General features: G+C 73.8%; 51 protein-coding genes, 1 pseudogene and 1 riboswitch (2 of these 53 only partly in view). Of the genes and pseudogenes, 19 read left to right on the top strand and 33 right to left on the bottom strand.

Annotation, left to right across the window (positions count from 1 at the left end; genetic code table 11):
* The 13 genes and pseudogenes from J2S58_RS18655 to hrcA all read right to left on the bottom strand — a co-directional run.
* Positions 1-1005, bottom strand: the 5' portion of a protein-coding gene (locus J2S58_RS18655) for a M16 family metallopeptidase (protein ID WP_205257360.1). The gene continues 300 nt to the left of window position 1, outside the view; the window shows 1005 of its 1305 coding nt (coding positions 1-1005); the start codon lies at positions 1003-1005; its stop codon lies beyond the left edge, outside the window.
* A 167-nt stretch (positions 1006-1172) separates the two neighbouring features.
* On the bottom strand, positions 1173-1736 hold the full coding sequence (locus tag J2S58_RS18650; RefSeq protein WP_205257236.1) for a hypothetical protein: 564 nt from the start codon (positions 1734-1736) through the stop codon (positions 1173-1175).
* A 123-nt stretch (positions 1737-1859) separates the two neighbouring features.
* On the bottom strand, positions 1860-2798 hold the full coding sequence (gene era, locus J2S58_RS18645; protein ID WP_205257235.1) for a GTPase Era: 939 nt from the start codon (positions 2796-2798) through the stop codon (positions 1860-1862).
* Positions 2795-3193 carry a cytidine deaminase gene (locus tag J2S58_RS18640; RefSeq protein WP_240188989.1) on the bottom strand — a complete coding sequence of 133 codons (399 nt, stop codon included), beginning with the start codon at positions 3191-3193 and terminating at the stop codon, positions 2795-2797. The genes era and J2S58_RS18640 overlap by 4 nt, the downstream gene beginning before the upstream one ends.
* A gap of 581 nt (positions 3194-3774) precedes the next feature.
* Positions 3775-5136: pseudogene (locus tag J2S58_RS18635) on the bottom strand (hemolysin family protein); the annotation flags it as partial.
* Positions 5133-5729 carry an rRNA maturation RNase YbeY gene (gene ybeY, locus J2S58_RS18630; RefSeq protein WP_205257233.1) on the bottom strand — a complete coding sequence of 199 codons (597 nt, stop codon included), beginning with the start codon at positions 5727-5729 and terminating at the stop codon, positions 5133-5135. The pseudogene J2S58_RS18635 and the gene ybeY, both read right to left, overlap by 4 nt.
* Entirely contained in the window at positions 5726-6841 is a 1116-nt protein-coding gene (locus J2S58_RS18625; RefSeq protein ID WP_370881882.1) for a PhoH family protein, read from the bottom strand. Before J2S58_RS18625 ends, ybeY begins: the two co-directional genes overlap by 4 nt.
* 283 nt (positions 6842-7124) lie before the next feature.
* The gene (locus tag J2S58_RS18620) at positions 7125-7928 is read right to left on the bottom strand and encodes an ABC transporter permease (RefSeq protein WP_205257232.1); all 804 of its coding nucleotides are present in this window, start codon (positions 7926-7928) and stop codon (positions 7125-7127) included.
* Positions 7928-8929: an ATP-binding cassette domain-containing protein gene (locus J2S58_RS18615; RefSeq protein WP_205257231.1), complete on the bottom strand. Its 1002-nt coding sequence runs from the start codon at positions 8927-8929 to the stop codon at positions 7928-7930. Before J2S58_RS18615 ends, J2S58_RS18620 begins: the two co-directional genes overlap by 1 nt.
* Before the next feature lie 177 nt (positions 8930-9106).
* Positions 9107-9895, bottom strand: coding sequence for an alpha/beta hydrolase (locus tag J2S58_RS18610; RefSeq protein ID WP_205257230.1), 789 nt, complete (start codon positions 9893-9895; stop codon positions 9107-9109).
* A 137-nt stretch (positions 9896-10032) separates the two neighbouring features.
* A complete protein-coding gene (locus tag J2S58_RS18605; protein WP_306829249.1) occupies positions 10033-10776 on the bottom strand; it encodes a 16S rRNA (uracil(1498)-N(3))-methyltransferase in 744 nt (247 codons plus the stop codon).
* Positions 10773-11921 carry a molecular chaperone DnaJ gene (gene dnaJ / locus J2S58_RS18600; protein WP_205257356.1) on the bottom strand — a complete coding sequence of 383 codons (1149 nt, stop codon included), beginning with the start codon at positions 11919-11921 and terminating at the stop codon, positions 10773-10775. The genes J2S58_RS18605 and dnaJ overlap by 4 nt, the downstream gene beginning before the upstream one ends.
* Positions 11922-12027: 106 nt before the next feature.
* Positions 12028-13077, bottom strand: a complete 1050-nt coding sequence (hrcA, locus tag J2S58_RS18595; RefSeq protein WP_205257229.1) for a heat-inducible transcriptional repressor HrcA — start codon at positions 13075-13077, stop codon at positions 12028-12030.
* Positions 13078-13359: 282 nt separating this feature from the next.
* Here hrcA and J2S58_RS18590 point away from each other — a divergent pair, with 282 nt between their 5' ends.
* Complete coding sequence (locus tag J2S58_RS18590; RefSeq protein ID WP_205257228.1) at positions 13360-13683, top strand: type II toxin-antitoxin system VapB family antitoxin; 324 nt, start codon at positions 13360-13362, stop codon at positions 13681-13683.
* Between the two features lie 11 nt (positions 13684-13694).
* Here the strand turns inward: J2S58_RS18590 and hemW are convergent, their stop codons facing one another.
* From hemW to J2S58_RS18560, 6 genes are all read right to left on the bottom strand, one after another.
* Positions 13695-14921, bottom strand: a complete 1227-nt coding sequence (gene hemW / locus J2S58_RS18585) for a radical SAM family heme chaperone HemW (RefSeq protein ID WP_205257227.1) — start codon at positions 14919-14921, stop codon at positions 13695-13697.
* 152 nt (positions 14922-15073) lie between these two features.
* Entirely contained in the window at positions 15074-15265 is a 192-nt protein-coding gene (locus J2S58_RS18580) for a hypothetical protein (RefSeq protein ID WP_205257226.1), read from the bottom strand.
* A 102-nt stretch (positions 15266-15367) separates the two neighbouring features.
* A complete protein-coding gene (locus J2S58_RS18575; RefSeq protein ID WP_205257225.1) occupies positions 15368-18199 on the bottom strand; it encodes a molybdopterin-dependent oxidoreductase in 2832 nt (943 codons plus the stop codon).
* Positions 18196-19002 carry an FAD binding domain-containing protein gene (locus J2S58_RS18570; protein WP_205257224.1) on the bottom strand — a complete coding sequence of 269 codons (807 nt, stop codon included), beginning with the start codon at positions 19000-19002 and terminating at the stop codon, positions 18196-18198. Before J2S58_RS18570 ends, J2S58_RS18575 begins: the two co-directional genes overlap by 4 nt.
* Positions 19003-19229: 227 nt before the next feature.
* Entirely contained in the window at positions 19230-21137 is a 1908-nt protein-coding gene (gene lepA, locus J2S58_RS18565) for a translation elongation factor 4 (RefSeq protein ID WP_205257223.1), read from the bottom strand.
* A gap of 57 nt (positions 21138-21194) precedes the next feature.
* The gene (locus J2S58_RS18560) at positions 21195-21926 is read right to left on the bottom strand and encodes a YaaA family protein (protein ID WP_205257222.1); all 732 of its coding nucleotides are present in this window, start codon (positions 21924-21926) and stop codon (positions 21195-21197) included.
* Between the two features lie 66 nt (positions 21927-21992).
* On the opposite strand from J2S58_RS18560, the gene J2S58_RS18555 reads away from it, so the two are divergent.
* Genes J2S58_RS18555 through J2S58_RS18545 form a run of 3 tightly spaced genes read left to right on the top strand, consistent with a single transcriptional unit; the run spans position 21993 to position 24465 of the window.
* Positions 21993-23183 (top strand): amidohydrolase, encoded by a 1191-nt coding sequence (locus J2S58_RS18555; RefSeq protein ID WP_205257221.1) that lies wholly within the window; start codon positions 21993-21995, stop codon positions 23181-23183.
* 14 nt (positions 23184-23197) lie between these two features.
* Entirely contained in the window at positions 23198-23674 is a 477-nt protein-coding gene (locus J2S58_RS18550; RefSeq protein WP_205257220.1) for an MmcQ/YjbR family DNA-binding protein, read from the top strand.
* 17 nt (positions 23675-23691) lie between these two features.
* The gene (locus tag J2S58_RS18545) at positions 23692-24465 is read left to right on the top strand and encodes a methyltransferase domain-containing protein (RefSeq protein WP_370881881.1); all 774 of its coding nucleotides are present in this window, start codon (positions 23692-23694) and stop codon (positions 24463-24465) included.
* Positions 24466-24513: 48 nt separating this feature from the next.
* Here the strand turns inward: J2S58_RS18545 and J2S58_RS18540 are convergent, their stop codons facing one another.
* The gene (locus J2S58_RS18540; protein ID WP_205257219.1) at positions 24514-24894 is read right to left on the bottom strand and encodes a DoxX family protein; all 381 of its coding nucleotides are present in this window, start codon (positions 24892-24894) and stop codon (positions 24514-24516) included.
* Positions 24895-24985: 91 nt separating this feature from the next.
* Between J2S58_RS18540 and J2S58_RS18535 the strand changes: the two genes are divergently transcribed.
* Together J2S58_RS18535 and rpsT are read left to right on the top strand one after the other, a co-directional pair.
* Positions 24986-26044, top strand: a complete 1059-nt coding sequence (locus J2S58_RS18535; protein WP_205257218.1) for an alpha/beta hydrolase — start codon at positions 24986-24988, stop codon at positions 26042-26044.
* Positions 26045-26204: 160 nt separating this feature from the next.
* Complete coding sequence (rpsT, locus tag J2S58_RS18530) at positions 26205-26465, top strand: 30S ribosomal protein S20 (protein WP_205257217.1); 261 nt, start codon at positions 26205-26207, stop codon at positions 26463-26465.
* A gap of 198 nt (positions 26466-26663) precedes the next feature.
* On the opposite strand, the gene holA is transcribed toward rpsT, so the two are convergent.
* Positions 26664-27635, bottom strand: coding sequence for a DNA polymerase III subunit delta (holA, locus tag J2S58_RS18525; protein ID WP_205257216.1), 972 nt, complete (start codon positions 27633-27635; stop codon positions 26664-26666).
* A 231-nt stretch (positions 27636-27866) separates the two neighbouring features.
* Here holA and J2S58_RS18520 point away from each other — a divergent pair, with 231 nt between their 5' ends.
* The 3 genes from J2S58_RS18520 to J2S58_RS18510 all read left to right on the top strand — a co-directional run bounded on the left by J2S58_RS18520 (position 27867) and on the right by J2S58_RS18510 (position 30496).
* Positions 27867-28625, top strand: coding sequence for a peptidylprolyl isomerase (locus tag J2S58_RS18520; protein WP_306829232.1), 759 nt, complete (start codon positions 27867-27869; stop codon positions 28623-28625).
* Positions 28626-28779: 154 nt separating this feature from the next.
* A riboswitch (SAM riboswitch) is annotated at positions 28780-28920 on the top strand.
* A 14-nt stretch (positions 28921-28934) separates the two neighbouring features.
* The gene (gene thrC / locus J2S58_RS18515; RefSeq protein ID WP_205257214.1) at positions 28935-30224 is read left to right on the top strand and encodes a threonine synthase; all 1290 of its coding nucleotides are present in this window, start codon (positions 28935-28937) and stop codon (positions 30222-30224) included.
* Positions 30221-30496, top strand: coding sequence for a MoaD/ThiS family protein (locus J2S58_RS18510; protein WP_205257213.1), 276 nt, complete (start codon positions 30221-30223; stop codon positions 30494-30496). Before thrC ends, J2S58_RS18510 begins: the two co-directional genes overlap by 4 nt.
* Before the next feature lie 78 nt (positions 30497-30574).
* On the opposite strand, the gene J2S58_RS18505 is transcribed toward J2S58_RS18510, so the two are convergent.
* Positions 30575-31855, bottom strand: a complete 1281-nt coding sequence (locus J2S58_RS18505) for a glutamyl-tRNA reductase (protein ID WP_205257212.1) — start codon at positions 31853-31855, stop codon at positions 30575-30577.
* A gap of 211 nt (positions 31856-32066) precedes the next feature.
* Between J2S58_RS18505 and hemE the strand changes: the two genes are divergently transcribed.
* The 9 genes from hemE (at position 32067) to J2S58_RS18460 (ending at position 42305) form a co-directional block, all read left to right on the top strand.
* Entirely contained in the window at positions 32067-33158 is a 1092-nt protein-coding gene (gene hemE, locus J2S58_RS18500) for a uroporphyrinogen decarboxylase (protein ID WP_205257211.1), read from the top strand.
* Positions 33155-34654, top strand: coding sequence for a protoporphyrinogen/coproporphyrinogen oxidase (locus J2S58_RS18495; RefSeq protein WP_205257210.1), 1500 nt, complete (start codon positions 33155-33157; stop codon positions 34652-34654). Before hemE ends, J2S58_RS18495 begins: the two co-directional genes overlap by 4 nt.
* A gap of 81 nt (positions 34655-34735) precedes the next feature.
* Entirely contained in the window at positions 34736-35506 is a 771-nt protein-coding gene (hemQ, locus tag J2S58_RS18490; protein WP_205257209.1) for a hydrogen peroxide-dependent heme synthase, read from the top strand.
* Positions 35503-36786 carry a ferrochelatase gene (locus J2S58_RS18485; RefSeq protein WP_205257208.1) on the top strand — a complete coding sequence of 428 codons (1284 nt, stop codon included), beginning with the start codon at positions 35503-35505 and terminating at the stop codon, positions 36784-36786. Before hemQ ends, J2S58_RS18485 begins: the two co-directional genes overlap by 4 nt.
* On the top strand, positions 36783-37748 hold the full coding sequence (hemC, locus tag J2S58_RS18480; RefSeq protein WP_306829226.1) for a hydroxymethylbilane synthase: 966 nt from the start codon (positions 36783-36785) through the stop codon (positions 37746-37748). Before J2S58_RS18485 ends, hemC begins: the two co-directional genes overlap by 4 nt.
* Positions 37745-38545, top strand: coding sequence for a uroporphyrinogen-III synthase (locus tag J2S58_RS18475; RefSeq protein WP_205257207.1), 801 nt, complete (start codon positions 37745-37747; stop codon positions 38543-38545). Before hemC ends, J2S58_RS18475 begins: the two co-directional genes overlap by 4 nt.
* Positions 38546-38547: 2 nt before the next feature.
* Positions 38548-39543: a porphobilinogen synthase gene (gene hemB / locus J2S58_RS18470; RefSeq protein ID WP_205257206.1), complete on the top strand. Its 996-nt coding sequence runs from the start codon at positions 38548-38550 to the stop codon at positions 39541-39543.
* Positions 39543-40922, top strand: coding sequence for a glutamate-1-semialdehyde 2,1-aminomutase (gene hemL / locus J2S58_RS18465; RefSeq protein ID WP_205257205.1), 1380 nt, complete (start codon positions 39543-39545; stop codon positions 40920-40922). The genes hemB and hemL overlap by 1 nt, the downstream gene beginning before the upstream one ends.
* Positions 40923-41144: 222 nt before the next feature.
* Positions 41145-42305, top strand: coding sequence for a hypothetical protein (locus tag J2S58_RS18460; RefSeq protein ID WP_205257204.1), 1161 nt, complete (start codon positions 41145-41147; stop codon positions 42303-42305).
* Positions 42306-42463: 158 nt separating this feature from the next.
* Here J2S58_RS18460 and J2S58_RS18455 read toward each other — a convergent pair whose 3' ends face one another.
* From J2S58_RS18455 to J2S58_RS18405, 11 genes are all read right to left on the bottom strand, one after another.
* Positions 42464-44920, bottom strand: a complete 2457-nt coding sequence (locus J2S58_RS18455) for a ComEC/Rec2 family competence protein (RefSeq protein ID WP_205257203.1) — start codon at positions 44918-44920, stop codon at positions 42464-42466.
* Entirely contained in the window at positions 44917-45714 is a 798-nt protein-coding gene (locus J2S58_RS18450; RefSeq protein WP_205257202.1) for a ComEA family DNA-binding protein, read from the bottom strand. Before J2S58_RS18450 ends, J2S58_RS18455 begins: the two co-directional genes overlap by 4 nt.
* Before the next feature lie 723 nt (positions 45715-46437).
* Positions 46438-47085: a histidine phosphatase family protein gene (locus tag J2S58_RS18445; protein ID WP_205257201.1), complete on the bottom strand. Its 648-nt coding sequence runs from the start codon at positions 47083-47085 to the stop codon at positions 46438-46440.
* Positions 47082-47735: a ribosome silencing factor gene (rsfS, locus tag J2S58_RS18440; RefSeq protein WP_205257200.1), complete on the bottom strand. Its 654-nt coding sequence runs from the start codon at positions 47733-47735 to the stop codon at positions 47082-47084. The genes J2S58_RS18445 and rsfS overlap by 4 nt, the downstream gene beginning before the upstream one ends.
* Positions 47732-48445 (bottom strand): nicotinate-nucleotide adenylyltransferase, encoded by a 714-nt coding sequence (gene nadD / locus J2S58_RS18435; protein WP_306829220.1) that lies wholly within the window; start codon positions 48443-48445, stop codon positions 47732-47734. Before nadD ends, rsfS begins: the two co-directional genes overlap by 4 nt.
* Complete coding sequence (locus J2S58_RS18430) at positions 48442-49785, bottom strand: glutamate-5-semialdehyde dehydrogenase (RefSeq protein WP_205257199.1); 1344 nt, start codon at positions 49783-49785, stop codon at positions 48442-48444. The genes nadD and J2S58_RS18430 overlap by 4 nt, the downstream gene beginning before the upstream one ends.
* Before the next feature lies 1 nt (position 49786).
* Positions 49787-50995 carry a glutamate 5-kinase gene (proB, locus tag J2S58_RS18425; protein WP_205257352.1) on the bottom strand — a complete coding sequence of 403 codons (1209 nt, stop codon included), beginning with the start codon at positions 50993-50995 and terminating at the stop codon, positions 49787-49789.
* Between the two features lie 124 nt (positions 50996-51119).
* A complete protein-coding gene (gene obgE, locus J2S58_RS18420; protein WP_205257198.1) occupies positions 51120-52589 on the bottom strand; it encodes a GTPase ObgE in 1470 nt (489 codons plus the stop codon).
* 212 nt (positions 52590-52801) lie between these two features.
* Positions 52802-53095 carry a 50S ribosomal protein L27 gene (gene rpmA, locus J2S58_RS18415; RefSeq protein WP_205257197.1) on the bottom strand — a complete coding sequence of 98 codons (294 nt, stop codon included), beginning with the start codon at positions 53093-53095 and terminating at the stop codon, positions 52802-52804.
* Positions 53096-53109: 14 nt separating this feature from the next.
* The gene (gene rplU / locus J2S58_RS18410; RefSeq protein ID WP_205257196.1) at positions 53110-53427 is read right to left on the bottom strand and encodes a 50S ribosomal protein L21; all 318 of its coding nucleotides are present in this window, start codon (positions 53425-53427) and stop codon (positions 53110-53112) included.
* Positions 53428-53659: 232 nt separating this feature from the next.
* On the bottom strand, positions 53660-57307 hold the full coding sequence (locus J2S58_RS18405) for an Rne/Rng family ribonuclease (protein ID WP_205257195.1): 3648 nt from the start codon (positions 57305-57307) through the stop codon (positions 53660-53662).
* 360 nt (positions 57308-57667) lie between these two features.
* Here J2S58_RS18405 and J2S58_RS18400 point away from each other — a divergent pair, with 360 nt between their 5' ends.
* Positions 57668-57671 carry the beginning of an SDR family NAD(P)-dependent oxidoreductase gene (locus J2S58_RS18400; protein ID WP_205257194.1) on the top strand. Its footprint extends 869 nt past the window's final position, so 4 of the gene's 873 nt are visible here — the first part of the coding sequence; its start codon is at positions 57668-57670; its stop codon lies off the right edge, out of view.

The raw sequence follows: 57671 nt of genomic DNA, 5'->3' as shown, positions 1-57671 counted from the left end.
CTGCGCCTCCGTCCCGGGGGCGTGCACCGCACCCAGCACGAAGACGTCGGGGTCCCGGGCGTCCAACGGGCCGCCGACCAGCCCGGGGCCGGCCCAGATGTCGGTGGCCAGCCCGTCCCGGGCGATGACGGTGGACTGCAGGCGGGAGGACTCCCCGTCGGACAGCACGCTGCCGGCCATCAGGAAGGCCAGGTACCCGGGGAGGTCGCTCACCGGGTCGGGCAGCCGCCAGCCGACGGCCAGCGCCGGAGCGGGCGCGTGCGGGTCGTGGTGATCGGCGGAGCGCACGCCGGTCAGGGCCGGTTCGTCGAACGACGGACGCACCGGGGCCGGCCGGAACGGGACGTCGTCGAAGTGCCGGTGGATGAGCTCGAGAGCCGTGTCCGGGTCGAAGCCGCCGCACACGGTGAGCACCGCATTGGCCGGGGTGTAGTACGTCTCGAAGAAGTCGGCGCAATCGGCCACCGTCGCCGCCCGGAGATCGACGAAGTCGCCGTACCCGTTGTGCGCGTTGGCGAACGTGTCGAACATGACCGGCGGCAGCAGGATCCACGGGAACCCGCCGTAGGGGCGGTTCAGGACGTTGAGCCGGATCTCCTCGCTGACCACGTCGACCTGGTTGGCCAGGTTCTCGGCGGTGATCATCGGGGCACGCATCCGGTCGGCCTCCAGGAACAGGCCGCGTTCCAGGGCCGCCGAGGGGAGCACCTCGAAGTAGTCGGTGTAGTCGGTGTGCGTGGACCCGTTGAACAGGCCGCCGGAGGACTGCACCAGCCGGAAGTGCTCGAGCTTGGGCAACGACTCGCTGCCCTGGAACATCAGGTGCTCGAAGAGGTGGGCGAACCCGGTGCGCCCTTCGGGCTCCGACCGGAAGCCCACATCGTAGTGCACCGCGACCCCGACGACCCCGGTGCTGCGGTCGGGGGCCAGGACGACCCGCAGACCGTTGTCCAGGGTGGTGCGGGTGATGGGGTAGTCAGCGCGCGGGAGGCGGACGGGGCGGATGCGCGCCCGCCCGCTCGACGTGGTCGGGGCGGTCACCGTCCCAGACTATCCGGGTGGACCGGGCGGTCCACCCGGTGTGCGCGGTGGGCGAACAGCGGGACGCCGGAGCCGCGCGTCCACCCGACGACCGCGGACCGGCAGCCCCGGGGCGGTGCCGGACCCCGGGCTCAGGACCGGCCAGCGGTCTCCAGGACCCGGGCTCGGACCGCCGGAGCGGGAGTGGGCGCCGCGGCCAGGCGGGTGATCAGATCGGCCACGGTGACCGACGGACCGGTCGGACGACCCCGCCGGTGCGCGCCCACCAGGACCACGACCGCCAGCACGGCCAACAGGGCCAGCACGGCCAGCCCGGCGGCGACCCAACGCCCCGACCCACCGTCGACTCCGGACGTCGAGGTGCCGGCCAGCCGCACCACGCCCGGTTCGTTCCGCAGGTACTCCACTGCGATCCGCTGGCCGGCGGTCAGGCCGCAGCCGTCCAGGGCGGCGCGCAGCACCGGGTCGAGCAGCTCCACGGTGGCGGGCGTGGTGGCCGCGGTGCATGCGGGTGCGTCGACCACCAGGGCGAACGCGGTCACCGGGTCGGCGTCGATCGGGTCGGCTCCGTGGGCACCGGCGGGCACGGCCAGCGCCACCCCGATGATCAGGACCGAACCCAGGAGTGCGGTGATCGCCGGCCCGCGGCCGGGGCGGCCGGGTGGGAGCCGGTGGCGTCCGGTGTCGCTGCGCACCGGCGGATCATGGCACGACCGGCCGGCGTGACCCGGGACGACGCGCGGACCCCTCCGCCGCCCCTCCCACGGCGCCCCGGGCCGGCCGTCGCCCCGGCCGTCCACCGACCGCGGCCGGCCGGATCAGCCGTCGAAGCCGAGCTTGCGCAGCTGCTTGGGGTCGCGCTGCCATTCCTTGGCCACCGTGACGTGCAGGTCCAGGTACACCTGGGTGCCGAGCAGCTTCTCGATGCCCACCCGTGACCGGCGACCGACCGAGGCGAGCCGGGACCCTTTGTGGCCCAGCACGATCGACTTCTGGGAATCGCGCTCGACGTAGATCGTCGCGAACACATCGGTGAGCGGCGCCCGGCCCGGGGCGCGCTCGCGCGGCATCATCTCGCTGACCAGCACGGCCAGGGAGTGGGGCAGCTCGTCGCGGACGCCGTCGAGTGCGGCCTCCCGCACCAGCTCGGCGATGAGGGTCTCGACCGGCTCGTCGGTGACCTCGCCGTCCGGGTACAGCCGGGGGCTCTCCGGCAGCTGGGCGACCAGCAGGTCGGTGAGCAGCCCGACCTGGTCACCACGCACCGCCGACACCGGGATGACGTCGGCGAACTCCCGCACCTGCGAGAGGGCCAGCAGCTGCTTGGCGATGGCCTCGGGGCCGACCTTGTCGGTCTTGGTGACGATGCCCAGCACCGGCGTGCGGGGGGCGTCGTGCGCGAGATCGGCCATGATCCGGCGGTCACCGGGCCCGATCGCCTCGTCGGCGGGCACGCAGAACCCGATGACGTCGACATCGCTCCACACCCCGCGGATCACCTCGCCGAGCCGTTCGCCGAGCAGGGTGCGCGGCTTGTGCATACCCGGGGTGTCGACGACGACGAGCTGCGCGTCCGGGCGGGTGACGATGCCCCGGATCGCCCGGCGCGTGGTCTGCGGCTTGTCCGAGGTGATGGCGATCTTCTCGCCCACCAGCGCGTTCAGCAGGGTCGACTTGCCCACGTTGGGCCGGCCCACGAAGCAGGCGAAACCGGCGTGGTGGTCGGCGGTGCCGCCCGGGCTCCTGTCCCGGCTCACGGCGCGACCCGGGACAGCGGCGTGCCCTGGGCGTCGGCGAGGATCAACACCGGCGCGGACAGGTCGGCGGCGACCGCCCGGGAGGCCGGATCGGCGCTCTGCGCACCACCCACGATGACCGCGGCCTCGACCCGTCGGGCCCCCGAGGCGAGCGCGGCGGCTGCCGCGGCCTGCAGGGCGGTGAGCTGGAGCGAGGGCAGTGTCACCGTCGCGGCGGCGTAGGTCCGGCCGTCCTCGTCCCGCACGGCGGCACCCTCGGCCGCCGCGGCCCGACCGCGCGCACCGCGGGCGAGCACGACCAGCTTGGTGTCCTCGGCGTCCAGGGTCAGGGGTGCGGCCGGTGCCGGGTCGGCCAGTGGAGGAACGGTCGGGTCGGACGGGTCTGGTGTGCTCAACGGGGGTCCTCTCGGGACGGTCGTGCACCGGCGTGCGCGGCGACGGCCGGCTCCGGCTGCGGGGTGTCTGTGTCGTCGGGACGATCCGGCAACGTCCGTGCGGCGGTGTCATCCGATGTCGTGTCGCTCGGTGCCATGCCCGCCGGTGCCGTGTCCGACGGTGTCGGGGCCGCGGATGCCGTGGCCGCCGTGGTCGGGACGTCCTGGGTTCGATCGTCGGTTCGTGTGTCGGCGCGGTCGTCTGTTCCACCGTCCGCCACGCCCGTGACACCTGTCCCGGCCGGGTCCGCGGACGGGGCGGCGGACGCATCGGAGTCCGCCGGGCGATCCCGCCCACCGGTCGGGCCGTCCCCGAGCTCGGCGGCGGCCTTGCGTGCGGCCTTGGCCGCCTTCTTGCCGGCTCCGCCCGACCTGTCGTGGCCCTTCGCAGCCTTACCGCCCTTGCCGTCCTTGCGGTTCCGGGCGGCACCGTCCCGGCGGTCGTCCGTACGCCGATCCGTCCGGTCGTCGCTCCCGTTCTCCCGGGCCTCCTCGGCCTGGTCCTGATCGGGACGACCGCCCGGTCCGGCGTCCTGCCGGGCCTCGCGCTCCTCGGCCGATCGGTCCTCGCGTTCCTCGCGTTCGGCGGCCTCGGCGCGGTCGGCCTCGTCCTGTTCCTCCGGGGTGGCCCGGTGGACCAGCACGGTGAGCACCCGGGGGCGGCCGCGGCGGTCGACGCCGTACTCGCCGAGCAGGTGAAGCCCCTCCACCACGGCCTCGGACCCGGCGATGGGGACGCGACCGATCAGCTGGGCGAGCAGACCGCCCACCGTCTCCACGTCCTCGTCCGGGAGGTCGACGTCGAACAGCTCGCCGAGGTCCTCGACGGCCAGCCGGGACGACACCCGGACCACCCCGTCGTCGAGGTGCTCGATGGGGGCCCGGGTCTCCACGTCGTACTCGTCGGTGATCTCGCCGACGATCTCCTCGAGGACGTCCTCGATGGTGACGATGCCCGCGGTGCCGCCGTACTCGTCCACGACGACGGCGAAGTGGTTGCGGTCGCGCTGCATGTCGCGCAGCAGCGCGTCGACGTTCTTGGACTCGGGGACGAAGACCGGGGGCCGCATCACCTCCGCGACACCGACGCCGCTGTCCCCGTCGTGCAGGGTGAGCACCCGGACGACCAGATCCTTGAGGTAGACGACGCCGAGCAGGTCGTCGACGTCCTCGCCGATCACCGGGATGCGGGAGTAGCCGGACCGGGTGGCGAGCACCAGCGCCTCGCGGATGGACAGGTCGGACTCGATCCACACCATCTCGGTGCGCGGCACCATCACCTCGCGGGCGATCGTGTCGCCCAGCGCGAAGACGCTCTGCAGCATCGCCCGCTCCGCGTCCTCGACCATGCCGCGCTGCCCGGCCATGTCGACGAGTTCGCGGAGCTCGATGTCGGAGGAGAACGGGCCCTCGCGGAAGCCCCGCCCGGGGGTGATGGCGTTGCCCAGCAGGATCAGCAGGGAGGCGACGGGGGACAGCACCCGGGTCAGGCCCCGGGTGATCGCGGCCAGCGCCAGACCCACCGAGTACGCGTGCTGGCGACCGATGGTCCTCGGCAGCACCCCGATCACCACGTAGCAGACGATCAGCATCACCACGATGACCAGCAGGCCGATCCAGACCTGGAAACCCCAGGTGGAGAACGCGACCGCCGCCACCCCCACGGTGGCGGTGAGCTCGGCGACGACCCGGAGCAACAACAGGATGTTGGTGTGCCGGGGGCGGTCCTGGGTGATCGTCAGGAGCGATTCGGCGCCGCGTCGACCCTCCCGGGCCATCTCCTCGACCCGGGCCGGCGACACCGTGGTGATGGCGGCATCAGCCGCGGCCAGGAGCCCCGCGAGGGGGATGAGCAGGGCGGACACCAGGACCAGGACGACGTCCAGGGCGTCGAAGGGCGTCATCGGCCGGGAACACCCCGGTCCGGACCGGAGCGGTGGGTCGTGCCCACCGGTCCGTCCGGGCGACCCGTGGCCAGGCCCACCGCGTCGAGCACGGCGGAGTCGACCGCGTCGATCCGGGCCCGCCGAGCGCCGTGCGCCCGGGCCTCCCGCCAGGTGTCCAGCATCTCGTTCTGCAGGCGGAACATGGTGCGCTCCTCCTCGGGCTCGGCGTGGTCGTAGCCCAGCAGGTGCAGAATGCCGTGGACGGTCAACAGGTGCAGTTCGTCGTCGAGCAGATGACCGGCCTGGGTCGCCTGTTCCACCGCGACCTGCGGACACAGCACGACGTCGCCGAGCAGCGCGGGGCCGGCACCGGCCTCGTCGGGCCGCCGGGCGGTGTCCAGCTCGTCCATCGGGAAGCTCATGACGTCGGTCGGGCCGGGCTCGTCCATCCACTTGAGGTGCAGCTCGGACATCGCCTCGACGTCCATCAGCAGGATGGACAGCTCGGCCATCGCGTTGATGCCCATCCGCTCGAGCACGAACCGGGACACCGAGACGAGGGCGAGCTCGTCGACCTCGACCCCGGACTCGTTGGCGATCTCGACGCTCATCGGCCGGCGCCCGACGACCGGTCCGCGCCGGCCGACCGGTCGCCCCGCCGGCCACCCAGCGGGCCGCGGTCCTGGCGGTCGGGGGCGGCCTCGTCGTGGTCGGCGTCCCACTGCTCGTAGGCCTCGACGATGCGGCCGACCAGCCGGTGCCGCACCACGTCCGAGGACGTCAGCTGCGGGAAGGCGACGTCCTCGACGTCGGCGAGGATGTCCCGGACGACCTGCAGCCCGGAGCGCTGCCCACCGGGCAGGTCGACCTGGGTGACGTCGCCGGTGACCACGATCTTGGAGCCGAAGCCCAACCGGGTCAGGAACATCTTCATCTGCTCGGGCGTGGTGTTCTGCGCCTCGTCCAGGATGATGAAGGCGTCGTTCAGGGTGCGCCCCCGCATGTAGGCCAGCGGGGCGACCTCGATGGTGCCGGACGCCATCAGTCGCGGGATCGACTCCGGGTCGAGCATGTCGTGCAGTGCGTCGTAGAGCGGGCGCAGGTACGGGTCGATCTTGTCGCTCAGCGTGCCGGGGAGGAAGCCGAGCCGCTCCCCCGCCTCGACGGCCGGGCGGGTGAGGATGATCCGGTTGACCTGTTTCGCCTGCAACGACTGCACGGCCTTGGCCATGGCCAGGTACGTCTTGCCGGTACCGGCGGGGCCGATCCCGAAGACGATGGTGTGCTCGTCGATGGCGTCGACGTAGCGCTTCTGGTTCAGCGTCTTGGGTCGGATCACCCGGCCACGACGGCTGACGATGTTCAGGCCCAGGACGGCCGCCGGTGACTCGGCGGCGGTGGGCGCGGGGGTCGTCGCGGCATCGGTGAGCATGGACACCGTGCGCCGGACGGCATCGGCGTCGAGCACCGAACCCGACTCCTGCAGGGTCAGCAGCTCCCGCAGCGCGCGCTCGGCCAGGGCCACCTCGCCGGCGCCACCCCGCAGGGTGATCCGGTTGCCGCGGACGTGGATGTCCGCGTCGAGCGACTCCTCGAGCTGACGCAGCAGGGCGTCGCCCGATCCCAGCAGGCCGACCATGGCCCGCTCGTCGGCGACGACCATGGTCGACTCCGCCCGCTGGGCCCGGGCGGCCGCGGCGGACGCGGTCGCCGACGTGGGCACGAGGGGACCACCGGGGGCGCCGGTCGGGTCGGCCGCGTTCGGGTCGACCGGCAGGTCGACGCCCGCCGGCCGACGGTCGTCCGCGTTCGCATCGGAGGGTCCGGCCGGACCGCCGAGGGCGGTGACGGCGGCCGAGGGGACGTCCGCACGGGCCGAGGCCCGCGCGGCCGAGGAGGATTCCGGCACCTGGTGGGGTTCGCCTTCTGTCAGAGGGAGGGACCGCACCGCATCGAACGGGGCGGACCCGCAGCGGTGGAGCCTTCGACGATTCTACGGCGCGGCCTCACCGGGTCGTCGCCGATTCGTACCGCCGGATGGCGAGCGGGACGAACACCACCAGGAACGCGACCATCCACAGGCACGTGTAGAGCACCGGGTGCTGCAGCGGCCACACGTCCGGTGCGGGGAACTGCGGGCTGGTGTTGCCGAACAGTTCACGCACCGCCTGGACGAGCGAGGAGATCGGGTTCCAGTCGGCGATGACCCGCAGCACGGTCGGGAAGTTGTTCGTCGGCACGAACGTGTTGGCGATGAAGGTCAGCGGGAAGATGATGATGAAGGTGGCGTTGTTGAAGACCTCGGGCGACCGGACGGACAGCCCGATGACCGCCATCAGCCAGGACACGCAGTAGGCGAAGGCGATGAGCAGGGCGAAGCCGGCCAGCGCGTGCAGCAGCCCGGAGTGGATCCGCCAGCCCACCAGCAGTCCGGTCACCGTCATCACCGCGATGGTGACCAGGTTGATGCCCACGTCCGCCGACGTGCGCCCGACCAGCACGGCCGAGCGGGCCATCGGCAGCGAGCGGAACCGGTCGATGAGGCCCTTCTGCAGATCCTCGGCCAGCGAGGTGCCGGTGAACGTGCTGCCGAAGATCACCGTCTGGGCGAAGATCCCGGCCATCAGGAACTCCTTGTAGTCCACCCCCGGGATGGTGATCGCGGACCCGAAAACGTACGCGAACAGCAGGACGAACATGATCGGCGACAGCGTCGAGAAGACCAGGACGTCGGGCACCCGCCGGATCTTGAGCAGGTTGCGGCGGGCCACCACCACTCCGTCGGACACGGCCTGACCGAAGGTGGCCATCAGGCACCGCCCCGCGCGGCGTCGCCGGCGGCCGACGCACCGGTCGGGGTGTCCGGCTCGGTCCCGCTGGTGCGGCCGGTGAGGGTGAGGAACACGTCGTCCAGATCGGGGCGGCGCAGACCGGCCTCGACCAGTTCCACTGCGGACCCGTCCAGCCGCCGCAGTGCCTCCCGCAACGTCGCCGGACCGCCGCTCACCGGCAGGGTGAACGATCGGGCCTGCTCGTCGAGCCGGGGCTCGTCCACGGCGAGATCGGCCAGCCGGGAGCGCAGTTCGGGCAGCTGGTCCGCGCTGGCCACGATGAACTCCAGTCGCTCGCCGCCCACCTGGGCCTTGAGCTGGTCGGCGGTGCCGCGGGCGATCACCCTGCCGTGGTCGATGACCACGATCCCGTCGGCCAACAGGTCCGCCTCCTCGAGGTACTGGGTGGTCAGCAGGATGGTGGTGCCGTCGGCCACCAGGCCGGAGATCAGCTCCCACATGGCGATCCGCGAGCGCGGGTCGAGCCCGGTCGTCGGCTCGTCGAGGAACAGCACCCGGGGCCGGGCGATCAGCGAGGCGGCCACGTCCAGCCGCCGCCGCATGCCGCCGGAGTACCCCTTGACCACCCGACCGGCGGCGTCGGTGAGATCGAACCGCTCCAGCAGGTCGGCGGCCCGGGACCGGACCTCCCCGCGGGGCAGGTGGTACAGCCGGCCGACCATCTCGAGGTTCTCCGCGCCGGTGAGCTGCTCGTCGACCGCGGCGAACTGACCGGTGAGGCCGATGGCGGCGCGCACCGCGGGAGCCTGCTGCACGACGTCCATGCCCAGGACCCGGGCCGTCCCGGCGGTCGGGGCGAGCAGGGTGGCCAGGATGCGCACGGTGGTGGTCTTGCCGGCGCCGTTGGGCCCGAGCAGGCCGAGCACGGTGGCCTCCGGGACGTCCAGGTCGATCCCGTCCAGGGCGACCGTCGTCCGGTACTCCTTGCGGAGGCCGCGGACCTCGATGGCGGCGGTCACGACCGACCGACCGGGAGTCCGGGTGCGGGGGGTGGGCGGTGCGGCATCGTCGGTCCTCCGGGCGGGTGCGGGTGCGGCTGGGCGTGCTCCTCGGGTGGACCACAGGTACACCCGACCACCGACAGACCCCGCCCCGGCAGCGGAATCATCGGTCGCCGGGCAGCACCGCCGTGGTGCTCAGAGCATCCGCAGCAGCTGTTCCCGACAGATGGCCCACGCCGTCGACGCCGGGTCGATCAACTCCATGTGACCGGTGCCCGGGAGCACGATCAGTCGCACCGGATCGCCCACCGCCCGCGCCGCCTCGACGTACCGCTCGGACTGCGACAGCGGGACGTCCTCGTCCGCATCGCCGTGCACGCACACCACCCGCGCGCCGTCGCCGACGTGGGCCACCGGGGAGGCGTGGTGATAGCGCTGGGGCATCGACCCGGGATGGCCCTCCATCAGGGCGTCCACCGCACCGGCACCCAGGGTCTGCCGACTGGCCGCGACGAGGTCCAGCACGCCGGCCTGGGCGACCGCCCCGACCAGCCGGATCCCCGGTTCGCCCGGGGCCAGCGACCCCGCCGTCCCGGCGCGCAGACCGCCGCGATGGGCCAGCCAGGCGGCGAGATGCCCACCCGCGGAGTGCCCGACGGCGGCGACCCGGTCGAGCAGCAGGCGCCCGTCGGCGGCCTCCTGACCGTGGGTGCGCAGCGAGTCGGCGGCCAGGGTGAGATCGGTCAACGTGGTCGGCCAGCCGCCGCCGTCCCCCACCCGCCGGTACTCCACGGCGGCCGCGGCCACGCCGTACCGGGTGAGGTCCCGGGCCAGGGGCTCGGCGAGCTCGATGCCGTAGCGGGCACGCCAGAACCCGCCGTGCACGACCAGGGCCACCGGCAGGTGCGAGGCGGCGGGCAGGAACAGCTTCACGGTCTGGCTGGGGTGCGGGCCGTAGGCCCACTCCCGGATGTCGATCCTCACGGGCGGCGGGCCGGCGGCACGGGGACGGGAGCGGCGATCACCGCACCATCCTGACGACGCCCGGGGTGGGGACCAAACCGGGCCCCGGGTCCCGGACCCGTCACCGTGCCACCCACCGTGCCGTCGCCGGGAGGAGGTCAGCCCCAGCGGCCGGTCAGCACGGCCAGCGCGCCCAGGGCGACCGCGGCCGCGGTGGAGCTGCGGAGCACCTCCGGCCCGAGGCGGACCGCGCGGGCGCCGGCACCGGTGAACGCGGTCAGCTCCTCGGGGCTGACCCCGCCCTCGGGGCCCACGACCAGCAGCAGCTCGCCGGCGGCCGGCAGGTCCAGCCCGGTCAGCGGCTCGGTGGCCGACTCGTGCAGCACCAGCGCCAGGGTGGCCGCCGAGATCCGTTCCACCACCTGCGCGGTCCCGGCCAACGGGTCCACGGGCGGTACGTACCGGCGACGGGCCTGCTTGGCCGCGGACCGGGCCGTGGCCCGCCACTTCTCCACACCCCGGGTCGCCTTGTCGCGGTCCCACCGGGCGACGCTGCGCGCCGCGGCCCACGGGACGATGCCGTCGGCGCCGGCCTCGGTGGCCAGGTCGACGGCCAGCTCGCCGCGCTCGCCCTTGGGCAGGGCCTGCACCACGACGATCCGCAGCGGCGGCGGCGGGTCCTGTCGGATCTCCCCGGGCCGTACCAGCAGCGCGTCCCGCCGGACCTCCTCGACGGTGCCCAGGGTCCAGGCGCCGGCACCGTCGGTCAGCACGAGCGCCTCGCCCACGCGCAGCCGCTGCACGGTGGCCGCGTGCCGTCCCTCGGGACCGTCCAGCAGGACGGCCCCGGCGGCACCGGGCCGGGGCAGGGTGTCCACCAGGAAGGTGGGTTCCCCGCTCACCGACCGGCGAAGGAGTCGCGCAGGCGGGAGAAGAACCCGCCGTGCCCGCGTGCGGCCAGCTCGGCCTGCTCCTCGCCGCGCAGGGCGGCCAGTTCCCGGAGCAGTTCGGCCTGCCGGCCGTCGACCCGCGTCGGGGTGACCACGTCGACGTGCACGTGCAGGTTGCCCACCCCGGACCCGCGCAACCGGGGCATGCCCTGGCCGCGCAGCGTCTGCACCGTGCCGGACTGGGTTCCGGGCGCGATGACCAGCTCCTCCTGCGACTGCAGGGTGCTGAGCGACATGGTGGTCCCCAGCGCCGCTGCCGTCATCGGCACGTGCACGGTGCAGTGCAGATCGACGCCCTCCCGGGTGAACCGGTCGTGCGAGAGCTCCTCGACCTCGACGTACAGATCGCCGGGGGCACCGCCGCCGGGGCCGACCTCGCCCTGGCCGGCGAGCCGGACCCGGATGCCGTTGCCGACCCCGGCCGGGATGTTGGCCCGGACGACCCGCCGCGCGCGCACCCGGCCCTCGCCGCTGCACTGCCGACAGGGTTCGGGGATGACCTCGCCGAACCCGCGGCAGACCGGACAGGGCCGGGAGGTGACGACCTGGCCGAGCAGCGACCGCTGGACCTGCTGGATCTCGCCGCTGCCCTGGCAGGTGTCACAGGTGACCGGGCGGGTGCCCTCGGCGCACCCGGAGCCGTGGCACACCCCGCACAGGGTGGCGGTGTCCACGGTGATGTCCTTGGCCACGCCGGCCGCGCACTCCTCGAGCGTCAGCTCGACCGGGATGAGCGCGTCATCGCCCTGACGGGTCCGTGAGCGCGGGCCCCGACCGCGGCCGCCGCCCTGCCCGCCGCCGAAGAAGGCGTCCATGATGTCGCCGAGGCCCATGCCACCGAACGGGTCACCGCCCCCGCCGCCGTTGCCGCCGCCGCTCCCGGAGAGCGGGTCGCCGCCGAGGTCGACGACCTGTCGCTTGGCCGGATCGGACAGCACCTCGTACGCCGCGGTGACGTCCTTGAAACGCTGCTGCGCGGCGGCGTCGGGGTTGACGTCGGGATGCAGCTCCCGTGCCAGCTTGCGGTAGGCCCGCTTGATCTCGTCGGCCGACGCGCCCTTGGCGACGCCCAGCGCACCGTAGTAGTCCCGTGCCACGCTCTGCACCCATCACTTCCTGCGGGTATCGCACCCGCACCTGCTCGTCCGCGTCCCGGGAGGCCGGGGCGGTGTCTGGCTCGTCTGGCTGTCCGGGGCGGCCCGCCTAGCGGCCGGACACGATCTCCCCGATGTACCGGGCGACGGCGCGGACCGCGGCCATCGTCCCGGGGTAGTCCATCCGGGTGGGGCCGACGACGGCCACGCCACCCATCACGGTGCTGCCGCTCCCGTACCCCGCGGAGACCAGCGCCGATCGGGCCAGGTTGTCGTCCCGGTTCTCCTGCCCGATGGAGACGTGCACGGCGTCCGGGGCCTGCACGACGGTGAGCAGCTTGAGCAGGGTGACCTGCTCGTCCATGGCCTCCAGGACCCCCTGGAGCATGCCGGGCTGATCGGCCCAGGCGCCGGTGACGTGCGAGGTGCCGGAGAGCACGAGCCGCTCCTCCGGGTTGTCGACCAGCGCGCCGAGCAGGGCGGACACCACGACCCGGACCACCGGACGCAGGGCCGGTTCGACCTGGGCGGGCAGATCGGCGAGACCGTCGGCGGCGTCGGCCAGCCGGCGGCCGGTGACGTGGGTGGCCAGCAGCGCGCGGAGGGTCAGCACGGTGTCGTGGTCGACGGTGGCGGGCCGGTCACCGCCGTCGGCGACCTCGCCGACGTCCACCAGCCGCTGTTCGACCCGACCGGTGTCGGTGATCACCACCAGCAGCAGCCGGCGCGGGTCCAGGGCGACGACCTCGACGTGCCGCACCGAGGAACGGCTCAGCGTCGGGTACTGCACGACCGCGACCTGCCGGGTCAGCTGGGCGAGCGAGCGAACCGCACGACGGAGCACGTCGTCCAGGTCGACCGCCTCGGAGAGGAAGGAGTGGATGGCGCGACGCTCCCCCACCGACATGGGCTTGACCTGCGAGAGCCGATCGACGAAGAGCCGGTAGCCCTTGTCGGTCGGGACGCGGCCGGCGGAGGTGTGCGGCTGGGCGATGTACCCCTCGTCCTCCAGGACGGCCATGTCGTTGCGGATGGTGGCCGGGGAGACGCCCAGCTGGTGACGGTCGACCAGGGACTTGGAACCGACGGGTTCCCGGGTGGCCACGTAGTCCGAGACGATGGCCCGCAGGACCTCGAACCGACGATCGTCCGCCGACATCCCCACCACCTCCGTCCCGCTGCCGTCCCGGCCCGTGCCGGCCGGTGGTCCCTGGCCGGGTGTTCCGGCCGGACCGCGGCCGCCGGACGCCGGCTGGCACTCGACCTGTCGCTCTGCCAAGTGTAGTCGCCGGGCCGCCTGCGCCCGCCGGAACGGCCCGCCGGTGACGCCGGGCGCCGTGACCTGCGCGGTGTCCCGCCCGGCCGCCGTCCGGGACGTTTACCCTGGCCGCAGAACACCGGCTCCGACCGGTGGTGCGACAGGGGCGGAGGCGGGTCGGCAGTGATCTTCAAGGACGTGCGCGACGGCCGGCCCTACCCCGATCACGACCTGTCGATGCGGGACTGGGCGCGCATCCCCCCGCGGCAGATCCGGATCAGCGAGCTGGTCACCACCAAGCGCGAGCTGCGCCTGGACACCCTGCTGGACGAGAACTCCACCTTCTACGGGGACCTGTTCCCGCACGCCGTGCTGTGGCACGGCGAGGTTTTCCTGGAGGACGGACTGCACCGGGCCCTGCGGGCCGCACTGCGCCAGCGCACCGCCATGCACGTGCGGATCCTGGACCTCGACGACGTCTCCGGATGGACCCCGCCGGCACGCTGACCGCGTCGGGCTCAGTCCGTCAGGGCCAGGGCGATCCCGTCGGCCAGCAGCCGGCCCCGCAGGGTCAGCACCGCCCGTCCGGCCGACAGGGCCGCCGGATCGAGCAGGCCGTCCGTCGCGTCCTGCGCCGCACGGTCCCGGCCGACGGGCGAGAGCGCGTCCAGGGCCAGACCGTCGGCCAGCCGCAGCTCCAGCAGGACGCGTTCCAGCTCGCGCGACTCCGGGGAGAGGACTTCCCGGGCGGCGCCCGGTGAACGGCCGGCGGCCAGGGCCGCCGCGTAGGCCGCCGGGTGCTTGACGTTCCACCAGCGCACCCCGCCGACGTGGGAGTGGGCGCCGGGCCCGATCCCCCACCAGTCACCGCCCGTCCAGTAGGCCAGGTTGTGCCGGCACCGGGCCGCGTCGTCGGTGGCCCAGTTGGACACCTCGTACCAGCTCATCCCGGCCGCGGTGAGCGCCGCCTCGGCCATCAGGTAACGGTCGGCCAGGATGTCCTCGTCCGGCATGGGGAGCGCGCCGGTGCGCACCTGCCGGTGCATCCGGGTGCCCGGCTCCACGATGAGCGAGTAGGCCGAGACGTGGTCCACCCCGGCGCCGACGGCGGCGGCGAGGGAGTCGGCGAACTCCCGGTCGGTCTCCCCGGGGGTGCCGTAGATGAGGTCGAGATTGACGTGGTCGAACCCGGCGGCGCGGGCCTGGGCCACGACCGCCTCCGGCCGGCCCGCGGTGTGCCGGCGGTCCAGGATCTGCAGGACGCGGGGTGAGGAGGACTGCATGCCCAGGGAGAGCCGGGTGTAACCCGCCGCGCGGAGGGCGTCGAGCAGCGCCGGGTCGGTGGACTCCGGATTGGCCTCCGTGCTCACCTCGGCGTCCGGGGTCAGGCCGAACCGGTCGTCGATGCGACGCAGCAGGGCGGTCAGCGGCCCCGCACCCACCAGCGACGGAGTGCCCCCGCCGACGAAGACCGTACCGACCGGCCGGGTGTCCCCCCGGGACCGCAGAACCCTTGCCGCCAGGTCGATCTCGGCCAGCGCGCCGTCCAGCCACGACTGCGGGGAGGCCTGGCTGCCCAGTTCGCCCGCCGTGTAGGTGTTGAAGTCGCAGTAGCCGCAGCGGGTCGCGCAGAACGGCACGTGGACGTAGAAGGACAGACTGCGCGCGGCCATCCCGACGTGGGCCTGGTCCGGGAGCGCGCCGTCGACCGGGACGGGATCACCGTCGGGGAGGGTGGAGGGCACCCGACCAGTGTGCGGGCTCCCCGACCGTCCTGGAGACCACGCCGGGGCGGGTGCGGATCAGCGGAGGGCGGCCACCACGACGGCCACCGCGACCATGACGAGCAGGGCGATGCTCATCCACCGCCGGGTGAGTGCGGGCAGTGGTCCGAGCTTCACGACCGTCCCCCGTCAGCGGCCCCGCCGGCCGGGGTGCGCACCGGGTCACCGTGACCGAGCACCCTCTCGACCAGCCGGTCGATGACGCCGGCCAGCCAGAAGCACAGCGGCAGCAGCACGGCGAGCAGCACCACGACCTGGATCCAGTAGCCCCGCCCGGCCACCCACGACTCGATCGCGTCGAGCACGCCGCCCACGTCAGCGCCCGTCCGGGGCGGTCGGGGTGGGGGTGGCGGTGGTCATCGCTCCAGGGTAGAGCGCACCGGACGCCCGACCGGCCCGACGGACGGTCAGGCCGGCCACCGGTAACCGGCCGTCTCCGGGACCGATGACGGTAGTTCGGTGGCCCCCTCGTCCGGGGTGTCGGTGGGCTGCCCGCCCCGGTCGATCGCCCGCCACACCCGGTCCCGGCTGAACGGCGTCTCGTACAGACGCACCCCGACGGCGGCGCGGATCGCGTTGCCCAGCGCGGGCGCGACCGGGTTGTACGGGCTCTCGCTCATCGACTTGGCCCCGAACGGGCCGAGATCGTCGGCGGTGCGGGCGAAGTACACCTCGGTGTCGGGGATGTCGGCCATGGAGGGGACCAGGTAGACGCGGAACGCGGGGTTGACCACCGAGCCGTCGTCGGCCAGTCGCACCTCCTCGTACAGCGACGAGCCGATGGCCTGGGCCACCCCGCCCTCGACCTGACCGCGGCACTGCTCGGGGTTCATCACCGTGCCCGCGTCGGCGGACTGCACCGACTGCAGGATCCGCACCTCACCGGTCCGCACGTCCACCGCGACCCGGAACGCCTGCACGTTGAACGCCAGCGACCGGACGTCGCCGAACTCGCTGCCCGAGGCGACCAGATCTGCGCCGGAACGGTTCTCGGCCGGGGCGGCCGCGATGAGCTCGGCGAAGGTGAGGGTGCGGCCGGCCGCCCGCACCCCGTCCGGACCGACGACGCACTCCCCCGGATCGACGCCGGTGATCGCCGCCGCCGCACTCAGCAGGATCTCGCGCAGCGCCAGCGCGGCGGCGTGCAGGGCCTTTCCCGCGACGGTCGTCCCGGCCGAGGCGAACGCCCCGGTGTCGTACTCGGCGCCGTCGGTGTCGGAGTTGGTGAGCGAGATGCGCTCCATCGCCGTGTTCAGCACCGTGGCCACGATCTGGGTGTGCACGGTGGTGGTGCCGTTGCCGAACTCGCTGGTCCCCACGCCCAGGACGTAGCGGCCGTCCGGTCGCAGCGTCACGGTGACCTTGGCGATGTGCCCGCGCGGGGCCATGGTGGCGATCATCGCCACGGCCATCCCCTCGCCCGTGCGCCAGTGGTCGCCGACAGGTGGGTTCACCCCGTTGCCCCGCCGCAGCGCGTCCTGGGCGAGGTCCAAGCACTGGTCCAGGCCGTAGCTCCCCCAGACCAGGTCCGGCTCGGGCTCGGGATGGGCGACGAGCAGCGGCTCGCCCTCGCGCACCACGTTGCGCCGGCGCAGCTCGAACGGGTCGATGCCCAGGGTGTGGGCCAGCTCGTCCATGGCCGACTCGACGCCGAGGATGACCTGCCCGAGGCCGTACCCGCGGAACGCTCCCGACGGCACCGTGTTGGTGTAGACCGCCTCGGCGTCCAGCCGCTTGACGGGGCAGCGGTACAGGCTGATCGACTCGGCACAGCTGTGGAACAGCACGCCGATGGCGTGGTTGCCGTAGGCGCCGGTGTCGCTGAGCACCGTCACCTTCATGGCGGTGAGCTCGCCCTCCCGGGTCGCCCCCAGCGAGACCTGCACCCGGAACGGGTGCCGCACGGTGGCCCGGACGAACTCCTCGTCGCGGGTCATCTCGTAGGCCACCGGGCGCCCGGTCCGCAGGACCGCCAGCGCGACGAGGTCCTCGGTGAGGATCTCCTGCTTGCCGCCGAACCCGCCGCCCACCCGCTTGGTGAAGACTCGGATGCGCTCCCGCGGCAGGTCGAACAGGTGACACAGCTCGTCGCGCACCAGGAACGGGACCTGGGAACTGGTCCGCAGCACCAGCCGGCCGTCCCCGTCCCGCCAGCCGAGGCTGGCGTGCGTCTCCAGCTGCGCGTGGCTGACCCGGTGGGTCTGCCAGGTGCCGTCGACGACCACCTCGGCGCGGTCGAGCGCCTGCGTCACGTCACCGCCGATGCCGTCGTGGACGGCGGCGACGACGTTCCGGCCCGCGTCGGCGACCCGGTCCTCCGGGGTCCGATCGGGATGCACCAGCGGGGCACCCGGCGCCCGCGCCGCCTCGGGATCCAGGACGGCGGGCAGGATCTCGTACTCGACGACGATGGCCCGGCACGCCGCCTCGGCGATCCCGCGGTCGGCGGCGACGACAGCGGCGACCCGCTGGCCGACGAAACGCACGACGTCGTCGAGCACCCGGGTGTCGTCCGGGTCGTCGAGCCGGTTCTCGTGCCGGGCGGTGGAGAACCGACCGGCCGGCACGTCCTGGTGGGTCAGGACGGCCTCGACCCCGTCCAGGGCCAGGGCCGCGGTGGTGTCGATGGACAGGATGCGGGCGTGGGCGTGCGGCGAGCCCAGCACGGCGAGGTGGAGCAGCCCGGGGACGGCCACGTCGAGGGTGTACGGCTCGGTCCCGGTGACCACCCGCTCCGCGGCCGGCGGGTGGGCGGAGCAACCGATGGCGGTCCCCGTCCCCGGGGCGGCGCAGCCGGGGCGCCCCGGCTCGGTCAGCCCGGCGGCGATGGACTGCCGGATGGAGCGGTACCCCGTGCACCGGCACAGGTTTCCCTTCATCAACCGGGGCAGTTCGGGGAGCTGGTCGGCCGTCAGGGTGGAGGCGGTGACGACCATGCCGGCCGTGCAGAAACCGCACTGGAAGCCGAAGTTGTCCACGAACGCCTGCTGCATCGGGTGCAGATCGTCGGGGGTGCCGAGCCCGGCCACCGTGGTCACCGACCGGCCGGTCATCCGCTGGGCGGGGGTCAGGCAGGAATGCACCGGCGTGCCGTCCACCAGCACGGTGCAGGCGCCGCAGTCCCCGGAATCGCAGCCCTTCTTGACGTCGAAGCTGCCGTGCTCGCGCAGGTACGTGCGCAGGCACTGCCCCGGACGGGGCTCGCCGGCGACCTCCGTGCCGTTCACCGTGATGCTCATGCGGCCAGCTCCTGACGGATCTCCTCGAGCAGCACGGTGCTGACCTGGCGGCGCCAGTCCGCGACGCCCAGGGGGTCGGTGTAGTAGGTGGTGACGGCGGCCGCGTCGGTCCTCAGCTCACCGGCCGTCGGCAGGGCCGGGTACCGCAGCACCGTCGGGCGGGACGTGGCCGCGGTGATACCGAAGACGGCCGCGCCCCCGGGGTCGACGCGGCCGGTGAGCACGGCGCCGGACCGGCCGATCGAGTTGAGCGCGATCTTCCGGAACCCGGTGCGCGCGGCCAGGGCTGCGGCCGGGAGCTCCACGGCCCGCAACAGGTCACCGACGGCCAGGGCGTTGGTGCCGTTGCCGGTGGGGATGTCGGCGACGGGCACGAACCGCCGGGTCGCGTCGACCGCCCAGATCTCGGCCACCCCGTCGAGGGCGGCGCAGAGGGAGACGATGGCCGCCGCGGCGTAGGACCGGCAGATGTTGCCACCCACGGTGGCGGAGTTCCAGACCTTGAACGACGCGAGCAGCGCCTGCGTGCACTGGGCGAACAGCGGGTGGGCCCGCCACTCCGGCCGGGCCGGGATGCGGGCCAGTTCGGCGATCGTGCAGGTGGCGCCCACCCGCAGCCCGCCGTCGGGAGTGATCTCCCAGGCCGGCCAGTCCATCCCGGACAGGTCGACCAGGCCGGTGATGTCGTCCTGCGGCTCGGAGAACAGCCACGTCCCGCCGCCGAGGAAGCGCTCGCCGGGGGCCAGCACCAGATCGTCCGGGGCCACCGCCGTGCGGTAGGCCGACACGGTGTGCAGATCCATCGCGGTGCCCGCCCCTCGTCCAGACCGGTCACCGGCGCCCACGGTCGCCCGCGGGTCGACCACGACCGGACATGCGGTTGCGCCTGCGGGGACCCGTCGGCACGTCGTCCCGGTCGGACACCGGGGTGCACGCGGTGCACGTCGGGGCCTTCACGGGACCCCGTGATCGTATCCGTGGACGTGATCGACCCCGGTGAGCCGACCGGGCGCACGGGCCGGTGTCGGACCTACTTGGCCTTGCCCGCCGGGGCGGCGTCGGTGGACAGCGCGGCGATGAACGCCTCCTGGGGGACCTCGACGCGGCCGACCATCTTCATCCTCTTCTTGCCCTCCTTCTGCTTCTCCAGCAGCTTGCGCTTGCGGGTGATGTCACCGCCGTAGCACTTGGCGAGCACGTCCTTGCGCATGGCGCGGATGGTCTCCCGGGCGATGACCCGGGAACCGACCGCGGCCTGGATGGGCACCTCGAACTGCTGGCGCGGGATGAGCTCGCGCAGCTTGGCCGTCATCGACAGGCCGTAGGAGTAGGCGAAGTCGCGGTGCACGATCGCCGAGAACGCGTCCACCGGCTCGCCCTGCAGCAGGATGTCGACCTTGACCAGGTCGGAGGCCTGCGTCCCGGACTCGTCGTAATCCAGCGAGGCGTACCCGCGGGTGCGGGACTTCAGCGAGTCGAAGAAGTCGAAGATGATCTCGGCCAGCGGCATCGTGTAGCGCAGCTCGACGCGGGTCTCGCTGAGGTAGTCCATGCCGCCCATCACGCCGCGGCGGGACTGGCAGAGCTCCATCACCGGCCCGATGTAGTCGGTCGGGGTGATGATCGTGCACTTGACGACCGGCTCGTGGACGTCGGAGATCTTGCCCTCCGGCCAGTCCGACGGGTTGGTGACGCTGTGGACCGAGCGGTCCTCCATGGTCACCGTGTAGACGACGGTCGGCGCGGTGGAGATCAGGTCGAGCCCGAACTCTCTCTCGAGGCGGTCCCGTGTGATCTCCAGGTGCAGCAGGCCCAGGTAGCCGCAGCGGTACCCGAAGCCCAGCGCGGTGGACGACTCCGGCTCGTAGGTCAGCGCGGCGTCGTTGAGGCGGAGCTTGTCCAGCGCGTCGCGGAGCAGCGGGTAGTCCGAGCCGTCCAGCGGGAACAGGCCGGAGTAGACCATAGGCCGGGGGTCCCGGTACCCGCCCAGGGACTCCGTCGCCCCGCGCAGCGCGGAGGTGACGGTGTCGCCGACCTTGGACTGGCGGACGTCCTTCACCCCGGTGATCAGGTAGCCGACCTCGCCGACACCCAGCCCGACGGTGGGGACCGGGTCCGGGGAGATGACGCCCACCTCGAGCAGCTCGTGGGTCGCCCGGGTGGACATCATCTGGATCCGCTCGCGGGGGGTGATCTTCCCGTCGATGACGCGGATGTAGGTGATGACGCCGCGGTAGATGTCGTACACCGAGTCGAAGATCATCGCCCGGGCGGGACCGTCGGGATCGCCGACGGGGGCGGGGATCTCGGCGACCACCTTGTCCAGCAGCTCCTTGACCCCGGCGCCGGTCTTGCCCGACACCCGCAGCACGTCCTCGGGGTTGCCGCCGATGATGTGCGCGATCTCCTCGGCGTACCGCTCGGGCTGGGCCGAGGGCAGGTCGATCTTGTTCAGCACCGGGATGACGGTGAGATTGTTCTCCAGCGCCAGGTACAGGTTGGCCAGCGTCTGGGCTTCGATGCCCTGCGCGGCGTCCACCAGCAGCACGGCGCCCTCGCAGGCGGCCAGCGAGCGGGAGACCTCGTAGGTGAAGTCGACGTGCCCGGGGGTGTCGATCAGGTGCAGCACGTGCTCCTTCACCGACCCGTCGGGCTGGGTGACGGCCCACGGAAGCCGGACGTTCTGCGACTTGATGGTGATGCCGCGCTCGCGCTCGATGTCCATCCGGTCCAGGTACTGCGCCCGCATGGCCCGGCCGTCGACCACCCCGGTGAGCTGCAGCATGCGGTCGGCCAGCGTCGATTTGCCGTGGTCGATGTGCGCGATGATGCAGAAGTTCCGGATCAGCTCCGGCGGGGTGAACGTGCGGTGGGCACGCGCTGCGGGGTTCGACGAAGTCACGAGGTCTTTTCCGGCGGAGGGACAGGGACACCCCATCGTCCCACGGCGGGGCGGGGAGCCCGTCCCGCCGCCGCCCCGGTCGCCGCCGCCGGGTCAGGTGATGACGTCGAGGGTCAGTGGGCCCGTCTTCTCGACCCGCAGCCCGGCCCGCCTGGCCACCCGGACGACCCCGGCGGTGTCGGCGATCCCGGCGCGGGAGTCGACCAGGGCCCGGGCCAGCAGGCCCTTGGTCGCCTTGCTGAAGTGACTGACCACCGACCGGGCACCCGCGGCGTTCTCGGTGGGCACCCGCACGGTGATCGCCCCGGGCACCGGGGCGAACGCGGCGTAGGCACCCGACCGCAGGTCGAGCACCGGCTCGGACAACCCGGCCAGGACGGGCGCCAGCTGCGGGCGCCAGAACGCGGCCAGCCGGGGCAGACCCGGCAGGTGGGAACCGGCGGACAACCGGTAGGCCGGGATGCGGTCGGCCGCGCGCACCAGGCCGAAGAGCGCCGAGCCGATGAGGATGCGGTCCTGGGCGCGTTGCCAGGACGCCTTGCCCAACGAGGTGATGTCCAGGGCGTCGTAGAGCACCCCGGTGTACCGGTGCAGGGCGGGCAGGGTCGGCGCGGTGGCCAGCGCGGCGTTCGCGGTGATCTCCGCGTCCTTGGCCGCGGTCACCCCGAGCGCGGATCGGGCCGCGGGCAGGTCGGCGGAGAGCGTGGCGAGAGCATCGAGCAGGAGACGGCGGGCGGGGTCGAGCGCGGGGAAACCGACGATGGTCGGCATGCCCGCCCGACCACCGACGGCCTTGGTCTCGGACGGGGGAAGGAGGACGAACACCTGATCGACGCTAACCGACGCGCACGCGGGGCCGGCCCGCTCCGGCACCGGTGGCACAGTGACCCCATGGCTGAACTGCTCGCCTTCGCCGGCGCACACGTGATCCCGATCGACGGCGACCCCTTCGACGGCACCGTCCTGGTCACCGACGGACGCATCACCGCCGTCGACGCGGGCGATCCGCCCGTGGAGGCCCGGGTGATCGACGCCGCGGGGAAGTGGATCCTGCCGGGATTCATCGACGCGCACACCCATCTCGGCACCCACGAGGAGGGTGAGGGCTGGGCGGGCAACGACACCAACGAGCTCACCGATCCGAACACCGCCGACGTCCGGGCCCTGGACGCGATCAACCCGACCGACCTCGGCTTCGGGGACGCCCTCTCCGCCGGCATCACCACGGTCAACGTGAACCCCGGATCGGGCAACGTCATCGGCGGGCTGACCGTCGCCATCTCGGTGCACGGCCGCGTCGTCGACGAGATGGTGCTGCGCTCCCCGTCCGGGCTGAAGGCGGCGCTCGGCGAGAACCCCAAGCGGGTGTACGGCGACAAGAAGCAGCGACCGGCCACCCGGCTGGGCACCGCCGCGGTGCTGCGCGGGGCGTTCGTCGACGCCCAGAACTACCTGGACAAGCGCACCGAGGCCGGCCCGCAGACCGTCGTGCCCCGCGACCTGAAGATGGAGGCGCTGGGGTCGGTGCTCAAGCGGGAGATCCCGTGGCGCCAGCACTCCCACCGCGCCGACGACATCGCCACCGCCATCCGGGTGGCCGACGAGTTCGGCTACCGGCTGATCATCGACCACGGCACCGAGGCCCACCTGCTGGCCGATCTGTTGGTGGAACGGAACATCCCGGTGCTCATCGGCCCGCTGATGACGTCCCGCTCGAAGGTGGAGCTCCGCAACCGCTCGCTGGCCAACCCGGGCCTGCTGGCCGCGGCCGGCGTCGAGATCTCGATCATCACCGACCACCCCGTGGTGCCCATCCAGTTCCTGGTGCACCAGGTGATCCTGGCCGTCAAGGAGGGGCTCGATCCGGTCACCGCCCTGCGGTCGATCACCCTGCATCCGGCCCGGGCCATGGGGGTGCAGGACGAGGTCGGCTCGCTGACCGTCGGCAAGCGCGCGGACCTGACGATCTGGTCGGGCGACCCGCTCGACGCGATGCAGCGTGCGGAACGGGTGTTCCTCGCCGGCCGCGAGGTCTACACCTGGGACAGCGCGACGCGCATCGGGCGCATCGTCCCCGCCTGATCGGAGGGCCCGCGATGGCCGTCGATGTCCGGAGCATGTGCCTGGCCCTGCCCGGCACGGCGGAGAAGCTGTCGCACGGCGCACCGGCCTTCGTCCACCGTGACCGCATCTTCTGCTGGGTGATGGACGACCACCACGGCAGCGGCCGCGTCGAGATCTGGGTGAAGGCCGAGCCACCGGTCCAGCAGGAGTACCTGCAGGCCGACCCCGAGCACTACTTCCGCCCGCCGTACGTCGGGCCCAAGGGGTGGGTGGGGGTGGTCCTGGGGGCCACCGGTCGGGACCCGCGGCCGCCGACGCCGGTGGTCGACGACCTGACCGAGCTGCTGGTGGGTGCCTATCTGTCGCTGGTCACCCGACGGGCGGCGGCCGAGCTGGATCCGGCCGATCTGCTCGGCCGGGTGCGGGCGGCCGGTCGGGTGCGGGCGGCCGGTCGGGTGCCCGCGCGGCGGGGCGGAAAAGCAATGGAGGAGGCGCCCCCGTCCGCCTAGCGTCGCCGATTGTGGACATCGGGACACCGCTGGACGGGCGGGACGACCCGGGGGACGGCTGGTTCCCCGAGAGCGTGGCTGCGGAATACGACGACCCGGGTGGGGACAACGCCCCGGCGGTGGTGGACCCGGCGGTCCGGGTGCTGGCGGAGCTCGCCGACGGCGGACCGCTCCTCGAGTTCGCCGTCGGGACCGGCCGGATCGCCGCCCCGCTGGCCGCCCGCGGTCTCCCGGTCAGCGGGATCGAACTGAGCAGGGCGATGGCGTTGCGGGTGTCCGGCAAACCGGGCGGCGATGCGGTCCGGGTCGTCCTCGGCGACATGACGTCGACCCGGGTGCCGGGTGCGTTCTCCCTCGTGTACCTGGTGTGCAACACGATCAGCAACGTCACCACCCAGGACGGTCAGGTCGCGGTGTTCGTCAACGCCGCGGCGCACCTGCGACCCGGCGGCCTGTTCGTCGTCGAGGTCGGCCTGCCGGACCTGCGGCGGCTCCCACCCGGCCAGGACACCGTCCCGTTCACCGTTGCTCCCGACCCCCGCGGCGGCGGCTCCCTCGGTTTCGACCAGTACGACGTGGTGACCCAGCAGTTCACCTCCACCCATGTCAGCGTGTCGGCCGACGGACAGGGACGGTTCCGTCGGATCCCGTTCCGCTACGCCTGGCCCGCCGAGATGGATCTGATGGCCCGCATCGCCGGCCTGCACCTCCGGTCCCGCTGGGCGGGGTGGGACCGGTCCGCCCTGACCGCCGAGAGCACCCGGCACGTGTCGGTGTGGGCCGCACCGTGACCCCTCCCCAGCTGTCCGGTGCGGCCACGTTCCGCTGTCGACGCCGGCTCAGCCCGCCGATCCACCACCCCGGCCGGCTCGCAGCGCCACGAGGATCAGCGGCACCTGGAGCGGCAGCCTCACCCAGGCGATCGCCCGCACGGCCGCGGGCCGCCGGCCCGACCGCAGCGCCATGGACACGTTGGCGGGGAACACCCCGGCCAGCAGACCCGCGGAGGCCAGCCCACCGACCACCCGCGTCCGGGGGGCGGCCAACAGACCGGCGCAGACCAGCTCGGCGACCCCGCTGACCGCCACCAGCTGCTCCTTGTGCGGCAACGAGCGCGGCACGATGCTCACGAACGGGCCGGGCCGGACGAAGTGCAGCACCCCCGATCCGGTGAACAGGGCGATCAGGGCGACGGTGGACTTCTCGACCGGACGGGACATGCGGACATCGTCCCCCCGGCCCGGGGCCGGCCGGGTGACGACCCGGCCGGGAGCTCGGCCGGGCGCGGCCGGGCCGCCGTAACCTGCGGGCATGAGCCGGAACGCCGTACCGGGACGCCGTTCGCCCGTCCGGGCCGCGGCGCTCGCCCTCGGGCTGCTGCTCGTCGGCGGCTGCTCCACCACCCCCGACGCCTCGACGGCCGACTCCACCGGGGCTCCCGGCGCGACATCGACACCGACACCGACACCGGCCACGTCGACCATCACGGCCCGGACCACGGCGTCGACCACCGGCGCCGCGCGTCCGCCCGCCTCGACGACGCCGTCCACCCGCCGCAGGACCGCCGCGTCGACCCCGTTGCCCACCACCCCGTTCCCGTCCACCTCGGCCCTGTCGGCCACCTCGGCCACCTCGGCCCCGACGTCGTCCGCCGACCTCGGCGGTGATCTCGGGCTGGCCGGCCTCAACGACCCCGACTGCCGATCCGCCGCTCCGCCGGTGGTCCTGCTGCAGGGCACGGTGTCCACGGTCGAGTCGAACTTCGCGGCCCTGATCCCGGAGCTGCAGCGCGCCGGGCTCTGTCCGTACGCCCACTCCTTCCGGTTCGGCGGCACCGTGGCCGTGCGCGAGACCGCCGCCGAGCAGGCCGATTTCGTCCGCGCGGTGCTGGGTGCGACCGGAGCCGCGCAGGTCGATCTCGTCGGGTACTCGCAAGGTGCGCTGGTCGCCCGGACCGCCCTGCGCGAGGACGGGATCGCCGACCGGGTCAGGGTTCTCGTACTGGTCGCCGGGACGTACCACGGCACCACCGCGGCCCTGCTGGACCGGGTGCCGGCGGCGGTGTGCGCCTCCTGCGTCGACCAGCGGGCCGGCTCCACCCTGCTGCAGGCGCTGGACGCCGGCGGCGAACTGGACGGTGACGTCCGCTACGCGGCGGTGTCCAGCCGGGCGGACCAGGTCGTCACCCCGGTGGAACGACAGACCCCGGACGGTCCGGTCGACCGGGTGAGCTGGGCCCTGCTGCAGGACGAGTGCCCGACGTCCACGACCCCCCACGAGTCGATGCTGGCCGACCCGTCGGTCCGCCGGTGGATCCTCGACGCACTCGCCTCGGGCGGACGGCCGTCGGCCGACACCCTGGCCTGCTGAGCCGGGGCGAGCCGCCGGCGACTTGGGTGGGCCGACCGGGCTGCGCTATGCTGACCCATCGTGCGCCGGACGTGGCGCCCCTCGATCGTGTCCTCGGCCAGCCGGCTCGGGATCAGGGCGAGGTACAGAGTTCCCGAGACGAAACGAAGGCATATTCCGCGTGGCCAACATCAAGTCCCAGATCAAGCGCATCCGTACCAACGAGGCGGCGCGCCTGCGCAACAAGTCCGTCAAGTCCGGCCTGAAGACCGCGGTCCGTCGCGTCCGCGCGGCCGTCGAGTCCGGTGACAAGACCGTCGCCGCCACCGAGCTGGCCTCGGCCTCCCGCAGCCTGGACAAGGCCGTGTCCAAGGGCGTCATCCACGCCAACCAGGCCGCGAACCGCAAGTCCGCTCTGGCCGCTCAGGTCAACGCGCTCTGATCCCCCGCCCGGCGGTCGCGCCGGGTCGTTCGTCTCCGACCACGGCGGCACTCCTCGTGAGCGTCGCCGTTTCGTCGTGTCCGGACGAGGGTTCGTCGCGTCCGCACGAGGGCAGAGCCGGCATGATCACGCGGGCCCACCGGGCTGGCGAGCAGCGAATCGCGGGGGCGAGCCGACGGGTGCCCCGCCGCTGACCGGTCAGTCCCGGGACCGGGCCTCGACCAGATCGCGCAGCGCCTTCTCGATGGCGTAGTCGGCGTCCGCGGCCGACCCCTTGACCGCCGCGTTCAGCTCGGCCACCAGCATCAACCCGTGCACGAGACCCGCCGTCGTCCACTGCCGCGCCGCCGGGCGGGCCCGGTCGATCTTCCAGGGCGGCATGCCGAGCTCGGCGGCCAGCGACATCCCGCTGCCAGGCCGAGCCCCACTCACCTTGGCCACCGTGCGGACCCCGCCGGCCAGGGCATCGGCGACGAGCACCGGGGCGACACCGACGGCGCCCGCCCAGCGCCACGCCTCCAGGGCGGCGGGCAGGTCGCCGGCCACGACGGCATCGGCCACGGTGAACCCGCTCACCTCGGCCCGACCCCGGTGGTAGCGGCGCACCGCGCCGGCGTCGACCAGGCCACCGGTGTCCGCGACCAGCTGCCCGGCCGCCGAGGCCAGCTCACGGAGATCCGAGCCGACCGCGTCGACCAGGGCGGCGACCGCGTCGGGGGTGGTGGTGCCGCCGGCCGCACGGATCTCCGCACGGACGAAATCCAGTCGCTCCGCCGGGCGCGTCACCTTCATGCAGGTCAGGATGGTCGCCTTCGCCTTTCGCAGGGCATCGGCGAGCGGCTTGTTCCGGGCACCGCCGGAGTGGTGCACGACCAGGGTCACGCCGTCGACCGGATCGCCGACGTACTGCTGGACGGCGGCCGCGGTCTCCTTCAGGCAGTCCTGGGCGTCCCGCACGATGACCACGCGCGGCTCGGCGAACAGGCTGGGAGCGACCAGGTCGTCGAAACCGGCCGGGCTGAGCCCGGCGGCCGGGGCCTCCCGCCGTTCGACCTCCGGATCGGCCCGACGGACGGCGGCCAGCACCCGCAGCACGGCCCGATCCACCAGCAGCGTCTCGTCGCCGGACACCAGGACCAGCGGACCGGGCAGGGCGGCGGGAGCGGGCACGCGCCCATGGTGCCACTGGACCGCGCACTCGGATGGTGCCGGTTCCGAAGGTGCGGTCGGTCGGACGGTCGGCCACGCCCCGGGAGAGCCGGACCAGGGACGCCCGGGAGCCAGGAGGGAACCGGACAGCAGACCCGTCTCGCCTACCCTGGGTGGTCGAGCGACCCAGCTCCGTCTCCGTGGTGGTGCCGTCGTGCACCGCCGCAGGGACGAGGAAAGGACGAGACCACCGTGACCACAGCCCTGCCCAGCCGCCGTCCCCGCGCGACCCGACGGATCGGCGGACGGGCCACCGCCCTCGCCGGAGCGGCCCTCGTGGTGCTGGCCGCCTGCTCGTCCACCCCGGCCGCCGCCCCCTCCTCCACCTCCCCCGCCTCCTCGGCCGCCCCTTCCGCGGGGACGACCGCGGGCGCGTCCGGCTCCGCCACCGGAGCGGGAACGGCGTCCTGCGACTACGTGCCGACCGGTGACGCGGCCAAGGACGTGGGTGTCCCGGAGGCCCAGCAGCCGACCACCCCGCCCGTCACCGCCGAGCTCACCCTGCCCGGCGGCGCCCTGACCATCTCCCTGGATCGCGCCGAGACCCCGTGCACGGTGGGAAGTTTCACCTTCCTGGCCAAGGCCGGATACTTCGACGGCACCACGTGTCACCGGCTGACCAGCTCCGCCTCGCTCAAGGTCCTGCAGTGCGGCGACCCGACCGGGACCGGCCGGGGCGGGCCCGGGTACTCGTTCGCTGACGAGACCTCGCCGGACATGACCTACCCGGCCGGCACCGTCGCCATGGCCAACGCCGGGCCGGACACCAACGGTTCGCAGTTCTTCCTGGTCTACGGCGATTCGACGCTCCCGCCGAACTACACCGTCTTCGGGCAGATCACCGGCGGTGAAGCGGCCCTCGACGCCATCGCGCAGGCCGGGGCCAACGGGGGCGGGCCGGACGGGCTGCCCGCCGCCGACGCCACCATCTCCTCGGTCACCATCAGCTGACGGCGCCGCCCCCGCCGGGCGGCCGGTCTCCCCGACCGCCCGGCGGGTCGCCGATCGTCGGTTACGATCAACCGACCGCACCGCTCCGGGCGACCGGGCACGGACCCGCGGTCCGCGTCACCAGCACTCCCGGCCACACCCACAAGTGCATACGACCTCATCCAGAGGGGCAGAGGGACACGGCCCGATGAAGCCCCGGCAACCACGGCTCCCGACCATCGATCGCCCAGCGATCCGGTCGGCGGCAGCAGGTGCCACATCCGTCCCGCGACGACCGTCGCGGGGAAGATGAGCCAGAAGGGCATCACCATGACCACCTCTGCCACGCTGTCCACGTCCCCCGCGACCGACGGCGCCCCCACGATCGACCTCGGCCCCGCCGTGGCGCTCTCCTGTCGGGAGTGCGGCCACCGCGTCGATCTCGGCCCGTTCTACGCCTGCACCGAGTGCTTCGGCCCCCTCGAGGTCGCCTACCAGTTCGCCAGCAGTGGCGAGGAGCTGCGCGCGGCGATCGAGGCCGGCCCGGACAACATCTGGCGGTGGGCCCCCCTGCTGCCGGTCCCCCCGGGCATCGCCTCCACCCCGAACATCAACCCGGGCAACACCAAGCTGATCCGGGCGGACAACCTGGCCCGCGAGCTGGGCATGAAGACCCTGTGGGTCAAGGACGACAGCGGTAACCCCACGCACTCCTTCAAGGACCGTGTCGTCGCCGTGGCGCTGGCCGCCGCCCGTGAACTCGGCTTCTCGGTGCTGGCCTGCCCGTCCACCGGAAACCTGGCCAACGCAGTGGCCGCCGCGGCCGCCCGGGCCGGCATCCGCTCGGTCGTCCTGGTGCCCAGCAACCTCGAACAGCAGAAGATCCTGACCACCGCCGCGTACGGCGGCACCCTGGTCGCCGTCGACGGCAACTACGACGACATCAACCGGCTGGCCGGCCAGATCGCGGCCGAGCAGGAGGACTGGGCGTTCGTCAACGTCAACGTCCGGCCGTACTACGCCGAGGGCTCCAAGACCCTGGGCTACGAGGTGGCCGAGCAGCTGGGCTGGCGCCTGCCGAAGCAGGTCGTCATCCCCATCGCGTCCGGCGCGCAGCTGGTCAAGATCGACAAGGGGTTCACCGAGCTGGTCGAGCTGGGCCTGGTGGACGCCAGCCCGTACAAGGTCTTCGGCGCCCAGGCCACCGGCTGCTCCCCCGTGGCGGCCGCGTTCAAGGCCGGCGAGGACGTGGTGCGCCCGGTCCGGCCGGACACCATCGCCAAGTCGCTGGCCATCGGCAACCCGGCCGACGGCCCGTACGTGCTGGACGTGGTCCGCCGCACCGGCGGGGCCGTGGAGGACGTGAGCGACGACGACGTCATCGACGCGATCAAGCTGCTGGCCCGGACCGAAGGCATCTTCGCGGAGACCGCGGGCGGCGTCACCGTGGCCACCCTGCGCAAGCTGCTGGCCACCGGCGCGCTGGATCCCGACGAGGAGACGGTCATCTTCAACACCGGTGACGGCCTGAAGACCCTGGACGCGATCGCCTCCTCCGTCGGCCCCACCGCCACGATCAAGCCGACGCTGGCCGCGTTCGAGCAGGCCGGCCTGGTGTGAGCGTCACCGTCCGCATCCCGACGGTGCTGCGCACCTACACCGGCGGGCAGGCCACGGTGGACGCCGACGGCGCCACCGTGGCCGATGTGCTGGCCGATCTGGACACCCGCTTCCCGGGCATCGCCGGGCGGGTGCTGGACGAGCGCGGCGTGCTGCGGAGGTTCGTCAACGTGTACGTCGACGAGGACGACGTGCGTTTCGGTGACGGACTGCAGACGGTCGTCCCGATCGGGTCGACGGTGGCGGTCATCCCGGCGGTGGCCGGGGGCTGACGCGCCGCCGGTCCGCGGACTTCAGCGCTCCGCGGACATCGCACCCCACCGACACCAGCACTTCGCGGACACCGGCACTCAGTGGGTGTGGGCGTCCTGGTCGGCGGGAACCTCGATGCCGAACAGGGTGTGCAGGGCCTGTACGTAACCGGCACCCTCCCCCGTCCGGGCCAGCTCCTTGGCCCGCAGCGTGGGGGTGTGCAGCAGCGACTGGGTCACCCGGTGCATGGCCAGCTCGACGTCGGCGGCCACCGCGTCGTCGTACTTCCCGCGCAGTCGGGTCAGTTCCTTCTCCACGGCGGCGGTGACGTGCCGACGCAGGGCGACCACGGCCGGGTCCAGCCGGCGGACGACCTGCTCCTCCTCGAAGGCGGCGACCGCGGCGATCACGATGTCCTGGGCCGCCGTCAACTGCCCGGCGTGCATCGGGTCGACCCGCTCGGAGACGGTGCGCAGATCGATGACCTGCACCCCGGGCACCGCGCGGGCCGGCTCGGAGACGTCCGGCCGGAGAGCGAGATCCACGATGGGCAGCGAGGTGTCGCGCCGGGCCACGGCCTCACGGAGGGTCTCCGCGGCCAGTGCGTCACCGGAACCGCCACTGCACGTGACGACCATGTCGACCTTGGCCAGCACGTCCACCAGGGCGTCCTGACCGACCGGGACGGCGTGGTGGCGTGCGGCGAACGAGTCGGCGCGGCCGCTGGGCGAGAAGACCTGCAGATCCTGGCAGCCCCGGGTGCGCAGCTCGGCCGCGACGACGCGGGCATAGGCACCGGTGCCCACGACCAGCGCGGTGGCCGGGACGCGGAACCGCTCCTCGGCGACGTCCAGGGCCACCGAGGCGATGGACCGTCCGGCGGCACCCAGCGACGTGGTCGAGGTGACCTGCTTGGCGGTCCGGGCGGCGGACTGGAAGAGCGCGTTGAGCAGGGTGGTCGTGGTGCCGGCGAGCTGGGCCGTGCGGAAGGCGCGGCCGACCTGACCGGCGATCTCGGCCTCGCCGACGACCATCGAGTCCAGGCCGCTGACGACCGAGAACAGATGGGCGGCGACCGGGGCGCCCACCCGCACCTTGAGCAGGGCGGTGGCCTCGTCGGGTTCGATGCCGGCGGCGGTGGCCACGGCGGCGGCCACCGCGTCGATCGCGTCGTGGAAACGACGCGCCTCGAGGTAGATCTCCAGGCGGTTGCAGGTCGCCACGACCACTGCCCCGAGGACGGGCGCGTCCAAGGAGGTGTCGGAGCCCGACCGGACGAGCTCCAGCACGGCGCGATCGAGCAGATCGCCGCCGGTGGTCAGCCGTTCGAGATGGGTGAGCTCGAGGTCGTGGTGACTGGCACCGAGAACCATGAGCATGATCTGAATGCTAGCGACGCGAACGGCGCGTCTCCACGAAGGCGACCCTTACCAGATGATCCGCCCCGGGCACCACCGGCGCAGGTCACATCGGCTGAGCTGGCCGGATGCACACCGGGCGGTGGAAACGGCCAGTTTGGACGCGGTCCAGATCACCTTTCCGCGACGGCCCGGCCGGGCACTCCCACCGCTCTGGGACGATGGGGGCACCATGGACACCCGCACGGATCACGCCCCCGCCCACCCAGCCCTGCCCGTCGACCACCCGCTCCGGGACGGCCGCACCACGGATTCCGCCCTGGTCACCGCGCTGGCCGGCCGGCCGACCGCCGGTCACCCCGTGTGGTTCATGCGGCAGGCCGGCCGCTCGCTGCCCGAGTACCGCGCGATCCGCGCCGGGGTCGCCATGCTCGACTCCTGCCTGGACCCGGACCTGGCCAGCGAGATCACCCTGCAGCCGGTGCGCCGCCACGGGGTGGACGCGGCCGTCCTGTTCAGCGACATCGTGGTTCCGCTCAAACTGGCGGGCGTGGACGTGGACATCGTCCCCGGCACCGGCCCGGTGGTCGCCCACCCCGTCCGGACCGCGGCCGACGTCGCCGCACTGCCCGTCCTGGATCCGGCGGCGCTCGCCCCGGTCGCGGAGGCGGTCGCCCGGACCGTCGCCCAGCTGGGCACCACCCCCCTGGTCGGCTTCGCCGGCGCGCCGTTCACCCTGGCGTCCTACCTGGTCGAGGGGGGTCCGAGCCGGGAGCACCTGCACACCAAGGCGATGATGCACGCCGACCCGGCGAGCTGGCACGCTCTGGCCGACTGGGTCGCCGGCATCACCTCGCAGTTCCTGCACGCCCAGGTGCTGGCCGGGGCGTCCGCCGTGCAGCTCTTCGACTCCTGGGCCGGCGCGCTGTCGCTGGCCGACTACCAGGCCTTCGTGGCCCCGCACTCGGCCGGGGTGCTGAGCCGGATCGGCGAGCTGGGCGTCCCCCGGCTGCACTTCGGGGTGGGGACCGGTGAGCTGCTGGTCGCCATGCGCGACGCCGGTGCGGACGCGATGGGCATCGACCATCGCATCCCGCTGGACGTGGCCAACTCCCGGCTCGGCGGCCGGACCCCGTTGCAGGGCAACATCGATCCCGCCCTGCTGTTCGCCGGGGACGACGCCCTGCACGCCCACGCCGCCGAGGTCATCGAGCGCGGTCGCGCGGCGCCCGGACACGTGGTCAACCTCGGTCACGGCGTGCCGCCGACCACCGACCCGGAGGTGCTGACCCGGCTGGTGGCGTTCATCCACGACCAGCCGTGACCGGGCCTGCGGTGGCGACGGGACGGTGGGACGTCGTGGTCGTCGGCGGCGGGGTGGCCGGTCTGCTCGTCGCCTGGGAGGCCGCGGCGGCCGGCCGCCGCACCCTGCTGCTGGAGGCCGGGTCCCGGCTCGGCGGCGCGGTCACCGCGCACCGGGTCGGCGGTCTGGCCGTCGACGCCGGTGCCGACTCCTACGCCCTGACCCGACCGGCGGTCACCCTGCTGATCGCCGATCTCGCCCTGGACGACGCGGTGGTGGCACCGAACCCGGTGGGCGCGTGGGTCCGGCACCGCGCCGGCGCCGCCCCGCTGCCCGCGAACGGCCTGCTGGGCATCCCGTCCCGACCGTGGACCGCCGACGTCCGACGGGTGATCGGCCTGGCCGGCGCAGCCCGGGCGAGCCTGGACCGCGTGCTGCCCGCCGGGACGGCGATGGGACCACGGGCCACCCTGGGCAGCGCGGTGCGCGGACGGCTGGGCTCCCGGGTGCTCGAGCGCCTGGTCCGGCCGGTGGCGGGTGGCGTCTACTCCGCCGATCCGTCGACGCTGGAGATGGACACGGTGACCCCCGGCCTGCGTGCCGCGGTGGCCGGGACCGGATCACTCTCCGCGGGTGCGGGGCGCATCCGCGGAGCCGCCGGACGCAGCGGATCGGCCGTCGCCGGGCTGCACGGCGGGATGAACACGTTGACCGACGCGCTGACCCGCGCCGCGACCGCGGCGGGCGCCGAACTGCGCACCGGGGCGGCCGTCCGGGCCGTGCGCCGCGACGCCGCCGGATGGGTCGTCGATCTCGGGTCGACGACGATCGCTGCGGCGGCGGTCGTGCTCGCCGTCCCCGGCGGGACCGCCGACGGTCTGCTGGCCGGCCTGGTCCCCGACGAGGCCCGGGCCGGCGTCGCCGCGGCCAGCACCCCGGTCCGCCTGGCCACCCTGGTGGTGCGCGCCCCGGAGCTGCACCGCGCCCCCCGCGGCACCGGCGTGCTCGTCGCCCCGGGGGTGACCGGGGTGCGGGCTAAGGCCCTGACCCACGCCACGGCCAAGTGGTCGTGGCTGGCCGAACGGGCCGGATCCGGTGTCCACGTGCTGCGGTTGTCCTACGGCCGGGACGAGGGACAGTGCTCTGCCGGGTCCGGCGGGCCCGATCTGCCCGATCCGGCCGACCTCCCCGCGCTCGCCCTGGCGGACGCCGCCGATCTGTTGGGGGTCCCGCTGCGGCCGGGCCAGGTGCTGGACACCGCCGTCGTCACGTGGGAGTCCGTGCTGCCGGCGCCCCGGGTCGGCCAGCGGGCCGCGGTCGCCCGTCTCCGGGCGGCCCTGGCGGCGCTGGGTCCGGAGCACCCGCTCGCGGTGACGGGCACCTTCGTCGCCGGCACCGGACTGGCCGCGACGGTCGCCGACGCCCGGGAGACCGCTCGACGGTTGCTGGATCCCACCCCGGCCGTGGACGCCCCCGGCCCCGCCGCGGACCAGGTCGACACCCGGCCGGCCGGCTGACCCTGGACCCCGGCACGTCATCTCGACCACATCCGCCCCCGTGACCCGGGGGCCCGCCGGGGATTGGGGGAGGATGGAGTCATGACATCGCAGACCGACGGGGCTCCGCAGGCCCCGGACGCGCACGCCCCCGCAGCGGCCGCTCCCGCCGATCCGGCGGCGCGCCGCGGCCCCACTGCGCGGGAGATCAACGCGCAGATCCGTTACACCACCTATGCCGTCTACCGCCGCACCGCCGAGTTCGACTCCCCGACCGAGAAGGCCGTCGAGGAGCTCACCCAGCTCGTCGCCGACCTGGCCGAGCAGGACGTCGTCATCCGCGGCTTCTACGACGTCTCCGGTCTGCGTGCGGACGCCGATCTCATGGTCTGGTGGCACGCCGCCACCCCGGAGAAGCTGCAGGACGCCGCCCGCGCGCTGCGCCGCACCGCCGTGGGCCGGACGCTCACCCCGTTCTGGTCGGCCATGGGCCTGCACCGGCCCGCCGAGTTCAACAAGGGGCACGTACCCGCGTTCCTGGCCGGCATGCCCGCCAAGGAGTGGGCCACCGTGTACCCGTTCGTCCGTTCCTTCGAGTGGTACCTGCTGCCGGACCAGGAGCGCCGCAGCATGCTGGTGGAGCACGGCATGATGGGCCGGGCCTACGACCAGGTGTTGTCCAACACCGTCGCCGCGTTCGCGCTCGGCGACTACGAGTGGCTGCTGGCCCTGGAGGCCGACGAGCTGCACGACACCGTCGACCTGATGCGCCATCTCCGTGCCTCCGGTGCCCGCATGCACGTGCGCGAGGAGACCCCGTTCTTCTCCGGCCGCCGGGTCGACGAGGCCGGTGTGGTCGAGGTGCTGTCATGACCGATCTCGCTGCCGCCCCCGGGACCGGTCCCGGCGCCACCGGCTCCGTCACCGCGACCACTGCCGGTACCGCGAGCGGTCCCGGCGTGCCCGGCTACGACGCCGTGCTGCTGGCCGGGTTCGGCGGGCCGGAGGGCCCGGACGATGTGATGCCGTTCCTGCGCAACGTGACCCGCGGCCGCGGGATCCCGGAGGAGCGTCTCATCGAGGTGTCCCACCACTACCAGGCCCTGGGCGGGGTCTCCCCGATCAACGCCCAGAGCCGCGCACTGCGCGAGGCCCTGGAGGCCGAGCTGCGTGGCCGCGGGATCGACGTCCCGGTCCTGTGGGGCAACCGCAACTGGGCACCGTTCGTCGGCGACACCATCACCCAGGCCCACCGGGACGGGCTCGTCCGGCTGCTCGGCGTGGCCACGTCCGCCTACTCGTCGTACTCCTCGTGCCGGCAGTACCGGGAGGACTTCGGCATGGCCCTGGAGCGCACCGGCCTCGTGGGGTCGGTACGGGTCGACAAGGTCCGGCCGTACTTCGACCAGCCCGGTTTCCTGGCCCCGTTCGTCGACGGCACCGTCGAGGCGCTGCGCGAGGCGTCCGAGAAGGGCCTGGCGGCAACCGATCTCGAGGTCGTCTTCACCACCCACTCGGTGCCGAACACCATGGGCGACTCATCGGGGTCGGCCACCCTGGACGACCACGGCAACGGTGGCGCCTACGTCACGCAGCACCTCGCGGTGGCCCGGGAGGTCATGGCGCAGGCGGAGAAGGCGCTGGGCGCTGCGGTGCCGACCTGGCAGCTGGGCTACCAGTCGCGGTCCGGCCCGCCGTCGATGCCGTGGCTGGAGCCCGACATCAACGACATCATCGACGATCTCGCCGCCGCCGGGCGTCGCGGGGTGATCGTGGTCCCGATCGGCTTCGTCTCCGATCACGTCGAGGTCATCTGGGATCTGGACAACGAGGCCCTGGAGACGGCGGAGAAGCACGAGCTGTTCTTCCGCCGCGTCCGGACCCCGGGCACCGATCCGCGTTTCGTCGCCGATCTCGCCGATCTCGTCGTCCGCCGACTGTCCGGGACGACGGTCGGCTACGGCGCCGGCGTGGATGCCAGCGCCGTGGACCTGCCGGCCCGACCGGACTTCTGCGCGCCGGGCTGCTGCCGGAACTCCCGCGGCGCCAAGCCCACCACCGCCGCCGTCGATTCCGCGGCCGACTGGGCCGGCCTCGAGGTCACCGGGTCCGCCCTGGTCGCCTCCGGCATCCCGGGGACCCTGCCGGCGTGACCTCCTCCCCTGCACCGCTCGGCGAGCCGGCGGGTGGTCCCGGTGTGCTGCGCGTCGGCACCCGGGGCAGCGCGCTGGCGCTGGCCCAGTCCGGCCAGATCGCCGGGCGGATCGCCGGGCACGCCCGGACATCGGTCGACCTGGTGACCGTGCGGACCGAGGGCGACGTGAATCTCGGCCCGCTGGCCAGCATCGGCGGCACCGGGGTGTTCGTCACCGGGGTCCGCACGGCCCTGCTGGCCGGCCGGGTGGACGTGATCGTGCACTCGCTCAAGGATCTGCCGACCGCGGCGGCGGACGGCATCGCGCTGGCCTCGGTGCCGGTGCGGGAGAACCCGTTCGACGCCTTGTGCGCCCGGGACGGTCTCACCCTGGACACCCTGCCGAGCGGTGCCCGGGTGGGTACCGGGTCCCCCCGTCGTGCCGCGCAGCTCCTGCTGCGCCGGCCCGATCTGGAGGTCGTGCCGGTCCGCGGCAACGTCGACACCCGACTGGGCCTGGTCACCTCCGGAACGGTGGACGCGGTCGTGCTGGCCGTGGCCGGGTTGGCCCGGCTGGACCGCACGGAGCGCATCACCCAGCAGTTCGGCCCGGACGAGATGCTGCCCGCACCCGCACAGGGAGCGCTCGCCGTGGAGGCGTTGACCATCGCCGCCGACGACGGCCCGTTCGCCGGCGCGCTGCGAGCGGTCGACGACCAGGACACCCGGGCCGCCGTGGTCGCCGAGCGGGCCCTGCTGTCGGTCCTGGAGGCCGGGTGCACCGCGCCGCTGGGCGCCTTCGCCGCGGTCCACGACGGTGAGCTCGCCCTGGCCGGGACCGTGTTGGCCGTCGACGGGTCGCGCGAGATCCGTGACGAGATCAGGGGTCCGGTGGCCGACGCGGCCGAGGTGGGTGCCGCCCTGGCCCGGCGGATGCTGTCCGCCGGGGCGGCCGCCCTGCTGGCCGCACCCCGGACGTGACGGGACCGCTGGCCGGCGTGCGGGTGCTCGTCCCCCGCCCGCCGGGCCGCGGGACCGCGCTGACCGGTCTGCTGCACGAGGCCGGCGCACAGGTGGAGGCCGTCCCGCTCATCTCCTTCGAGCCCCCCGCCGATCCCGGACGCCTGGATCTGGCCGTGCTCGATCTGGCCGCCGGGACGTGGGACTGGGTGGCGCTGACCTCGGTCACCGCCGTGGACGCCGTGCTGTCCCGGGCGGCCGCTCTCGCCGTCCATCCCCTGGTCCCGGCGGACACCCGGGTCGCCGTGGTCGGGCGGTCCACCGCGGACGCCGTCCGGGCCGCCGGGCTCCCCGTCGATCTGCAGCCCCCGGGGGCCGGCTCGGCGGCCGAGCTCGCTCGCGTCTGGCCCACCGGCGACGGCACCGTCCTCCTCCCGCGATCGGCGCTGGCCGCCGACGACCTCCCGGAGGCGCTGCGGGGCAGGGGGTGGACCGTCACCGAGGTCGATGCCTACCGCACCACCGTGCATCCGGTCCCGGACCGCATCGCCGCCGATCTGCGCAGCGGCGACCTCGGCGCGGTGCTCCTCACCTCGACCAGCACGGCCACCGCCCTGGCCGCGACCCCCCTGGCGGCCGGGGTGATCGTGGTGGCCATCGGCGCCGCCACCGCGCAGGCCGCGGTGGCAGCCGGGCTGACCGTCCACCGCATTGCCGAGCGCCCGTCCGACACCGGTCTGCTCGACGCCCTGCTCGACGCCGTCCCGCACCGGCGCGCACCCACCTCCTCCCTCGAACCCACCCACCCGGAGCGCTGACGATGCCCTTCCCCACCGAACGCCCCCGCCGGCTGCGCCGCACCCCGGCCATCCGCCGCCTGGTCGCCCAGACCCGGCTGCACCCGGCCGATCTCGTCCTGCCCATGTTCGTCAAGGAGTCGCTGACGCAGCCGCAGGCCCTGCAGTCGATGCCGGGGGTGGTGCAGCACACCCGGGACTCGCTGAAGGCCGCCGCCGTCGAGGCGGTCGCGGCCGGTGTCGGCGGGCTGATGATCTTCGGCATCCCCACCGAGCGGGACGCCGTGGGCAGCGCGGCCACCGAGCCCGACGGCATCCTCAACCTGGCCCTGGCCGATCTGGCCGCGGAGGTCGGCGGCGACACCGTGCTGATGGCCGACCTGTGCCTGGACGAGTTCACCGATCACGGCCACTGCGGGGTACTGCGGGCCGACGGCGCCGTCGACAACGACGCGACCCTGCAGCGCTACCGCGACATGGCCGTGGCGCAGAGTGCCGCCGGGGCCGACCTCGTCGGCACCTCCGGGATGATGGACGGCCAGGTCGGCGCGGTGCGTGCGGCGCTGGACGCGGTGGGCGCCACCGACACCGGGGTGTTCGCCTACGGGGCCAAGTACGCCTCGGCGTTCTACGGCCCGTTCCGCGAGGCGGTCGACTCCGCGCTGGTCGGCGACCGGCGCAGCTACCAGCAGGACCCGGCCAACCGCACCGAGGCCCGCCGCGAGGTCGCGCTGGACATCGCCGAGGGCGCGGACCTGGTGATGGTCAAACCGGCCATGAGCTACCTGGATATCCTCGCCGACATCGCCGGCGACCCGGCGGTCACGGTTCCGGTTGCCGCGTACCAGATCTCGGGTGAGTACGCGATGATCGAGGCGGCCGCGGCCAACGGCTGGATCGATCGCGATCGTGCGGTGTTCGAGTCGCTGACGTCCATCAAACGGGCCGGAGCCCAGATCGTGTTGACCTATTGGGCCGTGGAGGTCGCACAGCGACTCCGCGGCGGACAGGAGTGGTGATGACCGAACCGACGAGTGCCCCGGTGGAGGACAGCCCGGTCGACCCGGCGCTGCTCCCCCATCCGTCCGACGCGGTGGCCCGCCGCAGCGCGGCCCTGTTCGCCCGGGCGTCCAGGGTGATCCCCGGTGGGGTGAACTCGCCGGTGCGGGCGTTCCGCTCCGTCGGCGGCACCCCACGGTTCATGGTGTCCGGGGACGGGCCCCGGATCACCGACGCCGACGGGAACACCTACGTCGATCTCGTCGGGTCCTGGGGGCCGATGATCCTGGGCCACTCCCACCCCCCGGTCATCGCGGCCGTGCACGAGGCGGCGGGGCGCGGGCTCTCGTTCGGCACGCCCGGTGAGGGCGAGGTGGCGCTGGCCGAGGAGATCGTGAACCGGGTCGGTCCGGTGGAACAGGTTCGCCTGGTCTCCTCCGGGACCGAGGCGACGATGTCGGCCATGCGGCTGGCCCGTGGCTTCACCGGTCGCTCCAAGATCGTGAAGTTCGCCGGCTGCTACCACGGGCACGTCGACGCCCTGCTCGCCGCAGCGGGTTCCGGGGTGGCGACGTTCGCCCTGCCGGACTCCGCCGGGGTGACCGCGGCGACCACCGCCGAGGTCCTGGTGCTGCCGTACAACGACCTGGACGCCGTGCGGGCCGCGTTCGCCGCCCACCCCGGGGAGATCGCCGCGGTGATCACCGAGGCGGCCGCGGCCAACATGGGCGTGGTGACGCCGCTGCCGGGCTTCAACGCCGGGCTGGCGGAGATCGCCCACGCCGACGGCGCTCTGCTCGTCACCGACGAGGTGATGACCGGCTTCCGGGCCAGTCGCAGCGGCATGTACGGCTTGGACGGCGCGGTCGAGGGCTGGGCGCCGGATCTGATGACCTTCGGCAAGGTCATCGGTGGCGGGCTGCCCGTCGGCGCCTTCGGCGGGCGGGCCGACATCATGGCGTATCTCGCGCCACTGGGCCCGGTGTACCAGGCGGGAACGCTGTCCGGGAATCCGGTGGCCACCGCCGCGGGTCTGGCCAACCTGCAGGGCTGCACCGACGAGGTCTACCGTCACCTGGACGAGAAGGCTCGACAGGTAGGGGATCTCGCGTCCGAGGCGCTCGCCGCGGCCGGGGTCGCGCACGTCGTCCAGCGGGCGGGCACGCTGTTCTCCGTGTTCTTCACCGGTGATCCTGTGCAGAACTACGACCAGGCCCGCACCCAGGACGTCGCCGCCTATGCCGCGTTCTTCCACTCCATGTTGGAGCAGGGGGTGTACCTGCCGCCGTCGGCGTACGAGGCCTGGTTCGTCTCGGCCGCGCACGACGACGACGCCGTCCAGGAGATCGCCGACGCGCTGCCCGCGGCGGCCCGGGCGGCGGCGGCCGTCCAGGGCTGACCCGGGGGGACGGGCCACCGGGGGCCGCCCGGTGGCCCGGTCACCGGCACGCGCCCGGGCACCGACCGGTGTCGACCCGCGGACACCGGCCGGGACGACTCACCCGGCCGGTGACCGTGTCCGGCCGGCCCACTGTCGGTGCCCTGTGCCAGAGTCGGTCACGGATGCGCCGACCTGCGCCGGAGCACCCGCCCCACCCTGCACCGTGCCGAGGAGTCCGCCATGCCGCCCCGCCGTCGAACCGTCCCGGCCCCGCCACCGATCGATCTGGCCGCCCTGCGCGAGCGGTTGTCCGCCGGGTCGATCGTGCGGGTGGGGCTGGCGCCGTCCGCGCAGTTCCCCGAGGGCGGATCCGGTCGGGTCCGCACGATCGGTGACCCGGCGACCGACGGCGAGGAATTCCTGCAGGTCGAGGTCACGGTGAACGGCGCCCGGGACGTCCTGCCGTTCGCTCCCGGGGACCTCCGGCCGGTCACCCGCGCTGCCCGGACGGCCCGCGCGGTGCCGGACCTCGTCGCCCTGCCCGGGATCGGGACCGAGGTCAGCCCGTCGGACGTGCGGGCGCGGAACGGTTCCGCAGCCGCTCATCTCGCCTCCCGCAGCGGCCTCGCCGGGGACGCCCGCACCGGGCTCGGTTCGGCCGGTGCGTCGCACACCATGTTCTTCGAGGCACAGGAACCGGCCGGGAGCGCGCTCCCCGAACCGGCGGCCGACCCGCTGACGACCGCGACCTCCTCGCGGACCACATCCACCGACCGATCCGGGTCGCCCCTGGCCCCGGTCCCGAACCTCGACCCCGCTGCTGCACTGGCCGGGGTGGACTCCCGTCCCGCGGCCGAGGTGCGCGGCGACGCCCCCGCCCCGGTCCCACCGACCCGGCGGCGCCCCGCGCGCCGATCGGTCGCGATCGTCCCCGACCCCACGGACACCACCGGCGCAGCTGCCGACCCGGCCACCGACACGGCGAGCAGCCAGGCCGCTCCGGCCAAGCCGCGGGCCCGCGCTGCACGCGCCGCCGCCACCGGGTCTCCGACGGCAGCCGCCCCGGGCGCCCCGGCCGGCGGTGACCCGTCGACCGCGCCACGTCGTGGTGGCCGTCTGCCGGCCGTGAGCATCACGGTGTCGACGACGGCCGACGAACCCACCCAGTGGCGGATCGACGCCAAGGTCGGAGCCAAGGCCGTCGTCCGTTCCGAGGCGGTCTCCGCGGCGCGGGTGTGGGACATGGTCGAGGGCATGCGGACCCCGGCCCTGACCACCGCGGTCGGCGCCCTGCTGGACGAGCACCGACGGCTGACCCAGGCCCGGGCCGAGGCCCTGGCCGCCGAACTCGCCGGCGTCCAGGCCGAACTCGACTCGCTGCCGGCGGCGCCCCACCGCTGAGTCCGACGCAGCACCCGCCGCTGACGTGTGCCGGTGCTGGTCGGGCGGGTGCCGGTCGGGCAGGTGCCGGTCGGGCAGGTGCCGGTCGGGCAGGTGCCGGTCGGGCAGGTGCCGGTCGGGCGGGTGCATGTCGGGCGGGTGCACGTCGTGGTCCTGGGTCATCCCTGCACCTGGAGCCCTGCCCCGCGCTCGGCGGTGGCCAGGTGGCCGTCCTGGCTGGTGACCGCCACATCCCCGTCGAGGTCGGTGCGGAGCACCACCTCGGCCCCCGCGGCAGCCACCGCATCGAGCAACGACGGGGCGGGGTGGCCGTAGTCGTTGTCGACGCCGACCCCGATGAGCACCACCGGTGCGGCCACCGCGGCCAGGAAATCCGCGGTGACCCGCGCCGATCCGTGGTGCGGGGTCTTGAGCACGTCCGCACGGAGATCGGCACCCGCGTCGAGCAGGACGGTCTGCGCCTCCGGCTCGATGTCCCCGGTGAGCAGGATGCGCACCCCGGCCACCGTCGCCATCATCACCACCGACTCGTTGTTGGGATCGGACGCGGTGCCACGGAAGGGCTGGGTCGGACCCAGCACTTCCAGGGTGAGGTTCCCGCTGCGCCAGACGGTCCCGGCCGGGAGCGACACCAGCGGGACCGGGCCCAGGGTGCCGGGGATGGCCGTCCACGCCGGAGCCGGGGCGCGGTTCAGGCCGACCCCGACGGCGTCGACCTGCCGGCCGTCGAGCACGCCGGCGAGGCCGTCCACGTGATCGGCGTGCAGATGGGTGAGCACGGCCAGGGGGACCCGGGTGATGCCCAACCGGTCCAGACACCCGTCCATCAGGATGGGGTCGGGCCCGGTGTCGATCACCACCCCCACACCGGGTTCGCCCGTGGACAGCACCAGCGCGTCGCCCTGGCCGACCTCGCAGGCCACCACTACCCACCCGGCGACCGGCCACCCCGGCTCGACCACCTGCGCCGGCAGCAGCACCGACACCCCACCGACCAGGACGGCTGCGGCCAGGGCACGGATCCGTCGATTCCGCAGGACGAGGACGAGCACCACCGTCACCGAGGTCAGCACGGCCACCCCGCCCGGTGAGGCGGGCCACGGGAGGACGGCATCGGGCCACCGAGCCAGGGTGTGGGCCACGAACGCCATCCACTGCAGCAGGGGCGCGGCGCAGTGCGCGAGCACCACCCCCGCGTCCGGCCACCACGGCCCCACCGCCGCGCACAGCACCCCGAACAGCAGGGCGAGGGCCACCACCGGTGCGACAGCCATGTTCGCCGGGATCGACACCAGGGACACCGATCCGCTGAGCGCGACGATGACCGGCATGGTGACGATCTGCGCCGCCACCGGAACGGCCAACACCGTCGCCCACCCCACCGGCCAGCCCCGGTCGCGCAGGGACCGGGTCCAGACCGGTACGAGCAGCACGAGTCCGGCGGTGGCCAGCACGGACAGGGCGAAACCCGCCGACAGCGCCAGATCCGGGTCCGTCAGGAGAAGGGCGATCACCGCCCAGCACAGGGCCGGGAGCGCCGTGCGCCCCCGGCCGAGCAGCAGGGCGACCAGACCGATGCTCCCCATGACCGCGGCGCGCATCACGGACGGCTGCGCACCGACGACGAGGACCAACGCGACGGTCACCACCGCTCCCCCGACGACGGCGGTGCGCAGACCCACCCGACGCAGGAGCAGGACGACGGCGCCGCACACCACGGTGAAGTGCGACCCGGAGACCGCGAGCAGATGGGCCAGGCCGGTGGCCTTGGCGTCCGCGTCCAGCTGAGGCTCGACGCCGCTGGTGTCCCCGACGACCAGACCGACGAGCAGCGCACCGGCCTCGGGCGGCAGACTGGATGCACTGTCTCGCAGGTTCTCCCGCACCGTGGCGGCGGCGCCCTGGTACCACGGCGCGGTCCGGCGGAGGTCCGGGCCACCCCGGGCCTGCAGGGTGATGGTCGGCAGGCCCGCCCACTCCCCGGCGCTCAACCGGCCGCGCACCGTCAGTTGCGCGCCGGGAACCACGGTGCGCCAGTCGGCCCCGGTCGCGAACACCTGGACGTCGGCGTCGACCGGTCCGTCCTGCTGCGAGGTCAGCGCGTGCACGGTCACCCGCCACCGGGGTGCGGCCGGCGCCGATCCGTCCGAACCCTCGGCGCCCCCGCCCGGCCCACCGACGACCGCCCGCGGGAAGGAGGTCACCTCGACCGTGAGCTCGGCCGCGGATCCGGCCCGGGCGGCGACACTCACCGGGTCGGCCGCACGCCGGTCGCTGTGCAGACCGCTGACCCACGCCGACCCCGTCAAGCAGGCGACCACGGCGATCCAGGCCCAACGCCGCGGTGAGCGGCGGACCAGGAACAGCACCCCCGCCCCGGCCGGAACGACCCACCACCGCATCCCGGCCGACGGACCGAGCAGCGCACCGGCCCACACGGCGGCAGCCGGGCCGAGTGAGCGGAGATCGAGGGGGGCGACGACGTCCTCGTGGTCGGGGTCGGCCGGCCGCTGGTCCCGCGGGAGCCGCCGGCGCCACGCCCGGCCGACGTCCGGGTCGGTCGTGTTGCTCCCGCCGGGAGCCGCGGACCGCCACACCCGCACTGCGCAGCTCACACGGTCACCAACGGCTGCAGCTGCGCGTAGCGGGCGGGGCCGATACCCGAGACCTCCTGCAGCTGGCCGACATCGGTGAACGGGCCGTGCTCGGTGCGCCAGGCGAGGATGGCCTGCGCCATCACCGGCCCGACACCGGGAAGGTCCTCCAGGGCCGCCTGATCGGCGGAGTTCAGATCGAGCAGGCCGGTGCCTCCACCTGCCGCGCCCACTGCACCGGCCGCGCCGACCGATGAGGGAGCGCTCCCGGGAGCCACCCGGGACACCCCGGCCGGCGCAGGCTCGGCGGCGGACCCGATGACCACCGAATCGCCGTCGGCCAACCTGGCCGCCAGGTTCAGGCCGGTGAGATCGGCCTCGGCCGTCGGCCCACCTGCGGCGGCGACCGCGTCGGCGACCCGGGAGCCCGGCGGCAGGGTGACCAGGCCGGGTGCGACCACCCGACCGGTCACCGAGACCACGACCTCCACCGGCACCGGCACCGGCACCGGAGCAGCCGGAGCCGGGTCGGCCGGCGAACCCGACGCCGCCGACGACCCGGAGGCGACACCGCCGGGGGCGGTCGGGGCGGGACCTGCTCCGGTGTGTGCACCTGTCGGTGCCACGTCGCCGGACGACGCCGACCCCGGGTCGGTCACCGGCGCCAGGACGGTCGCGGCGACCGGCTGCGGGGTCGGCCCGCCCGTCCACACGGCCACAGCGGCGACCACTCCGGCGACCAGGGCCACGGACACGAAGACCACCGCTCCGCGACGCCCCGGGTCGACCCGCGCCTCACGGATCGGTTCCGGCACCCAGCGCTCGGCGAGCCGACCCCAGGACCGGCGGCGGATACGCCGCGCCCGCCACCGGACCGGTGACTCCCCGCCCCCGTCCTCGTCCCCGAGGTCGGCCTGGTGGTCGCCATCGTGATCATGGCCCCGGTCACCCGCCCCCTCGGACGGGAGCCGGCCGGGGGCCGACGTGTCGGGATCCGACCAGTCGGCATCCGACCAGTCGTCGATCGGCGGGACGCAGTGGCGATCCGTCCGGTCGGCGGCCGGCCGGACGCGATCGGAGGGTGACCGGTCGGCGGTCGCGGGCCCGGAGGCAGAGGACACACCGGGGACCCGACCGCCCGTCGCGGGCGAGCGGACCGTCCGGCGGCCTGGTTCTCCCTCCCCGGGAGGACCCGTCGTCACCCCCGGGACGCCGGCCTCGTCCGCGGCCCATGTCCCGGCCGGGTCACCGACGGAACCGCCGCCGGGAACGGGGCCGGAGCCGACGGGGACGTCGGACCACGGGGTCCACCCGGCTGCCGGGCGCGGCTTTCCACCGGTCGGCGGTGGGGCCCCGGGCGGTTCGGGCGACACGGCGCGCAGGGCCTGCAGGCGCGGTCGGGAATCCGGACGGGAGGGCATGGACCGACGGTAGGGACCGCGCCCCCGGCCGGGGCGTCCTCGGCCCGGGGTGGGGATGGAACCCGGTCATGGGGACAACCGCACGCGCCGACCGACACCGGTAGGAGTCCGGCGCCGTCAGAGTCCGGCGACCTCGTCGTCCTCGGTGGGCAGCACGACGCCACCCAGTCCCGCGTTGTACGCGTGCAACCGCCACCGCCCGTCCATCCGGTGCAACGCCACCCAGTGGCAGTTGCCCACCCCGACCAGGGTCGACCAGGAGGTCTCCGGCAGACCGAGCAGCAGCCCGGTGAGCCCGACGATGAGGCCGCCGTGGGCGACCAGCAGGGCGCGGCGGGCCGGGCCGGCGTCCAGCTCGCGCACCACCTCGACCGCCCGCTGCGCGACCTGCCAGCGCGACTCCCCCTCGGGCGGTGCGGCATGACTGGTCGTCGTCCGCCATGCCTGCCACTCGTCGGGCCAACCCGCCTCGACCTCGTCGCGGGTCAGTCCCTCCCACAGGCCCAGGGAGGTCTCCCGCAGGCGTGGGTCAGTGGACACGGCGAGGTCGGTGAGCACGGCGACCGCCGACGCGGTCTCGCGGGCCCGCATCAGGTCGGAGGACACGATGACCTCGGGCGCCAGGGCGACCACCGACGGAGCCGCCTCCCGGGCCTGTCGACGCCCACGCGCGTTCAGCTGGGTGTCTCGGTGGCCCTGCAGCCGGTGGGCGGCGTTCCACTCGGTCTCCCCGTGCCGGAGCACGATGAGGTGTTCCAGGGTCACCGACCGCTCCCGGCACCTTCCGGGCCACCGGCCGCGAGATCCCCGGCCTCGTCGGCGACGTCGAGGGTGTCGTCGGTCGGGTCGTCGCCCTCACCGGTGGCGCCGGTGTCGTCGCGGACACCGTCCGCACGCACCCCCTGGGCGTCGAGGCCCTCGGCGTCCAGGCCACCGTCGACGGTGAGATCGTCACCGGTGACAGCCCCGGCGGACAGATCGGCGGCCGGGCTGTCGGCGCCCTCGTTCGCGACGGGGGTCACGGCGGGGGCGGCGGACTGCTCCACGGCCGGCGCGTCGGCGTCGACGAACGGGATCGACGGGCAGTCCTTCCACAGTCGGTCCAGGGCGTAGAACACCCGCTCCTCGGAGTGCTGGACGTGCACGACGACGTCCAGGAAGTCCAGCAGCACCCAGCGCCCGTCCCGCTCACCCTCGCGACGCACGGGCTTCTCGCCCGCCTCGCGCATCTTCTCCTCGACGGCGTCGACGATGGACGACACCTGTCGCTCGTTGGTGCCGGTGACCACGACGAAGCAGTCGGTGATGGCCAACCGATCGGACACGTCGATGATCAGGATGTCCTTGGCCAGCTTGTCGGCCGCGGCCTGGGCAGCGGTCTGCGCCAGGGTCAGTGCACGCTCGGTGGCGGTCACAGTTCTCCTTCGATACTGCGGCTGGTCGTCTCTCGACCGGCCGGGACGCCACCGTGGTCGACGGTGGCGATGGGGGTGGTTCGGGGATGGCCCGGGTGGTCGGACGTGGGGGCGTAGAGGCCGTGCTTGCCGATGTACTGCACGACGCCGTCGGGTACGAGGTACCAGACCGGCGCCCCCCGGCCGACCCGTTGCCGGCAGTCCGTCGACGAGATGGCCATGGCCGGGATCTCGATGAGGGTCACCGAGTTGTCCGGTAGGGCGATGTCGGCCAGGTCGATCTCGAAACCCGGGCGGGTGACGCCGATGAAGTGGGCCATGCCGAACACCTCGCCGACGTCCTTCCACCCGGTGATCGCGTTCAGGGCGTCGGCGCCGGTGATGAAGAACCACTGCGCGTCGGGCTCGGCCGTGCGCAGGTCCCGCAGGGTGTCCCGGGTGTAGGTCGGCCCGGGGCGTTCGATGTCGACCCGGGACACGGTGAACCGGGGGTTGGCGGCGGTGGCGATGACCGCCATCAGATAACGGTGCTCGGCCGGGCTGACCCGGCTCTTCTGGTACGGCTGACCGGTGGGGACGAACACCACCTCGTCCAGGTCGAACCGGTGCGCCACCTCCGAGGCGGCCACCAGGTGCCCGTGGTGGATCGGGTCGAAGGTGCCACCCATGACGCCGATCCGGCGGCCGGTGGGCCGGGTCGCGGTCGTCACGAGGCGTCCCGCGTCTGACCGGTCCCGGTGACGACGTACTTGCTGCTGGTCAGCTCGGCCAGGCCCATCGGCCCCCGGGCGTGCAGTTTCTGGGTGGAGATGCCGATCTCGGCGCCGAAGCCGAACTCGCCGCCGTCGGTGAACGCGGTCGAGGCGTTGACCATGACGGCCGCCGCGTCGACCCGGGCGGTGAACGCCTGGGCGGAGGTCAGCGACCCGGTGACGATGGCCTCGGTGTGACCGGTGCCGTGGCGGCCGATGTGCTCCACCGCCGCGTCCAGATCGGCGACGACGGCGACGGCGATGTCCAGGGACAGGAACTCGGTGTCCCAGTCGGCGTCCACGGCGGGCACGACCCCGTCCTGCGGGCCGACGAGATCCAGCACGGCGGTATCGGCGTGCACGGTGACGCCGGCCCCGACCAGGGCGCGGACCGCCGCCGGCACGAACGATCGGGCGACATCGGCGTGCACGAGCAGGGTCTCGGCCGCGTTGCACACCGAGGGCCGACGGGTCTTGGAGTTCAGCAGGATCTCGAGCGCCATCGCCGGATCGGCATCGGCGTCGACGAAGACGTGACAGTTGCCGACACCGGTCTCGATGACGGGCACGGTGGAACCGTTCACCACGGCCTGGATGAGCCCGGCCCCACCCCGCGGGATGATCACGTCGACCAGACCGCGCGCGGTCATCAGGTGGGTGACCGAGTCCCGGTCGGTGCCCGGGACGAGCTGGACGGCGGCATCCGGCAGCCCGGCGGAACGCCCTGCGGTGGCGAGGATCTCGACGAGGACGGCGTTGGACGCCGCGGCCGAGGCGCTGCCGCGCAGCAGGGCGGCATTCCCGGACTTGACCGCGATGCCGGCGGCGTCGACGGTGACATTGGGACGGGCCTCGTAGACGATGGCGACCACGCCGAGCGGGACCCGGACCTGGGTCAGCTGCAGACCGTTGGGCAGCACCGACCCGCGCAGGACCGTGCCGACGGGGTCGGGCAGGGCGACCAGGTCGACCAGCCCCTGGGCCATGGCCTCGACCCGGGCCGGGGTCAACCGCAGCCGGTCGACCAGGGAGGCGGCCGTCCCGGCCCGCTCGGCCCGCTCCACGTCCCGGGTGTTGGCGGCGAGGATCTCGGATCCGCGCTCGCGCAGGGCCGCCGCCATGGCCAGCAGGGCCGCGTTCTTGGCCGTACTCGTCAGCTGGGCCAGGGCCCGGGCGGCGGGCCGGGCCGCGCGGGCGCAGTCCAGCACCTCCGCCCCGGATGCGGTGCGCAGCAACGGTTCGACCGGCGCACCGGTGTCGACCGGGCCGGTCGCGGGGACCACCGTGGGCGTGACCATCTCAGACTCCCGGGATCGAGGGGGCGGGTGCGGTGGCGGGCTCGGTGACGACGACCAGGTCGTCGGCGTGCACGACCTCGTGCTGCAACTCCTCGGGCAGTGCCGACAGCGAGCGGCCCATGATCGCCGGCAGCTCCGTGGAGTCGTGCCCGACGAAGCCCCGGGCGACCACGGTGCCGTCACCGGACACCAGCTCGACGACGTCGCCGGAGCCGAAATCGCCACGTACGGCGGTGATCCCGGCCGGCAGCAGGGACTTGCGGCGGCCGGTCACGGCGGCGACCGCGCCGTCGTCCAGCACGAGGGACCCGACCGGGTGGGCGGCGTGCCGGAGCCAGAACAACCGTGCCGACGTGCGCCGGTGGGCCGGGGCGAAGACGGTGCCGACGGTCGGACCGGTGTCCGTGTCCGAGCGGTCGGCCGGATCGGACCCGGCGCCGACCGCGAGGGCAGCCGCGGCCTGGCCGGCCGAGGCCAGCAGCACCGGGATGCCCGCACCGGTGGCGGTGAGCGCGGAGGTCAGCTTGGACGCCATCCCCCCGGTCCCGACGTCGCTGCCCCGGGCGTCGGCGGACACCCCAATCAGCGCGGCGGCGTCCGGCACGTACCCGATCCGCCGGGAGGACGGCAGCGCCGGATGGCCGGTGTAGAGAGAGTCCACGTCGGAGAGCAGGACCAGCGCCTGCGCGCCGACCAGATGGGCGACGAGGGCGGCCAGTCGGTCGTTGTCACCGAACCGGATCTCCGCAGTGGCCACCGTGTCGTTCTCGTTGACCACGGGGACGACCCCGAAGGACAACAGCTTGCCGAAGGTGCGCTGGGCGTTGCGGTAGTGCGCACGACGCACGACGTCGTCGCTGGTGAGCAGGACCTGCCCGACCGTGAGGTCGTGCCGGGCGAAGGAGACGGCGTACCGCTCGGCGAGCAACTGCTGGCCCACGGAGGCCGCCGCCTGCTGGGTGGCCAGATCGCGCGGGCGCCGCTTGAGCCCGAGCGGGGCCAGCCCGGCCGCGATGGCGCCGGAGGACACCAGCACGACCTGGCTGCCCTGCCGGACGCGTCCGGCGACGGCGTCCACCAGACCGTCCAGCCGGCTGGGGTCCAGCCCGCCGAGCGCGGTGGTCAGCGACGAGGAACCGACCTTGACGACCACGACCCTGGCGCGACCCACGGCCTGCCGGGTCGCCCGCTCCGCACCGGCGTCCGGCATGACGGCATCGACGCCGGGGACGACCCCGGTCGCACCCTGGCTCACCGTCATGCCCTCACTGCCCTCTGCTCCTGACCCCAGCTCGTCGACCACGCGACTCGCGAACCTCCCGGCTCGCGAGTCCTCAGCGTCGACTGCCCGGGGGCTCCTGGTCGGTCCGGTAGTCGTCGACGTCCAGGCCGCGCCGCAACCGGTGCAGCGCCTTGCGCTCCAGGGCGCCGATCCGGTCGGTCTGGTCCAACCGGATGTCGGTGCCGCGTTCGCTCTTGATGTACGCCATGCCACCGCCGGTGGTCGGTTCCCAGTCGAAGGTGATGCCGCCGATGGTGACCGGGGCACCCGCGACCGCGCCCGCCTTGGCCAGCGCGTCCTCGACACCGAGCCGGGCCAACCGGTCGGCCAGATACCCGATGGCCTCGTCGTTGTTGAAGTCGGTCTGCCGGATCCAGCGCACCGGGCGTTCCCCGAGCACGATGAACGCGCCGTCCTGCTCCGGATCGGGCAACACCTCGAACTGCTGGTCGTTGACCGCCCGGGGACGCAGCACGATGCGTGCCGCCGGAGCGGCGGGCCGGTTGACCCGGTCGGCCACGACGGCCTGGGCGAGCGCGTACCGCAGGGCGGGCAGCCCCTCGTGCGTCGCGGTCGAGATCATGAAGACCTGGTAGCCGGCCGCCTCGAGATCGGGCTTGACGAACTCCGCCAGCTCCCGGGCCTCGGGGATGTCGATCTTGTTCAGCACCACCAGGCGGGGCTTGTCGGCCAGATCGGTGGCCAGCGACGGGGTGTACTGGGCCAACTCGGACTCCAGCGCGGCGATGTCGCCGGCCGGGTCGCGGTTGCCCTCGAACGTCGCGCAGTCCACCACGTGGGCCAGCACGGAGCACCGCTCGATGTGCCGGAGGAACTCCAGCCCGAGCCCACGGCCCTGGCTCGCGCCCGGGATGAGACCGGGCACGTCGGCGATGGTGAAGACCTGCTCTCCGGCGGTCACCACACCCAGGTTGGGCTCCAGGGTGGTGAACGGGTAGTCGGCCACCTTCGGCCGGGCCGCGGACAGCACCGAGACCAGGGACGACTTGCCCGCACTGGGGAAGCCGACGAGACCCACGTCGGCCACGGACTTCAGCTCGAGCACGATCTCGGCGATCTCGCCCTCCTCGCCGAGGAGGGCGAAGCCGGGGGCGCGGCGGGCACGGGAGGCCAGCGCGGCATTGCCGAGCCCACCGCGGCCACCGCGGGCGGCGACGTACTGGGTGCCGGCCCCGGTGAGGTCGGCCAGCATCTCGCCGGACTCGGACAGCACGACGGTGCCGTCCGGCACGGCCAGGTCGAGGCTGGTGCCGTTGGCTCCGTCGCGACTGTCCCCGGCACCGGGCTTCCCGTTACCGGCCTTCGCGTGGGGCCGGAAGTGGAAGTCCAGCAGGGTGTGCACATTGGCGTCGACGGTCAGCGTCACGTCACCGCCATTGCCCCCGTCACCGCCGTCGGGGCCGCCCAGCGGCCGGAACTTCTCGCGATGGACGGAGGAACATCCGTCACCGCCGTCGCCGGCCTGCAGGTGCAGAACGGCACGATCCACGAACCGTGCCATGGAGTTCTCCTTCTGTGCTGGGCACCGGTCGGGCTCGCACCCGACCGGTCCCCGATCGCTTCACCGGAATGTCCGGCTGGACTGCGTGGCGGGCGAACCCCACGCGGCCCTGTCCTGCACCGCACCCGAGGATCCGGGCCCGGAAATGCCGCCAGGGGCGGCCCCGTAGAACGGGACCGCCCCTGGCGAGGGTCTGTCGACCGTGCCCGAACTCAGACGCCCGCGTCGGCGGTGACGAGCTCGGCGACCGGAGCGGCCGGGATCGCGATGTTGACGGTCTTGCGGCCACGCTTGCTGCCGAACTCGACGACACCGGCGGTGAGGGCGAACAGGGTGTCGTCCTTGCCGCGGCCCACGCCGACTCCCGGGTGGAACTTGGTGCCGCGCTGGCGGATGAGGATCTCGCCGGCGCCGACGGTCTGGCCGCCGAAGCGCTTCACGCCCAGGTACTGGGCGTTGGAGTCGCGACCGTTGCGAGAGCTGGATGCGCCCTTTTTGTGTGCCATGTCGAATCCCTCTCTCAGCCGGCGGAGACGGCGATGCCGGTGACCAGGACCTGCGTCAGCGGCTGGCGGTGCCCCTGGCGCTTGTGGTACCCGGTCTTGTTCTTGAACTTGTGGATGACGATCTTGGGGCCCTTGGTGTGGGCGACGACCTCGCCGGACACCGTGACACCGGCCAGTGCGGCCGCGTCCGCGGTCACCTCTGCGCCGTCGACGACCAGGACAGCCGGCAGGGTCACGGCAACGCCGGGCTCACCCTCGAGCTTCTCGATCTCGATGACGTCACCCTCGGCGACCTTGTACTGCTTGCCGCCGGTCTTGACGATCGCGTACATCGTGAACGCGCCTTCCTGCCTGTCGAATCTGCCTGTGGTGTTCGCACCCTGCCGGCCGGAATGGGCCTGCGGATGTGTCCTCGGTGGGCGCCCGGACGACGTGAGCCGGTCCTGGGCACCGCGAAGCCCGCTGCACGCAGCGGGCCGACCTCTGACGATACGCGATCGGGGACGTCCCCGGCAAACCGCCGGGGACGCCGTCCGTCACGCTCGTCCGGTCACGCGAGCCCGGTCATGCCGGCCCCGCCGTGTCCGGTGCCGGGACGGTGGCTGCCGGGCCGGCCGGCCGCGACGCGGCCCGCCGACGACGCGGAGCGGCCGCCGCCGCCGGTGTGTCCGTGCCGACCTGCGGGGCCTCGGTCTGCTGGCTGTCGGTCTGCGGGGTGTCGGCCTGCTGGCTGTCGCCCGGCGCCGCCGGGGGCGGCGTCGCCGGTGCCGGGTCGACCCGGACCTCCGTCGGGGGCGTCAGCACGATGTCGACGGCCGCGGCGGTGGCCGGCGCTCCGGCGGGACGACCCGCGGCCCGTCGACGCCGGGGCCGGGCCGCCGCCGGCTCGGTCGCGGCCGCCGCTGCGGGTGTCGCCACAGCGGATTCGGACGGACCGGACGTGCCGGTCTCCGGGACGGGCGAACGGTCCGCACGCCCCGCTTCGGCGTCGGTCGAGGTGTCGGGCGCCCCGGCGATCCGGTTGCTGCGCCGGACCGGGCGTTCGACGGTGGCCAGCGAGCTGGGACCGGCCGACTGCACCGCGGCGACCGCCGCGGAAGCGGCGGCGTCCCGAGACCAGGAGTCGTCCTGGGTGGGGCGGCCCCGACGCGCACCGCGCCGGCCACGCCCCGGCCGCTCGCCGTCGTCCGTCGCGTCGGCGCCGGCCGGGACGGCGATCTCCACCGCGCCCACCTCGTCCGCGCCCAGTTCCATGGTCGGCGCGTCCGGCACCTCGGCCGGCCCGGCGTCGACCGCGGTCGCGGGCCCGTCGTCGACCAGCTCGGCCTCCGCCTCCGGGATCAGGGCGTCCAGGCCGAGCGCCGTCAGGTCGAGCGGCTCGATCTCGTGACTCGCGTCCGTTCCCGCGGGGGTCCCCTCGGAGGACCGCCCGTCCAGGTCGGCGACGAGCTCGAGCAGGTCCTCGCCGGTCTCCTCCCGACGGGTCCGCGGCTTGGGGCCGCGCAGATCCGGCGGGCGGACGGCGGCGACGGGGACCGTGCGTACCGGCGGGGTGTCCGCGACCTCGCGGCCACGTCCGCGGCGGGCCTTGGGGGCGCGCCGCTCCTGCGGGGCCTCCTCGATCGTCGCGGGGTCGACCGGCTCGTCGTGCAGCACGACACCACGACCGTGGCAGGTCGGACAGGGCTCGGAGAACGCCTCCACCAGCCCGGTGCCCATCCGCTTGCGGGTCATCTGCACCAGACCCAGCGAGGTCACCTCGGCGACCTGGTGGCGACTGCGGTCCCGGCCCAGGCACTCGGTGAGCCGGCGCATGACCAGCTCCCGGTTCGCTTCGAGCACCATGTCGATGAAGTCGACGACGATGATGCCGCCGATGTCCCGCAGGCGGAGCTGGCGGACGACCTCCTCGGCCGCCTCCAGGTTGTTCTTGGTGACGGTCTCCTCGAGGTTGCCGCCCGAGCCGGTGTACTTCCCGGTGTTGACGTCGATGACCGTCATGGCCTCGGTGCGGTCGATGACCAACGATCCGCCCGAGGGCAGGTGGACCTTGCGTTCCAGGGCCTTGGCGATCTGCTCGTCCACTCGGTAGGCGGCGAACACGTCAGCGTGGTCGCCGGAGTAACGGGAGACCCGGTCGGCCAATTCCGGCGCGACCTGGTCGACGTACTGCTTCACCGAGTCGTAGGCCTGCTCACCGTCGATGACCAGCGCCGAGATGTCGGAGTTGAACAGGTCACGGATGACCTTGATGAGGGTGTCGGGCTCCTCGGACAGCTGGGTCGGCGCGGCCTGCTTGGCCTCGGCGCGGGTGGTGATGTCCTGCCACTGCGCGGTCAACCGCTCGACGTCGCGGATCAGCTCCTCCTCGGGAACCCCCTCGGCGGCCGTGCGGATGATCACCCCGGCGTCGGCGGGCACGATGCGGTCGAGGATGCCCTTGAGGCGCTTGCGCTCGGTGTCCGGGAGCTTGCGGGAGATGCCGGTGGCCCCGCCGGCCGGGACGTAGACCAGGAAGCGTCCGGGCAGCGAGATCTGGGTGGTGAGCCGGGCGCCCTTGTGCCCGACCGGGTCCTTGGAGACCTGGGCCAGCACGGTGTCGCCGCTGGACAGCGCGGTCTCGATGCGCCGGGCCTTGCCGTGCAGGCCGGCCAGCTCCCAGTTGACCTCACCGGCGTAGAGCACGGCGTTGCGGCCGCGCCCGATGTCGACGAACGCCGCCTCCATGGAGGGCAGCACGTTCTGCACCTTGCCCAGGAAGATGCTGCCGATCATCGACGCGGTGCCGGCCCGGGAGACGAAGTGCTCGACGAGCCCACCGTCCTCGAGCAGGGCGACCTGGGCCAGGTCACCGCGCTGCCGGACGGCCATGACGCGCTCCACCGATTCCCGGCGGGCCAGGAACTCGGCCTCGGACAGGATCGCCGGACGGCGACGGGAGGAGTCCCGGGAGTCCCGGCGACGCTGGCGTTTGGCCTCGAGCCGGGTCGACCCGCGGATGCCCTGCACCTCGGACGCGGCGGAGGCGGCCGACTGCAGCGCCACCTCGGTGCGCGGGGCGCGGGGTTCGCGGACGTGCACGACGGTGTTGTCGGGATCGTCCTCGTGCGGAGCGTCGTCGTTGGTGCTGCGACGGCGGCGGCGACGGCGGCGGCGGGTGCCCTGACCGGTGCGGTCGTCGTCCTCCTCACCGTCCTTGTCGTCACGGTCCTTCTCGTCGTCGTCCTTCTCGTCGTCCCCGTCGTCGTCACGGGCGGCGCCGCCACGGTCGGAATCCTCTGCGGGGCGGCCGTCCGAGCCGGGACGCCGGTCCGCGTCCTCGTCCTCGTCGTCACCGGCGGCGTCGTCGGTGGAGGCGTCGTCCCCGGTGTCGGCCTGCCCGCCGCGGCCGGAACGGCGGCGGGAGCGGCGCGCCCGGGGGGTTCGCCCGGTGGCGACCTCCTCCGGGGCGTCGTCGGTGTCCGCCTCGGAGTCGGGAGCGGTGGCCGGGGCGTCGCCGCCGTCCTCGCCCACGGTGTCGTCGGCGTCCGTGGTGGTGCTGTCGTCGTCCTGCACGCGGCCCCGGCCACGGCGGCCGCGGCGGCGGCGGCGGCCCCGCCCGCCCGCCTCGTCGTCGAGTGCGGCGGCGTCCTCGTCGCCACCCCGGTCGTCACCGGTGGTGTCGGTCGAAGTGGTGTCGGTCGAAGAGGTGTCGGTCGAGGCGGTGGTCTCGGCGGTGGCGGGCGGGGTGCTGTCGGCCACCGGCGCGCCGGCATCGGCCCCGTCGGTCGTGGTGCTCTCCAGGGTGGCCTGGTCGTCCGACTCCGCCGCGCGTCGCGGGGTCCGGCCCCGGCGGCGGCGCGGGGCAGGCTCGTCGGTGGCCTCGTCTCCGGGCGTCGCGCGGGCCGGCGTCTCCCCGGCCGCGGGCGGCAGGAAGAGGGGCGAGATGGCGGCACCGAGGATGGGCGGCGTCTCCGGCACGGCGGGGACCTCCGGCGCGGGCGCGGTGGTGGCGGCCGCGGGGGCACCACCGACCAGCTCACCCAGCAGCTCCCGGGCGACGGCGCCGTCGACCGCGGCCTGGACGGAGGTCACGGTGATCCCGCGAGCGGCCAGCAACGGGAGCAGCTGCTTGGTCGTCAGGCCGGCGGCCTTGGCGAGCTGGTGCACCCGGGGACGGGCGGGCAACGCGGCCAGGGCCTCGTCGAGTGCGGTGGTGGGGACATCGGGCATGAATACGGTTCCTCTCCGGGGGCCCCGGGCGCGTTCTGGACGCGGCCGCACAGGAACCCTGAAATGTTCTGGTCCGCCGTCCCGCGGCCACGATGAGCGATCATCGGACCCGCGGAGTGCGGGAAGTCTTCGGTCGGTCTGCCGGCCGATCGACGCGACCCACCCCAGCCGACCCGGTGTCACACGCACCTGATCAGCCCGGTCGGGAGCCCGACCCTGCCGGGTCCACATCGGTGAGACCGATGACGGACCGTGCTCAGTATCCCACACGGTCCGTCCCACACCGGGCAACGACCGCCGGTGTGGATCATTCCGGGCGGGGCGGGAACCGACCCACGCCCCCGTGGACCAGGAGGACAGATGA

The sequence above is a fragment of the Nakamurella flavida genome, from assembly GCF_030811475.1.
In the GTDB taxonomy this organism is placed as follows: domain Bacteria; phylum Actinomycetota; class Actinomycetes; order Mycobacteriales; family Nakamurellaceae; genus Nakamurella; species Nakamurella flavida.
The sequence above is the reverse complement of the archived record's forward strand: the minus strand, read 5'-3'. Positions and strand labels throughout refer to the sequence as shown.

Excerpts from the sequence above, each read along its gene's own strand:
- J2S58_RS18405 (WP_205257195.1), bottom strand. The coding sequence starts at position 57,307 with ATGCCCGATGTCCCCACCACCGCACTCGACGAGGCCCTGGCCGCGTTG.
- proB (WP_205257352.1), bottom strand. The coding sequence starts at position 50,995 with ATGCCGGACGCCGGTGCGGAGCGGGCGACCCGGCAGGCCGTGGGTCGC.
- J2S58_RS18460 (WP_205257204.1), top strand. The coding sequence starts at position 41,145 with ATGCCGCCCCGCCGTCGAACCGTCCCGGCCCCGCCACCGATCGATCTG.
- J2S58_RS18570 (WP_205257224.1), bottom strand. The coding sequence starts at position 19,002 with ATGGATCTGCACACCGTGTCGGCCTACCGCACGGCGGTGGCCCCGGAC.
- J2S58_RS18555 (WP_205257221.1), top strand. The coding sequence starts at position 21,993 with ATGGCTGAACTGCTCGCCTTCGCCGGCGCACACGTGATCCCGATCGAC.
- J2S58_RS18550 (WP_205257220.1), top strand. The coding sequence starts at position 23,198 with ATGGCCGTCGATGTCCGGAGCATGTGCCTGGCCCTGCCCGGCACGGCG.
- lepA (WP_205257223.1), bottom strand. The coding sequence starts at position 21,137 with ATGGGGTGTCCCTGTCCCTCCGCCGGAAAAGACCTCGTGACTTCGTCG.
- hemQ (WP_205257209.1), top strand. The coding sequence starts at position 34,736 with ATGACATCGCAGACCGACGGGGCTCCGCAGGCCCCGGACGCGCACGCC.
- obgE (WP_205257198.1), bottom strand. The coding sequence starts at position 52,589 with ATGGCACGGTTCGTGGATCGTGCCGTTCTGCACCTGCAGGCCGGCGAC.
- rpmA (WP_205257197.1), bottom strand. The coding sequence starts at position 53,095 with ATGGCACACAAAAAGGGCGCATCCAGCTCTCGCAACGGTCGCGACTCC.
- J2S58_RS18535 (WP_205257218.1), top strand. The coding sequence starts at position 24,986 with ATGAGCCGGAACGCCGTACCGGGACGCCGTTCGCCCGTCCGGGCCGCG.
- J2S58_RS18505 (WP_205257212.1), bottom strand. The coding sequence starts at position 31,855 with ATGCTCATGGTTCTCGGTGCCAGTCACCACGACCTCGAGCTCACCCAT.
- hemL (WP_205257205.1), top strand. The coding sequence starts at position 39,543 with ATGACCGAACCGACGAGTGCCCCGGTGGAGGACAGCCCGGTCGACCCG.
- J2S58_RS18575 (WP_205257225.1), bottom strand. The coding sequence starts at position 18,199 with ATGAGCATCACGGTGAACGGCACGGAGGTCGCCGGCGAGCCCCGTCCG.
- hemB (WP_205257206.1), top strand. The coding sequence starts at position 38,548 with ATGCCCTTCCCCACCGAACGCCCCCGCCGGCTGCGCCGCACCCCGGCC.
- rplU (WP_205257196.1), bottom strand. The coding sequence starts at position 53,427 with ATGTACGCGATCGTCAAGACCGGCGGCAAGCAGTACAAGGTCGCCGAG.
- J2S58_RS18485 (WP_205257208.1), top strand. The coding sequence starts at position 35,503 with ATGACCGATCTCGCTGCCGCCCCCGGGACCGGTCCCGGCGCCACCGGC.
- hrcA (WP_205257229.1), bottom strand. The coding sequence starts at position 13,077 with ATGTCGGCGGACGATCGTCGGTTCGAGGTCCTGCGGGCCATCGTCTCG.
- J2S58_RS18620 (WP_205257232.1), bottom strand. The coding sequence starts at position 7,928 with ATGGCCACCTTCGGTCAGGCCGTGTCCGACGGAGTGGTGGTGGCCCGC.
- J2S58_RS18540 (WP_205257219.1), bottom strand. The coding sequence starts at position 24,894 with ATGTCCCGTCCGGTCGAGAAGTCCACCGTCGCCCTGATCGCCCTGTTC.
- J2S58_RS18430 (WP_205257199.1), bottom strand. The coding sequence starts at position 49,785 with ATGGTCACGCCCACGGTGGTCCCCGCGACCGGCCCGGTCGACACCGGT.
- ybeY (WP_205257233.1), bottom strand. The coding sequence starts at position 5,729 with ATGAGCGTCGAGATCGCCAACGAGTCCGGGGTCGAGGTCGACGAGCTC.
- hemE (WP_205257211.1), top strand. The coding sequence starts at position 32,067 with ATGGACACCCGCACGGATCACGCCCCCGCCCACCCAGCCCTGCCCGTC.
- thrC (WP_205257214.1), top strand. The coding sequence starts at position 28,935 with ATGACCACCTCTGCCACGCTGTCCACGTCCCCCGCGACCGACGGCGCC.